This window comes from Streptomyces sp. NBC_00259, from assembly GCF_036181745.1.
In the GTDB taxonomy this organism is placed as follows: Bacteria; Actinomycetota; Actinomycetes; order Streptomycetales; family Streptomycetaceae; genus Streptomyces; species Streptomyces pratisoli.
Window position 1 is genome coordinate 5,953,292 of sequence record NZ_CP108080.1, and the last position, 57,671, is coordinate 6,010,962.

The 57,671-nt window shown below is 70.9% G+C and carries 41 protein-coding genes and 10 pseudogenes (1 of these 51 cut by a window edge); 36 read left to right on the forward strand and 15 right to left on the reverse strand.

Features of this window, described 5'->3' with window-relative positions:
• Positions 1–682: the 3' portion of a class I SAM-dependent RNA methyltransferase gene (locus OG766_RS26940; protein ID WP_328726361.1), read on the forward strand. It extends 647 nt beyond the left edge of the window; 682 of the gene's 1,329 nt are visible here — the last part of the coding sequence; its start codon lies beyond the left edge, outside the window; the stop codon is at positions 680–682.
• A gap of 274 nt (positions 683–956) precedes the next feature.
• Here OG766_RS26940 and OG766_RS26945 read toward each other — a convergent pair whose 3' ends face one another.
• From OG766_RS26945 to OG766_RS26955, 3 genes and pseudogenes are all read right to left on the reverse strand, one after another.
• Positions 957–1,358 (reverse strand): hypothetical protein, encoded by a 402-nt coding sequence (locus OG766_RS26945; RefSeq protein ID WP_328726362.1) that lies wholly within the window; start codon positions 1,356–1,358, stop codon positions 957–959.
• A 90-nt stretch (positions 1,359–1,448) separates the two neighbouring features.
• Positions 1,449–2,111, reverse strand: coding sequence for a WXG100-like domain-containing protein (locus tag OG766_RS26950; protein ID WP_443045541.1), 663 nt, complete (start codon positions 2,109–2,111; stop codon positions 1,449–1,451).
• Positions 2,112–2,270: 159 nt separating this feature from the next.
• Positions 2,271–2,968 (reverse strand): annotated as a pseudogene (locus tag OG766_RS26955) (transglutaminase family protein); the annotation flags it as partial.
• On the opposite strand from OG766_RS26955, the pseudogene OG766_RS26960 reads away from it, so the two are divergent.
• The 4 genes and pseudogenes from OG766_RS26960 to OG766_RS26975 all read left to right on the forward strand — a co-directional run.
• Positions 2,969–3,181: pseudogene (locus OG766_RS26960) on the forward strand (hypothetical protein); the annotation flags it as partial.
• Between the two features lie 43 nt (positions 3,182–3,224).
• A complete protein-coding gene (locus OG766_RS26965) occupies positions 3,225–3,581 on the forward strand; it encodes a hypothetical protein (RefSeq protein WP_328726364.1) in 357 nt (118 codons plus the stop codon).
• Between the two features lie 444 nt (positions 3,582–4,025).
• Positions 4,026–4,127, forward strand: a pseudogene (locus tag OG766_RS26970) (aldehyde dehydrogenase family protein); the annotation flags it as partial.
• A gap of 10 nt (positions 4,128–4,137) precedes the next feature.
• Positions 4,138–4,422: a hypothetical protein gene (locus tag OG766_RS26975; protein ID WP_328727590.1), complete on the forward strand. Its 285-nt coding sequence runs from the start codon at positions 4,138–4,140 to the stop codon at positions 4,420–4,422.
• A gap of 139 nt (positions 4,423–4,561) precedes the next feature.
• On the opposite strand, the gene OG766_RS26980 is transcribed toward OG766_RS26975, so the two are convergent.
• Positions 4,562–5,551, reverse strand: a complete 990-nt coding sequence (locus OG766_RS26980) for a carbohydrate kinase family protein (protein ID WP_328726365.1) — start codon at positions 5,549–5,551, stop codon at positions 4,562–4,564.
• 198 nt (positions 5,552–5,749) lie between these two features.
• Here OG766_RS26980 and OG766_RS26985 point away from each other — a divergent pair, with 198 nt between their 5' ends.
• The 10 genes and pseudogenes from OG766_RS26985 to OG766_RS27030 all read left to right on the forward strand — a co-directional run.
• A complete protein-coding gene (locus OG766_RS26985) occupies positions 5,750–6,772 on the forward strand; it encodes a LacI family DNA-binding transcriptional regulator (protein ID WP_328726366.1) in 1,023 nt (340 codons plus the stop codon).
• A 75-nt stretch (positions 6,773–6,847) separates the two neighbouring features.
• Positions 6,848–8,530, forward strand: coding sequence for an ABC transporter substrate-binding protein (locus OG766_RS26990; RefSeq protein ID WP_328726367.1), 1,683 nt, complete (start codon positions 6,848–6,850; stop codon positions 8,528–8,530).
• An 86-nt stretch (positions 8,531–8,616) separates the two neighbouring features.
• A complete protein-coding gene (locus tag OG766_RS26995) occupies positions 8,617–9,594 on the forward strand; it encodes an ABC transporter permease (RefSeq protein WP_266388089.1) in 978 nt (325 codons plus the stop codon).
• 14 nt (positions 9,595–9,608) lie between these two features.
• A complete protein-coding gene (locus OG766_RS27000) occupies positions 9,609–10,529 on the forward strand; it encodes an ABC transporter permease (RefSeq protein WP_266388086.1) in 921 nt (306 codons plus the stop codon).
• 3 nt (positions 10,530–10,532) lie between these two features.
• Entirely contained in the window at positions 10,533–11,486 is a 954-nt protein-coding gene (locus OG766_RS27005) for an ABC transporter ATP-binding protein (protein ID WP_266388084.1), read from the forward strand.
• Positions 11,483–12,565 carry an ATP-binding cassette domain-containing protein gene (locus OG766_RS27010; protein ID WP_328726368.1) on the forward strand — a complete coding sequence of 361 codons (1,083 nt, stop codon included), beginning with the start codon at positions 11,483–11,485 and terminating at the stop codon, positions 12,563–12,565. The genes OG766_RS27005 and OG766_RS27010 overlap by 4 nt, the downstream gene beginning before the upstream one ends.
• Positions 12,562–14,103, forward strand: coding sequence for a glycoside hydrolase family 32 protein (locus OG766_RS27015; protein ID WP_328726369.1), 1,542 nt, complete (start codon positions 12,562–12,564; stop codon positions 14,101–14,103). The genes OG766_RS27010 and OG766_RS27015 overlap by 4 nt, the downstream gene beginning before the upstream one ends.
• Positions 14,104–14,185: 82 nt before the next feature.
• Positions 14,186–17,758 carry a glycoside hydrolase family 32 protein gene (locus tag OG766_RS27020; protein WP_328726370.1) on the forward strand — a complete coding sequence of 1,191 codons (3,573 nt, stop codon included), beginning with the start codon at positions 14,186–14,188 and terminating at the stop codon, positions 17,756–17,758.
• 170 nt (positions 17,759–17,928) lie between these two features.
• Positions 17,929–18,258: pseudogene (locus OG766_RS27025) on the forward strand (transposase); the annotation flags it as partial.
• Positions 18,259–18,300: 42 nt separating this feature from the next.
• Positions 18,301–18,636, forward strand: a pseudogene (locus tag OG766_RS27030) (PfkB family carbohydrate kinase); the annotation flags it as partial.
• Between the two features lie 1,124 nt (positions 18,637–19,760).
• Here OG766_RS27030 and OG766_RS27035 read toward each other — a convergent pair.
• The 4 genes from OG766_RS27035 to OG766_RS27050 form a co-directional block, all read right to left on the reverse strand.
• Positions 19,761–20,396: an SRPBCC family protein gene (locus OG766_RS27035; protein ID WP_266388071.1), complete on the reverse strand. Its 636-nt coding sequence runs from the start codon at positions 20,394–20,396 to the stop codon at positions 19,761–19,763.
• Between the two features lie 71 nt (positions 20,397–20,467).
• Positions 20,468–22,855 (reverse strand): xanthine dehydrogenase family protein molybdopterin-binding subunit, encoded by a 2,388-nt coding sequence (locus OG766_RS27040; RefSeq protein WP_266388068.1) that lies wholly within the window; start codon positions 22,853–22,855, stop codon positions 20,468–20,470.
• A gap of 5 nt (positions 22,856–22,860) precedes the next feature.
• The gene (locus tag OG766_RS27045; protein ID WP_266388065.1) at positions 22,861–23,397 is read right to left on the reverse strand and encodes a (2Fe-2S)-binding protein; all 537 of its coding nucleotides are present in this window, start codon (positions 23,395–23,397) and stop codon (positions 22,861–22,863) included.
• Positions 23,397–24,266: an FAD binding domain-containing protein gene (locus OG766_RS27050; RefSeq protein ID WP_266388062.1), complete on the reverse strand. Its 870-nt coding sequence runs from the start codon at positions 24,264–24,266 to the stop codon at positions 23,397–23,399. The genes OG766_RS27045 and OG766_RS27050 overlap by 1 nt, the downstream gene beginning before the upstream one ends.
• 142 nt (positions 24,267–24,408) lie before the next feature.
• On the opposite strand from OG766_RS27050, the gene OG766_RS27055 reads away from it, so the two are divergent.
• Together OG766_RS27055 and OG766_RS27060 are read left to right on the forward strand one after the other, a co-directional pair.
• Positions 24,409–25,503, forward strand: coding sequence for an XdhC family protein (locus OG766_RS27055; RefSeq protein WP_266388060.1), 1,095 nt, complete (start codon positions 24,409–24,411; stop codon positions 25,501–25,503).
• Positions 25,504–25,550: 47 nt separating this feature from the next.
• Positions 25,551–26,771 (forward strand): TetR/AcrR family transcriptional regulator, encoded by a 1,221-nt coding sequence (locus OG766_RS27060; RefSeq protein ID WP_266388057.1) that lies wholly within the window; start codon positions 25,551–25,553, stop codon positions 26,769–26,771.
• A gap of 1,402 nt (positions 26,772–28,173) precedes the next feature.
• Here OG766_RS27060 and OG766_RS27065 read toward each other — a convergent pair.
• On the reverse strand, positions 28,174–29,070 hold the full coding sequence (locus OG766_RS27065) for an AMP-binding protein (protein ID WP_328726371.1): 897 nt from the start codon (positions 29,068–29,070) through the stop codon (positions 28,174–28,176).
• Positions 29,071–29,161: 91 nt separating this feature from the next.
• Here OG766_RS27065 and OG766_RS27070 point away from each other — a divergent pair, with 91 nt between their 5' ends.
• The 5 genes and pseudogenes from OG766_RS27070 (at position 29,162) to OG766_RS27090 (ending at position 34,781) form a co-directional block, all read left to right on the forward strand.
• Positions 29,162–30,658 carry an ABC transporter substrate-binding protein gene (locus OG766_RS27070; RefSeq protein ID WP_328726372.1) on the forward strand — a complete coding sequence of 499 codons (1,497 nt, stop codon included), beginning with the start codon at positions 29,162–29,164 and terminating at the stop codon, positions 30,656–30,658.
• Positions 30,659–30,698: 40 nt separating this feature from the next.
• Positions 30,699–32,426: an ABC transporter permease subunit gene (locus tag OG766_RS27075; protein WP_266388048.1), complete on the forward strand. Its 1,728-nt coding sequence runs from the start codon at positions 30,699–30,701 to the stop codon at positions 32,424–32,426.
• A complete protein-coding gene (locus tag OG766_RS27080) occupies positions 32,416–33,426 on the forward strand; it encodes an ABC transporter ATP-binding protein (RefSeq protein ID WP_328726373.1) in 1,011 nt (336 codons plus the stop codon). Before OG766_RS27075 ends, OG766_RS27080 begins: the two co-directional genes overlap by 11 nt.
• Positions 33,423–34,202, forward strand: coding sequence for a dipeptide/oligopeptide/nickel ABC transporter ATP-binding protein (locus tag OG766_RS27085; protein ID WP_328726374.1), 780 nt, complete (start codon positions 33,423–33,425; stop codon positions 34,200–34,202). The genes OG766_RS27080 and OG766_RS27085 overlap by 4 nt, the downstream gene beginning before the upstream one ends.
• A 385-nt stretch (positions 34,203–34,587) precedes the next feature.
• Positions 34,588–34,781 (forward strand): annotated as a pseudogene (locus tag OG766_RS27090) (DNA-binding protein).
• Positions 34,782–34,873: 92 nt separating this feature from the next.
• Here OG766_RS27090 and OG766_RS27095 read toward each other — a convergent pair.
• Positions 34,874–36,526: pseudogene (locus tag OG766_RS27095) on the reverse strand (PucR family transcriptional regulator).
• Between the two features lie 225 nt (positions 36,527–36,751).
• Here OG766_RS27095 and OG766_RS27100 point away from each other — a divergent pair.
• From OG766_RS27100 to OG766_RS27130, 7 genes and pseudogenes are all read left to right on the forward strand, one after another.
• Positions 36,752–37,138, forward strand: a pseudogene (locus OG766_RS27100) (aminotransferase class III-fold pyridoxal phosphate-dependent enzyme); the annotation flags it as partial.
• Positions 37,128–38,561: pseudogene (locus tag OG766_RS27105) on the forward strand (helicase-related protein); the annotation flags it as partial. The pseudogenes OG766_RS27100 and OG766_RS27105, both read left to right, overlap by 11 nt.
• Before the next feature lie 128 nt (positions 38,562–38,689).
• Positions 38,690–40,252 (forward strand): TIGR02677 family protein, encoded by a 1,563-nt coding sequence (locus OG766_RS27110; RefSeq protein WP_328726375.1) that lies wholly within the window; start codon positions 38,690–38,692, stop codon positions 40,250–40,252.
• A gap of 19 nt (positions 40,253–40,271) precedes the next feature.
• On the forward strand, positions 40,272–41,516 hold the full coding sequence (locus OG766_RS27115) for a TIGR02678 family protein (RefSeq protein ID WP_266388035.1): 1,245 nt from the start codon (positions 40,272–40,274) through the stop codon (positions 41,514–41,516).
• Positions 41,513–45,640 (forward strand): TIGR02680 family protein, encoded by a 4,128-nt coding sequence (locus OG766_RS27120; RefSeq protein ID WP_328726376.1) that lies wholly within the window; start codon positions 41,513–41,515, stop codon positions 45,638–45,640. Before OG766_RS27115 ends, OG766_RS27120 begins: the two co-directional genes overlap by 4 nt.
• Positions 45,631–46,926, forward strand: a complete 1,296-nt coding sequence (locus tag OG766_RS27125; protein WP_328726377.1) for a TIGR02679 family protein — start codon at positions 45,631–45,633, stop codon at positions 46,924–46,926. The genes OG766_RS27120 and OG766_RS27125 overlap by 10 nt, the downstream gene beginning before the upstream one ends.
• Before the next feature lie 35 nt (positions 46,927–46,961).
• Positions 46,962–48,383 (forward strand): annotated as a pseudogene (locus OG766_RS27130) (FUSC family protein); the annotation flags it as partial.
• On the opposite strand, the gene OG766_RS27135 reads toward OG766_RS27130, so the two are convergent.
• A complete protein-coding gene (locus OG766_RS27135) occupies positions 48,357–48,896 on the reverse strand; it encodes a phosphate-starvation-inducible PsiE family protein (RefSeq protein WP_328726378.1) in 540 nt (179 codons plus the stop codon). The pseudogene OG766_RS27130 and the gene OG766_RS27135 sit on opposite strands and share 27 nt — an antisense overlap.
• Before the next feature lie 533 nt (positions 48,897–49,429).
• On the opposite strand from OG766_RS27135, the gene OG766_RS27140 reads away from it, so the two are divergent.
• Positions 49,430–50,467 (forward strand): acetate/propionate family kinase, encoded by a 1,038-nt coding sequence (locus tag OG766_RS27140; protein WP_328726379.1) that lies wholly within the window; start codon positions 49,430–49,432, stop codon positions 50,465–50,467.
• A 400-nt stretch (positions 50,468–50,867) separates the two neighbouring features.
• Here the strand turns inward: OG766_RS27140 and OG766_RS27145 are convergent, their stop codons facing one another.
• The 3 genes from OG766_RS27145 to OG766_RS27155 form a co-directional block, all read right to left on the reverse strand.
• Positions 50,868–51,263 (reverse strand): DUF2267 domain-containing protein, encoded by a 396-nt coding sequence (locus tag OG766_RS27145; RefSeq protein WP_443045619.1) that lies wholly within the window; start codon positions 51,261–51,263, stop codon positions 50,868–50,870.
• 102 nt (positions 51,264–51,365) lie between these two features.
• Positions 51,366–51,761, reverse strand: coding sequence for a DUF2267 domain-containing protein (locus OG766_RS27150; protein ID WP_266388017.1), 396 nt, complete (start codon positions 51,759–51,761; stop codon positions 51,366–51,368).
• Positions 51,762–51,858: 97 nt separating this feature from the next.
• Positions 51,859–52,290 (reverse strand): Hsp20/alpha crystallin family protein, encoded by a 432-nt coding sequence (locus tag OG766_RS27155; protein ID WP_266388014.1) that lies wholly within the window; start codon positions 52,288–52,290, stop codon positions 51,859–51,861.
• 129 nt (positions 52,291–52,419) lie between these two features.
• On the opposite strand from OG766_RS27155, the gene OG766_RS27160 reads away from it, so the two are divergent.
• The 6 genes from OG766_RS27160 to OG766_RS27185 all read left to right on the forward strand — a co-directional run bounded on the left by OG766_RS27160 (position 52,420) and on the right by OG766_RS27185 (position 56,920).
• The gene (locus tag OG766_RS27160; RefSeq protein ID WP_328726381.1) at positions 52,420–53,070 is read left to right on the forward strand and encodes a type III effector protein; all 651 of its coding nucleotides are present in this window, start codon (positions 52,420–52,422) and stop codon (positions 53,068–53,070) included.
• A 789-nt stretch (positions 53,071–53,859) separates the two neighbouring features.
• Positions 53,860–54,243, forward strand: a complete 384-nt coding sequence (locus tag OG766_RS27165) for a CDP-alcohol phosphatidyltransferase family protein (protein WP_328726382.1) — start codon at positions 53,860–53,862, stop codon at positions 54,241–54,243.
• Positions 54,244–54,388: 145 nt separating this feature from the next.
• Positions 54,389–54,697, forward strand: a complete 309-nt coding sequence (locus OG766_RS36775; protein WP_443045542.1) for an RNase A-like domain-containing protein — start codon at positions 54,389–54,391, stop codon at positions 54,695–54,697.
• Positions 54,698–55,036: 339 nt separating this feature from the next.
• Positions 55,037–55,672 (forward strand): hypothetical protein, encoded by a 636-nt coding sequence (locus OG766_RS27175; protein WP_328726383.1) that lies wholly within the window; start codon positions 55,037–55,039, stop codon positions 55,670–55,672.
• Positions 55,669–55,989 carry a hypothetical protein gene (locus tag OG766_RS27180; protein ID WP_328726384.1) on the forward strand — a complete coding sequence of 107 codons (321 nt, stop codon included), beginning with the start codon at positions 55,669–55,671 and terminating at the stop codon, positions 55,987–55,989. The genes OG766_RS27175 and OG766_RS27180 overlap by 4 nt, the downstream gene beginning before the upstream one ends.
• 685 nt (positions 55,990–56,674) lie before the next feature.
• Complete coding sequence (locus OG766_RS27185) at positions 56,675–56,920, forward strand: DUF6193 family natural product biosynthesis protein (protein ID WP_266388858.1); 246 nt, start codon at positions 56,675–56,677, stop codon at positions 56,918–56,920.
• Here the strand turns inward: OG766_RS27185 and OG766_RS27190 are convergent.
• Positions 56,846–57,085: a hypothetical protein gene (locus OG766_RS27190; RefSeq protein ID WP_266388894.1), complete on the reverse strand. Its 240-nt coding sequence runs from the start codon at positions 57,083–57,085 to the stop codon at positions 56,846–56,848. The genes OG766_RS27185 and OG766_RS27190 overlap by 75 nt on opposite strands.
• Positions 57,086–57,671: the final 586 nt, after the last annotated feature.

A 57,671-nucleotide genomic window follows, 5' to 3' on the forward strand; every position in this document is an offset into this window, starting at 1 on the left:
GCCGCGCCCCGGCGCGCGGCTGCCGATCGTGGAGCTCGACAAGCCGGTCTCCGTCCTCCGGATCCACGAGAAGGACGAGAGCGTCCACCGGGTCCACGGCCGACCCTTCGTCCGCGAACGGGCCGACGACCGCACCTACCGCGTCGGGATGGGCGGCTTCTGGCAGGTCCACCCGAAGGCCGCCCAGACCCTCGTCGAGGCCGTGATGCAGGGCCTGTTGCCCCGTAAGGGCGACACGGCCCTCGATCTCTACTGCGGCGTTGGCCTGTTCGCCGGCGCCATCGGCCAGCGCGTGGGCGAGAAGGGCGCGGTCCTCGGCATCGAGTCCGGCAAGCGCGCCGTCGAGGACGCCCGCCACAACCTCCAGGACCTCCCGCGCGTCCGCATCGAGCAGGGCAAGGTCGAATCCGTCCTCCCGCGCACCGGCATCACCGAGGCCGACCTCGTCGTCCTCGACCCACCCCGCGCGGGCGCCGGCCGTTCCACCGTCGAGTACGTCTCGAACCTCGGCGCCCGCCGCATCGCGTACGTGGCCTGCGACCCGGCGGCACTGGCACGGGACTTGGCGTACTTCCGCGAGAACGGGTACGGGCCGCGGACGCTGAGGGCGTTCGACCTGTTTCCGATGACGCATCACGTGGAGTGCGTGGCGATCCTGGAGCCTGCCGCGAAGGGCTCCTGACCTGCAGGTTCCGGTGGTGTGCGTTATGTGCACTGTGGGTGTTACGGGCGATATCTTGACGCTGAAACGACGCTCGTGACGCTCAAATGACGCTCGTTCTGACGGGGCGTCACCTGGCTGATCGTGCAGGTCATGCTGGGTGGGAGGCGCACTTCCCGAGGGCTGGCTTTGCGGGAACTTGAAGAAAATCAGTCGGGTTCCGGCGCCCCTGATTGCGGCGGCAGACGCGCTGCCGCCGTACTTCGGCGGGCCGAATGTCTGGCGGAGCGTGCGCTCAGTAGGTGGGCCCGTAGGGGCTCCAGCCGCGCATGAACGGCTTGAGATCTTCGGGGCGGGGTTCGGGGATGTCCGGCAGCAACGGTGAACCGTTGAGGGGGTTCAGGCGTTGCACGTGACTCTCGGCCCACGTGATCCATGCCTCGGCTTCGTCCCTGGCCGGTCCGGTCGGCAGGCTCTCTGCATGGAGGCGTAGCGCACTGACGTACTCGGCCAAGCCCGCTGCGCGCCGCCACGCTTCTTCTTGCGCTTCGAGGTGCCGGACACGGTATGCCTCTGCGTATTCGGTCGTTGCCCGCCGCTTTGCGGCCTCCCAGCGCAGGCGCTGCTGCCGTGCTTCCTCCAGGTCGGCCTGGCGCTTGCGTTCGGCCGCCTCTCCGCGGAGACCGACCTCTTGCACGATCTCGGCGAGCTGGTCCTCAAGAGGGCGTGCGACCGTGTCGGCCCACTCGCCGGCCCGGTGTGGCCGCCCACCGCTGACACGGATTCATCAAGCGGTCAGCGGGGGAGTAGTCGTAGCGAGGGATCCTGACCCAGGAGTGCTTCTCGGCCTCCGCGAGTTCCTTCTGTGTGGGGACGTGCTCGACCCGGTCCTGTTCTTGCAGGACGAGGAATTCGCATTTCTGGCCTTGTGCCGTGATGGTGAAATGAGGTGGGCCGCTTCGCCGACGATGCGGTAGCGGTGCACCATGCGCTGTGCCGATTGCGCTGATGTGACCTGCCGGGTGGCCGCGATCTTGGCACCGGCGAGCAGCGTCGACAGACCGGCCGTCACCGGTGCGAACGCCAGCGTGATGCCCACCGTGGCGCACAGGTCCGCCAGTTCACCCACCGCGGCGATCTTCCGGGCCACGATGATGTCCGCCACGCGGTCCAGCGCGCCGGCCACCAGCCGGGCCGCCTTCGCCAGGTCCTTGTGCTTGCCCTGCACCTTCGACCAGTGCCTGTCCAGCGCCGTCAGCGACTCGCTCCGCCCCGTGGAGAGCAGTTTCTGGATGTGCCCGTACGCGGCCCCCGCGTCGTCGTCGGCGTCGTCCGCGAACTCCCGCAGCGAGTCCGCCATGTCGCGGTAGGCGTCCTCGTCCACATTCGGCCAGCCCACACCGACGACATCGAGCATCGTGTCGACGCCCTCAGGAATCGTGTACCCCACGACAACAGCCCCCGTTCCCACCTGCAATCGGTCAGTCAGGAGAACGCCCTTTCATGTGACGTCCCGTCGGTACCAAGTGGATTCAGGGGGCTGGCCGTTGGAGCACAAGAAGGGTGGCGAACTGTCGGCCGGGCATCTTGAAGATGTCCGCCCGCCGGCTCAGTTCAGCATCGCGCGCGCCGCCCGCGCCCGACCCCTGATCGCCTCCGCCGTGGTCGGTTCTACCGCCGAGACCACCTCCGCGTAGGCGTCCATTCTGCAGCGCCCGTCGTGAACTCGCCTCGCTGTACCAGCAGTTGAGCCCGCTCATAGCGCAGCCGGGCCGGATGCGAGGGGAGGAGCAGCAGCAGGTCCAGTGCCCACAGGGCGACATCCGAGCGCTCGGGCCGCGGCGCGGCCCAGGCGCGGATGTTGTTGAGGATGCGCGAGATCACGGCGAGCGGGTCAGCCGGGCTCAGCATCGACGGGTTCAGAGAAGGCTCTGTGGCGCTCGCAACGAGCAGTTCGGTGTCCTCGGGGGACAGCAGCCGGCCCGCTGCGAAGGGGTCCGCCAGCACATGGGCGTCCGGGGCGCCGAGGACCTGGGCCTCCGGGTCGCCGAAGCCCACGACGAAGTGGCCGGGCAGAGCGACCCCGTACACCGGCCCGCCTGCCCTGCGGGCCACCTCCGTCCAGATCACCGAGAGCAGGATCGGCAGGCCCCGGCGCCGGAGCAGCACCCTGTGCAGCAGCGAGGGCTCCAGGTGCTGGTAGTCGCCGGGGCTGCCGTGGAAGCCTTCGCGTCCGCCCAGAAGGTCCGCCGTCGCGGTTGCCCAGGCATGCGGCGTGCGCAGCCCGTACGGCAGCAGCCCCGCGAGAAGGGCACGGCCTCCGGCGAGCTGCCCGTGTCAAGCCGCAGCACGAAGTTCTGGGTCAAGGAGATCAAGGCCCCCGCCGGCTACGACCTCTACAAGCCGACGAAGACGTTCACGTCGGGCCCCGGCGCCCCGGTGACCGCGACCGTCACCAACGCCAAGACGGCCACCGACCCGAAGCCCGACCCCTCAGACCAGCCGACGAACAAGCCCACACGCTGAACTGGAGACGTTGCGGTTTGCCGGGCAGGTCTACGAGATGGCCTGGCGGCTGCGTAAGGCCCAAGTTTCCTCGGTCGAGCGAGTACGGGCCATCGGCATCGAAGCCAACATCGGACCCTTGGATCTTGACCGGTTTGTGCCGCCCACGATGGAACAGCTGGGCTGGGTTCAGTGCGACCGGCGACCCGACGGGGGGCTGGTCAGTGTGGCGGCCTTCGTTCCGCCGAATGCCGAGCTGTTGGGTGCGACGGATCGACTGCTGGGCGCTGCGCGCCGGGTCGAGAATCTGGGCCTGACCTGGGCTTTTCCGCGCCCCGTTCAGGCCGACATCTTTCCGATGACCTCGCACGTGGAGTGTGTGGCGATTCTTGAGCCGGCTCAGAAGGGCCTCTGACCTGCGGTTCTTCGCATGCTGTCGGCTTGCCCGACCTGTTTCCGGGCAAGCAACGGGTCGCGCGGTCGGCGTAGCTGCGGAGGCGGTCTGACCTGCGAGTTCACCGCACAGCAAGAACAGCATCGGTGAAGTACCGGGCATCGGCGAGCATTCTTGACGCTCAAGTGACGCTCGAGCGTTCGTGTCGGTCGGGTGCGCCGATGCTCCAGGACTGCGGGTAGCGCCTGGGGGAACGTCAGCGCTGGGGCGGTGTCGTTCGCGGCGACCGCGCCGTTGGACGGAGCCAGGCCGCCTGCCTTGTTGATCCACCAGGTCCCGCCGTCGGGGCCGGTGAGGGTCAGGGCGACGCGGGCGTCGAGCGCCGACAACGCCCTCACCGACGAGGACCCGGACCGACGAGCAAGGACTACACCTCAATCATCAACGACAAGCAGTACGCGATCCGTCTTCACCGGCAGCACCGAGGTCGGACGAGCCGTGATGAAGGCGGCGAGCGAGAACCTCGTCCCCGTCACGCTGGAACTGGGCGGCAAGTCTCCGACCATCGTCGCCGCAGGTGGCGGAAGACGAGTCGGCCTGTACGCCGGGTCGCCAGTCGGCGGGCGCGTCCCAGCCGGCCGTGGACGACCTCGACGCGCCAGGCGTGGCGGATCGGTCGGAATACCAGCTGCTTGCGAGGTCACGGGCGACGACGGTCACCGTGACGCCGTGGGCGCGGTTCATGATGATCGGCGCTGCGGCCTCCGTCCAGTGGTTGCTCGCCTCCGGCTCGGTCGCCATGGCCACTGCGGGCCCCGTCATCACCGCGCTCCTCGCCGACCTCACCGATAGCCGCGCCTGATCTCAAGCACCGCTCGGCTCCCCGGCGCTCCCGTCTCGCAACACCGGCGACGCCGCGGCAACAGCGCGTACGGGGTGCCGGGAGTTTGGATTCGGCGCCCGTTCCCGCAGTCATGGCTGCGGGAACGGGCATGCCGCGTTCAGGCATGGGGCAGGAGCCCAGCCACCCCGGCTTTCAGCCCCACTGCATCCGCCAGAGGCGGGTTCGCGCCGGGGACTGAGCAGGTCAGGGCGGCGACGCGAGCGGCGAAGGAGCAGGCGTCGGTCAGGTCTTCGAGGCTCAGTGCGTCGAGTCGGCCGCCGAGGTGTCCGAGGGCGGCGAGCCGGTGGAGCAGGCCCGCGGTGAAGGAGTCCCCGGCGCCGACGGTGTCGACGACGTCGATGGCCGGGGCCGCGACGGTGACGCGGAGACCGTCGAGGGAGGCGAGGGCGCCCCGTCCGCCCAAGGTGATGACGACGAGGCGCGCGCCGGCGGCGTGCCAGGTGTCGCACGCCTCCTCGGCGCCGACGCCGGGCAGGAGCAGCGCGAGGTCGTCCTCGCTGAGGCGAAGGATGTCGGCGAGGGCGCACCAGTGGGGGAGCCGTTCGCGGTAGGCGGAGGGCGGTACGAGCAGGGGGCGGACGTTGGGGTCGATGGATACGGTGACGTGCTCGCGGGCCTTGGCGAGGTGGTCCTCGATGCGGCTGCCGCCGGGTTGGCGTATGAGTGCCAGGGAGCCCGTGTGCAGGCAGGCCGCGTCGTCCTGCTGGGTGGCGGCGAGTTCCTCGTCGGTCCACTGCCAGTCGGCGGCGCTGTCGGCGTAGAAGGTGTAGGTGGCCTGGCCGGAGTCGTCGAGGTCGGCGACGGCGAGGGTGCTGGGCTCGGGAGCGGTCACGCTGCCGGTCAGATCGACGCCGGAGGCGCTGAGGCGGGCACGGAAGAGGGTGCCGAAGACATCCGTGGAGAAGCGCCCGAGGAAGCGGGTGGGGGTGCCGAGCCGGGCGAGAGCGACGGCGGTGTTGGCGGGGCCGCCACCGGGCAGGGCCCGCAGCGCGAGTTCATCGGAGCTGGAGCGGGCGGGGTCGGTGAAGGCGTCGGCGACGCACTCGCCGAGGACTGTGACACTGACGGGGGCCTGGGGTCGGGCCATGGTGACTGTCTGCCTCTCTCAGGAAGAGCGCGGGTGGCGAAGGGCACCGGGACGGTGGCCCGATGCAGCCCATTGCGCAGGTATTGACATGCCGCTCAAGACGGACGTAACTTCCCTGCCACAAGGAAGTAACGCGCGTTATTAAAGCGCGAAACCGGAGGCGGTGTCTCGTCTCCAGTCGGCCGAAAGGGACTGGAAGTGGCCACGAACAGGACGCAGCGCGTGACCATGAGCGATGTGGCGCGCCACGCGGGTGTCTCGCGGACCACCGTCTCCTTCGTCCTCAACGACAAGCCCGGCGCCGCCATCCCCGAGGAGACCCGTCGGCGGATCCTGGAGGCGATCGACGAGCTCGGCTACCGGCCCAACGCCGGGGCGCGGGCGCTGGCCGCGAACCGCAGCGGGTGGTTCGGGCTGATCACCGAGATCGTGACCGGCCCCTTCGCGGGGGAGGTGATCACGGGCGCGCAGAGCCGCGCCTGGGGTGACCGGAGGTTCCTGCTGATCGCCGCGAGCGAGGGCGATCCCGCCCAGGAGGCCGCCGCGCTCGACCAGATGCTGGAGCACCGGGTGGAAGGGCTGCTGTACGCCACGACCTGGCACCGCGCCGTCACGCTCCCCAAGGCCGCCCGGGAGGTGCCGACGGTGCTCGTCAACTGCTACGACGCGGAAGATGAGCTGCCGTGCATCCTGCCCGACGAGGTGTCGGGCGGATACAAGGCGACCCGCCGGCTCCTGGACGCCGGTCACACCCGCATCGGGTTCATCAACCTCGACCCGGCGATCCCGGCCGCCATCGGCAGGCGCGAAGGGTACGAACGTGCCCTGCGCGAGGCCGGGATCACCCCCGACACCTCCCTCGTCGTCCCCGGCTGGGCCACCGCCGACAGCGCCTACGCCGCCGCCTGCGAACTGCTGGACCGCCCGGCGGGCGACCGGCCGACCGCGCTGTTCTGCGGAAACGACCGGATGGCGATGGGCGCGTACGACGCGATCAAGGAACGTGGACTGCGCATCCCGCACGACGTGGCCGTGGTGGGGTTCGACAACCAGGAACTCATCGCCGCCTATCTGCGGCCGAAGCTGACGACGCTCGCCCTGCCCTTCGAGGCCATGGGCACCAAGGGCATTGACATGCTCGCCGCTCTCGCAGCCGGGCAGCCGCTCGACACCCACCGGGTGACGATCGACTGCCCGCTGCTCGAACGCTCGTCGGTCTGACCGCTAATCAGCCCGCCGAGGAATCCCATCCCAGTCTTCGCCCTGTGTGTTGAAGAGAGGAAAAGAGTCTCCATTATGGCACCTTCCCGCATACCTTCACGGCGGCCCCGAGCCGTCCTGAGAGCGGTCACCGCGACCGCCGCCGCAGCCCTGGTCCTGTCCGCCTGTACGGGTGGCTCGGGCGCGTCCGGCGCCGGTGACACCTCCGGCAACCAGCTGCTCACCATCCCGCGCGAGGATCTGGCGACGTTCACGCGCAACTTCAACCCGCTCTCCCCGCAGGCCGCCCCTATGACCCTGCAGGCGGTCTACGAGCCGCTGGCGGTGCACAGCATGGCGGATGCCAAGGACACGCCGTGGCTGGCCACCAAGTGGGAGCAGGCCAAGGATGGCAAGTCCCTCACCTTCACGTTGCGCGACGGCGTCAAGTGGTCGGACGGCCAGGCTCTCACCGCCGACGACGTCGTCTACACCTTCGAGCTCCAGAAGAAGGTGCTGGGCGGCTTCGACTACCTGGACAAGGTCACCGCGGTCGACGCCCACACGGTGAAGTTCTCCTTCAACAAGGCATTCTCGACCGCCTTCTTCGAGATCAGCGGCCACTACATCCTGCCGAAGCACATCTGGTCCAAGGTGAAGGACCCGGCGAAGTTCACCAACCCGAACCCGGTCGGCACCGGCCCTTACACCAAGATCGAGAAGTTCCAGAGCCAGTCGTACGAGCTGCGCAAGAACCCCGACTACTGGCAGCCGGCGAAGCAGCAGATCGCCGGCATCCAGATGCTCGCCTTCTCCGGCAACGACAGCGCCAACATCGCCTTCACCAACGGCGAGGTGGACTGGACGCAGTCGTTCATCCCGGACATCGAGAAGTCCTTCGTCGCCAAGGACAAGAAGCACAACCACTACTGGTTCCCGGCCACCGGCGCCATGATCAACTGGCAGCTGAACACCACCAAGGCCCCCTTCGACGACCCGGCCGTGCGCAAGGCGCTCAGCATGGCGGTAGACCGCGACCAGATCACCAAGGTCGCGATGAACGGCTACGCCGAACCCGCCGACTGCACGGGCCTGGCCCGCACGTACGACAAGTGGCGCGACACGTCGCTGGCCGCCTCCTGCACTTGGACGAAGTACGACACCGACGCGGCGGCCAAGGCCCTCGACGCGGCCGGCTACAAGGAGAGCGGCGGCAAGCGCAAGCTGAAGAACGGCAAGAACTTCACCCTCGACATCTCCGTCGGCTCCGCCTCCTCCGACTGGATATCGGTCGCCAACATCATCAAGCAGAACCTCGCGAAGGTCGGCATCACCGCCACCGTGAAGACACCCGACTGGTCGGCTGTCCAGTCGTCGTACAACACCGGCACCTTCGACACCGGCATCGTGTGGAGCAACAACGGCGCCACCCCGTACGAGTACTTCCGCGGCGTGATGTCGACCAAGATGGTGCAGCCGGTCGGCAAGCAGGCCACGGAGAACTACCACCGCTTCGGCGACAAGAAGGCCGACAAGCTCATCGACGCCTTCGCCGCCGCCACGGACGAGAGTGCGCAGCGCGAGCAGATGAACGGTCTGCAGGAGCTGTACAACAAGGACACGCCTGTCGTCCCGCTGTTCACCGGCCCCGAGTGGGGCGCGTACACGGATGCCCGCTTCACCGGCTGGCCCACCGAAGAGAACCCGTACGCCACCCTCGGCAACCGCAACGGCAGCACGATCCTCGTGCTCACCTCGCTGAAGCCCGTCAAGGGCTGACGCCCGGCGAACCGACGGCCGTCCTCCTCCCCGGACGGCCGCCCCGCCACCGACCTCCCGCACCCCCACCGACAGGAGCACGACCCGTGCGTCTCATCCTGCGCAATCTGGGGTTCTATCTGCTCGCCTTCTGGGCCTCCATCACCCTGAACTTCGTTCTCCCGCGCTTCATGCCGGGCGACCCGGTCTCCCGGATGTTCGCGCAGGCCCAGGGCACCATGCAGCCCGATCAGATAGCCCAGCTGCGCAAACTCTTCGGCCTCGACAACCGCCCCCTCTGGGAGCAGTACGTCTCCTACGTCAAGAGCGTCTTCACCGGCGACCTCGGCATCTCCATCACCCGCTTCCCCACCCCGGTCACCGACGTGATCGGCTCGCAGATCGGCTGGACCCTGCTCCTCGGTGGCGTCGCGCTCGTCATCGCCGCCGTGCTCGGCAACCTGCTCGGCATCGTCGCCGCCTGGCGGCGCGGCGGCGTCCTCGACTCCGCCTTCCCGCCCCTGCTGATCTTCGTCGGCTCCTTCCCGTACTTCTGGCTGGCGATGGGCGCGCTGTACCTGTTCGGGGTCAGCCTGGGCTGGTTCCCGATGCGGCATGCCTACGACGTCGGTCTGACTCCCGGCTTCAACGGCGAGTTCCTCTCCAACGTCGCCACCCACCTGGTGCTGCCGGCGCTGACCATCGTGCTGGTCTCCATCGGCGGCTGGATGCTCGGCATGCGCAACACCATGATCGCCACGGCGGCCGAGGACTACATCACCATGGCCGAGGCCAAGGGGCTCAGCCCCTCGCGGATCATGTTCCGCTACGCCGCCCGCAACGCCCTGCTCCCCTCCGTTACCAACTTCGGCATGGCACTCGGCTTCGTCGTCGGCGGCGCCCTGCTCACCGAGGTCGTGTTCGCCTACCCCGGCATCGGCTATCAGCTGCTGATGGCCGTCCAGGGCCTGGACTACCCGCTGATGCAGGGCATCTTCCTGACGATCACGGCGGCGGTACTGATTGCGAACTTCCTCGTCGACCTCGTCTACGTCCGCCTCGACCCGCGCGTCCGCGTCCGCTGAAGGGGGCTGCCGACATGACCGCCATCGACATCGCAACGGCCACCACGCCGACAGTCCCCGCGCGCCCTTCCCGCCGGCGCGGACTGCTACGCCAGCTCACCGACAGCAAGAAGGCGATGACCGGGCTGATGCTGCTCGCTCTCTTCGCTCTCCTTGCTCTGCTCGCTCCCGTCCTCGTCCCGGGTGAACCGTCGCTCATCAACTCCACGGGCAGCCAGGTCCCTTCGGCCGCACACTGGCTCGGTACGACCGCCAAGGGACAGGACGTGCTCGCCCTCACCCTGTGGGGCGCGCGCAGCTCGCTCTTCGTCGGGTTCACCGTGGGGCTGGTGGCGACCGCGGTCGCCATCGTCGTCGGCCTCGCGGCCGCCTACTTCGGCCGCATTGTGGACGACGCGCTGACCCTGGTCACCAACATCTTCCTGCTGCTGCCCGGACTGCCGCTGCTCATCATCCTGGCCGCGTTCCTGCCGCCCGGGACCTCCACCGTGATCCTGGTCCTCGTCGTCACCGGCTGGGCGGGCTCGGCCCGGGTCCTGCGCGCGCAGGCCAAGTCGATCCGGGGCAAGGACTTCGTGGCCGCCGCGGTCGTCACCGGGGAGCGCCCGCTGCGGATCATGTTCCGCGAGATCCTGCCCAACATGGCGTCCGTGGTGATGACCACGCTGCTCGGCTGCGTGATCTTCGGCATCGGCGCCCAGGCCGGCCTGGAATTCCTCGGCCTCGGCGACAGCAGCGTCGTCAGCTGGGGTACCAACCTGTACTGGGCCAGCAACGACGGCGCGTTGATGACCGGCGCTTGGTGGGCCTTCGTCCCCTCCGGACTGTGCATCGCGCTCGTCGCGTTCGCGCTCGCGCTGGTCAACTATGCGGTCGACGAGATCACCAACCCGAGGCTGCGCAACCGCCGTGCCCGCCGCGAGAGGAGGGGCTGAGCCATGGAACCCGTACTTGAACTGAGCGGCCTGCGCGTCGAGTACCGCGGCGACGGACGCACCGTGGTCGGCGCCGACGACGTCTCCTTCTCCATCGGCGCCGGAGAGATCTTCGGCCTCGCCGGAGAGTCCGGCTGCGGCAAGTCGACCATCGCCAACGCGGTCATGCGGCTGCTGAAGCCCCCGGCGGAGATCACCGCGGGCAGCATCCGCTTCCAGGGGCGGGACGTCCTCGCCCTGGACGCACGTGAGCTGCGCGCCTTCCGATGGCGGGAGATCGCGATGGTCTTCCAGTCGGCGATGAACTCCCTCAACCCCGTTCTGACCATCGGCGAGCAGATCGTCGACATCTTCACCACCCACGAGAGGCTGAAGAAGCGGGTCGCGCGGGAGCGGGCGGGAGAGCTCCTGGAGCTGGTGGGCATCGACCCGGGGCGGCTGAAGGCGTACCCGCACCAGCTGTCCGGCGGTATGCGCCAGCGCGTGGTCATCGCCATGGCCGTCGCGCTCCGCCCCCGGCTGCTGATCATGGACGAGCCGACGACCGCGCTCGACGTGGTCGTGCAGCAGGAGATCATGGCGCAGATCCGCGACCTCCAGCGGGAGCTGGGCTTCTCCATCCTCTTCATCACTCACGACATGTCCCTGATGGTCGAGCTGTCGGACCGCATGGGCGTGATGTACGGCGGACGGATCGTGGAACTCGCCGCCGCCAAGGACCTGTTCGCGGGGCCCCTCCATCCCTACACCGAGGCGCTGATGAACGCCTTCCCGCCGCTGACAGGCCCGCGCCAAGAGCTCACCGGCCTCTTCGACGCCCCGCGCACCGCCGACAGCTGCGGCTTCCACGTCCGCTGTCCCGAGGACCGCTCGGACTGCTCCATGAACATCCCCGACCTGCGCGAGATCGCCCCCAGCCGGTGGGTGGCCCAGAGTGCCCAGGGAGCCCCGCGATGACCCAGCCCCTGCTGTCCGTACGCGGTCTGACCAAGGACTTCCAGGTCGGCACCGTCTTCTCACGGCGCCGCGTCCGTGCCGTCGACGACGTGTCCTTCGACCTGCCGGCCGGCCGGATCACCGCTCTGGTCGGCGAGTCCGGCAGCGGCAAGTCCACCATCGCCCGCTGCCTCGCCCGCCTCGAACAGCCCTCCGCCGGACAGGTGCTGCTCGACGGCGAGGACGTCCTGCGCACCGAGCGGCGCCGGGCGTCACGGACGTACCGCCACAAGGTCCAGATGGTGTTCCAGGACCCCTTCGGTTCGCTCAACCCCGTGCACCGCATCGAGCACTTCCTCACCCGCGCCCTCGTCCTGCACGGCCGCCACGCCACCCCCGAGGCGCTGCGCGAGCTGATGACGACGGTCGGCCTGACCGAGGACATGCTCCAGTCCTACCCGCACGAGCTCTCCGGCGGCCAGCGTCAGCGCGTCGCGATCGCCCGCGCCCTCGCCGTCGAGCCCCGGCTGATCCTCGCCGACGAACCGACGTCGATGCTGGACGTCTCCGTGCGCGTCGGCGTGCTCAACCTGATGCGGCGCCTGCGCGACGAGCGGAACATCGCCATGCTCTACATCACGCACGACCTGGGCTCCGCCCGCTACCTCGCGGACACCACGATGGTCATGTTCGCCGGCGAACTCGTCGAGGGCGGCGACGCGTTGGCGGTGATGGACGCCCCCGCCCACCCCTACACCCGCCTCCTGCTGTCCGCCGTACCCGACCCCGAACGGGCCGGCAGCTACGACCCCGTCGAGCGCGCCCGCCTGCGCGAGGCGATCCTCAACCCCACGTCCTGCCCCTACGGCGACGACGGCACGTGCAGCCGCACCGACCCCGTCCGCCACATCGTCGGCGAGACGAGCGAAGCGAGATGGGGGTCCCCCCGGCCGGAGGCTGGGGGAGGACAGCCCCACTGGGTGCGATGCCATCTGCGCGCACCCGCCTCCGACATCGCCCCCCGCGTCCTCAAGGCCACCGACCGGCCGGACAGCGAGGCCACCGACGCCACCGAGAAAGCGGAGACCACCGCCGCATGACCCACGACCTCACCCTCCCCTCCGGCAGCCACACCGCCGAGGGGCTGGCCGAACGCGCCCTGCGCGACCCCCACCGCCCCCGCTTCCACTTCACCTCGCCCGGCGGCTGGCTCAACGACCCCAACGGGCTGAGTCACTGGAACGGCGTCTACCACCTCTTCTACCAGTACAACCCGCTCGCCGCCGCCCACCACCGCATCCACTGGGGCCACGCCACCAGCACCGACCTCGTGCACTGGGCCGATGAGCCGGTCGCCCTGGTGCCAGGCTCGGACGGCCCGGATCGCGACGGCTGTTGGTCCGGTGTCCTGGTGGACGACGGGGGAGTGCCCACGCTCGTCTACTCGGGCAGGCACGGCGAGCATGAACTCCCTTGCGTGGCCAGGGGATCGGCGGATCTGACGTACTGGACCAAGGACTCGGCCAACCCGGTCATCACCGCCCCGCCGGAGGGTGTCGACATCACGGCCTTCCGCGACCACTGCGTCTGGCGGGAGGGCTCCGGCGAGAACACGGTGTGGCGTCAGCTGGTGGGCTCGGGAATCCGGGGCGTCGGCGGAACGGCCTTCCTGTACGAATCCGACGACCTGCGCAGCTGGCGCTACGTCGGCCCCCTGTTGACCGGCGACGCCTCACAGAACCGGGGCGAGCTCGACTGGACCGGCACGATGTGGGAATGCGTCGACCTCTTCCGGCTCGGCGAGGACGAGGAGGCCGGCGGCACCGACGTCCTGGTCTTCTCCGCCTGGGACGCGGGCACCACCCACCACCCCCTGTACTGGACCGGCAGCTACCAGGGCGACACCTTCACCCCCACCGCCCTCCACCGCCTCGACTACGGCGGACGCTACTTCTACGCCCCCCAGTCCACCCGCGACGAGCACGGCCGACGCATCATGTTCGGCTGGCTCCAGGAGGGCCGGACGGACGAGGCGAACGCGCAGGCCGGCTGGTGCGGTGTGATGTCCCTGCCGAGGGTCGTCACGCTCGCCACGGACGGCGGCCTGCACCAGGCCCCGGTGCCGGAGCTGACCGCGCTGCGGCGGGAGCGCGTAGAGGTGGCTCCAGGCCGACTGGCCGACCCGTACAGCCGGCTGCCCGCCGTGCGCGGGGAGCAGCTGGACATCGAGACGACCCTGCGCCTGGGCACCGGAGCGACCGCCCGGCTCGTGCTCCGCGAGACACCGGACGGCGCGGAACGCACGGTCGTGGAGGTGAGCCGGTCGCACGACGGAGCGGGCACGCTCCGACTGCACCGCGAGAGCAGCAGCCTCGACCCGACGGTCGACACCGAACCCCGGTACGGCGAACTGCCGTTGGACCCCGACGGGCGGGTCGACCTGCGCGTCCTCGTCGACCACTCCGCACTGGAGATCTTCGCCAACGGGCGTGCCCTGACCGCCCGCATCTACCCCACCCGCCCGGACGAGGCCGTCGGCGTCGGTATCGGTGCCGACGGCGACGTGGCCCTGGAGCGGTTCGACGCCTGGCAAATGGCGTCGGCCTTCACCGACGGACCCCGGCCGCTGTGGCCGTGACGGTCTTACACACGACCACGGCCCGCGGGGTGGACGTCCCCGCGGGCCGTGGCCTCCTCCCTGTTCTCCCTCAGGAGCCGCCATGAGCGTGTCCCGCCGTACCCTCCTGCTCGCCGGAGGAACCGCCGCCACCCTGCTCCCTCTCGGAGGCATCCTCCCCGCAGCACAGGCCGCCGCCCCGAGCGCCGCCGGAGCGACCCCCGCCGCCACCCCGATTCCCGACCCCATCCCCGTCACCGGCACCTGGACCCGCACCTCCGACGGCGGCCAGAAGGCGACAGCCGGCCGTCGCGGGCCCGCCCTCGCCCTGTCCGAGCAGCAACTCGCGGCCAAGGGGTCGTACGCGGCCCGCATAACGCCCCAATCCTCTTCCGCCGTAGGCGCGTTGGTGTTCCGGGCCGCCCTCGACGGCTCGACCGGATACGCGATCGCCCTCGACCCCGGCCGCTCCCGCATACGGCTCTACGACCTGGCCGGCGACGACACGATCGCCACCGCGCCGCTGCCCGGCGCACGGGCCGGAAAGTCCTACGACCTCCAAGTGGCCTTCGACGGACCCGAGCTGACGGTACATGTCGACGGCAAGCGGCTCCTCCACGCCGAGGACCACCGCCACGACACCGGCTCGGTGGGCCTGCTCGCCCAGGGCGGCAAGGTCACCTTCGGCCCGCCCTCCCTCTCCTCGGTCACCACCAACCTCACCGGCTGGACCACGAGCGGCGGCACCTGGACGGCGAGTCCGCTGGGCTGGCGCGCGGCCCCAGCCCAGGGAGCCACCGCCCGCGCCATCACCACGACCCAGACGTACGACACCGCGCTCCAGGCCGACCTGCTCCTGCACGACGCCTCCGCCATCGCCTCACTGCTGGTGCGCACCGACGCCACGGCCACGCACGGATACGGCGTCCAAGTCGACGCGGACCAGGGCAGGTTGAGGCTCTACCGCATCGACGGCAACGTCACCCTCGGCACCTACGCGACCACCATCAAGGCCGACGCGGTCTACCGCCTGCGCATCGAAGCCGAACACGACGAACTGCGCGTGCACTGGCAGACCAACTTCCTCTCTCCCGACGGCTACAGCCCCGTCATCACCGCCCAGGACTCCACCCACACCAAGGGCCGGCTCGCCGTCTCGGCATCGGCCGGCGAGGTGTCCTTCGAGAACATCGCCGCCGCCGACCTCGCCACCGGCCTCCAGGGCTGGACGGCCCGCTCCGGCACCTGGACCCCCGACCTGTGCGGCATCCGCGGCGAGAACGGCCTGCGCACGGCCCCCTCCACCGACGGCGACCTGGTGGCGAGAGCCGACATCACCCCCGGCGACCGCTCCTCCTCGGCCGGCCTCGTCCTGCGTGCGTCCGCGAACGGCTCCGGCGGCTACGAAGCCCGCCTGGAAGCCGGCCGCAACGCCGTCGTCCTGCTGGACCGCTCCTCCGGTGCCCGCCTCGCCTCCGCCTCCGGCCCGGTCCGGCGCATCACGGCCGGAAGCACGTACCGCGTCGAGGCTCGCGCGACGGGCAGAACCATCGAGGTGTACGTGGACGGCGTACGGGCGCTGAAGACCCGCGTGTCCCACACCAAGGGCGCCACCTTCGGCACCGCCGCCGCGCACGGGACGTCGTACTTCCAGAACGTCGAGGTCCACAGCACCGCCGACTACTTCACCGAGCCGTACCGCCCCACGTACCACTACTCCCAGCTCACCGGCTCCACCAGCGACCCCTGCGGCCTGCTGCACTACGACGGCGAGTACCACCTCTTCCACCAGGACGAGGGCCGCTGGGCGCACGCGGTCAGCACCGACCTCGTCCACTGGCAGCCCCTGCCGATCGCCCTGCCCTGGAACGCCTATGGCCACTGCTGGACCGGCTGCGCGGTCGTGGACGCCGACGACACCTCCGGTCTCTTCGACGGCGGCTCGGGCCTGATCGCCTATTACACGAGCTACCACCCGGACAAGCCGGGCGGGAACGCCGGCGTGCGCATCGCGTACAGCAAGGACAACGGCCGCTCCTGGCAGCTGCACGGCGGCTCGACCCCGGCCGTGCAGAACCCGGGCGGCCCCGACGCCGGCTGGACCTTCCGCGACCCGAAGGTCATCCGCGACGAGGTTCACGAGCAGTGGCTGATGGTCGTCTCCGGCGGCGACCACATCCGCTTCTTCACCTCCACCGACCTCCTCACCTGGACCCAGGTCAGCTCCTTCGGCTACGGCGACTGGGCCACGCCCGGCGTCTGGGAGTGCCCCGACTTCTTCCCGCTGCCGGTCGACGGCGACAAGGACAAGGTGAAGTGGGTCCTCACTCTGAGCACCGGTGCCGTACGCGCCACGAACGGCTCGGCCGCCCAGTACTTCACGGGTGACTGGAACGGCACCGGTTTCACTCCCGACCAGAAGGCCGGCACGGTCCTGCGCGCAGACTCCGGCCGTGACTACTACGCCGCCATGTCCTTCTACGGCCTGCCCGACGACCGCCGCGTCTGGCTCGGCTGGATGAGCAACTGGGACTACCCCTTCAGCGCCCCGACCGGCGGCTGGAACGGCCAGCTGAGCACCCCCCGCGAACTGACACTCACGAACACCGCCGACGGCGTACGCCTGGTGCAGCGCCCGGTCCGCGAGCTGACCGCCCTGCGCTCCTCTGCCACGACCCGCAAGAGCCTCTCCGTCGGCCCCGAATCGGCGAATCCGCTCACACGTGTCACGGGTATCGCCTACGAGATCGAGGCCGAGATCACCCTTGGCACCGCCACAGAGATCGGCTTCCGGCTCCGGACCGACGACGACCAGCACACGACGGTCGGATACCACGCGGAGGCGCAGGAGCTGTTCGTGGACCGCTCGGCCTCGGGCCTGAGTGACTTCACGCAGTACTTCACGGGCCGCACGGTCGCGCCGATGAAGACGACCGACGGCCGCGTGACCCTGCGCGTGTACGTTGACTCGTCCTCGGTCGAGGCATTCGGCGGGGACGGACACGCCGCCGTGACCAGCCTGATCTTCCCCGGCCCGGACGCCGACGGCATGGCCTTCTACGCCAAGGGCGGCACCGCACACATCGAGTCGCTCAAGGTGCACAGGCTGGACAGCACCTTCCGCCTGGTGGATCGGGTGAAGCCGCTGGTGGCCGCCCCGACCGGTGGTGAATTCCGCTCGGGCCTCGGCAACTTGACGATCACCCCCGCGGGCCGCTGGTCGACGGACAGCGCGGGCCGCGCCGGAAGCTTCGACAAGGACTCCAACGCGATCTCGTCCCTCACGGCGACGGACTTGGACCTCACCACCCTGGTCCGGCTCGGCGGCCCCGACCCGGACACGGGCGGCGCCCTCTCCCTCCTCTGGCGCGCCTCCTCCGACGGCACCGATGCCTACTGCCTCAACATCGACCCCGACCTACGCGTGATCCGCCTGGTCGCCAAGGCCAACGGCTTCTTCGACGACGGCGCCGCCCTCGCCCGCGTCTCGGCCCTGCTCCGCCGCGGCACGACCTACCCCGTCCGCATCCTCACCGAGGGCGACCGCATCCAGGTGTTCCTCAACGGCGAGCGGATCATCGACGTGACGGACACGACGTACACGAGCGGACACATCGGCCTCAACGTGTTCGGAGGGAGGGCGGCCTACCAGAACACGTACGTGAAGCAGCTGTAACCACCGACCAGGGCCGACCTACGGCAATGCCCGCAGAGGCTCCACCCCCCCGAGTAACGGGGCGGAGCCTCTGCGGGCTGGAAGGACAATCCGCTGTGAGTGGGTTCGGAACCCCTTCCCGAATTGGCGAGATCGGCCCTCGCCGACGCCCCGCGGAAGGGCAGTTCTCCGAAGCGTGGGGCACCAAGTACCCGGCCGTGATCAAGCTGTGGTCCGACGCCTGGGCCGAGTTCGTGCCCTTCCTCTCGTTCGACGTGGAGATCCGCAAGGTGATCTGCTCCACGAACGCGATCGAGAGCGTCAACGCCCGCATACGCAAGGCCGTCCGGGCCCGCGGTCACTTCCCGAACGAGGCCGCCGCTCTCAAGTGCGTGTATACGGCGCTGATGAGCCTGGACCCCACAGGACAGGGCCGCCGGCGCTGGACCATGCGCTGGAAGGCACCGCTCAACGCCTTCCAAATCGCCTTCGAGGGCCGCCTCACCCCCACCCACCACTGACATCTCAACAACCAAGATCAGCCGTTAACTTTACAGACCCCCGGCACTCGCCTCGTCGTCGTCACACTCGGCGGGCGCGGCGCTCTCGCATCACTGGACGGCTCGCGCGTCGCTGTCCCGGCCCCGCCTACCGTGGTCGTTGACACAGTTGGCGCCGGCGACTCCTTCACCGCGGGTCTCCTCCACCGACTCGCTGCTCTCGAAAGCCTCGGCGGCCGACTCGACGACCTGACGCTCGAAGACCCCACCGATGCCTGCGCATTCGCCGCCCAAGGCGCCGCCCTGACGTGCGCGGTCCCCGGTGCGAACCCACCCTGGGCAGACGAACCGGCACCGCGGATCGGCGCTGCACGAAACCTGCCGCGCCACATGGGTTGAAGGGCATTCAGCCACGGTGACGGCGGTCTCGTGCGAAGCGACCGCAGCGCCCATCAGATGTCCGCAGCTGGCGCTGCCTGAGCAGTAGCCAACCCGGCCCGGCGCGACCAGTACCCCGCATTCGCCCGGCTGCGGCGATCACGTGTAACCGCTCGGCAGGGCGGGAGCCTGCGGATCCAGGCGCTGACAGAGCTACTCGGACTCCTGGGCCTGCCACGTCTCTAGCACGGTGCGAGAGGGATCCCAGCCGGTGGTGATCCGGTTGATCGGTGGGTTGAATTCTCCGCTGCACATGAGCTCGTAGAGCTCCACGAGGTCTTGCTGCGTGACGCAGAGGGAGCCGAGATGCGCAGCTGCTGGAAGGCTGGCCTGGCGCTGCGGCTGGGCCCTCGCCCCGGCCGCATCGACCTCGGACTCGGCCGCGCCACCGCCGCCCCTGGGCGGCCTCGCCCTGCGCCGCGACATCATGGCGCGCTTTCGTAAGCCAGGTCTCCCGGCGACGGAGGTCGCTGTCACGCTGCAGCGAGGCCGACGCCGTCTCGACCGTGACGCTCATTTGACGCTCCGGGCCCCGACATGTCGGCCACTGAGCCGAGAAGCAGGTTTCGGCCTGCGGTTTCTGTCTCCTCGCCCCCTGTGACATCTTTTCGATGACCTCGCACGCGGAGTGCGTGGCGATTCTGGAGCCTGCTGAGAAGGGTGCCTGACCTGCTGTTTCGCGCACCAGGTGGCTCGTTCGACCTGTTTTCGCTCGCGGAACGGGTCGAACGGGCAAACCACCTGCCTCGACCGGTCTGACCTGCGGGTCAGGGCGCGGTGAGGATGATATGAGGGATGTTGGCGAAGCGCCTTTTGCGATTTTTGACGCCCGGATGACGCTCGATTCGGGGCTGCCCCGGGGGAGCGTTGTTCGGACGGCGATCGGGGAGTGCGCGAAGGATTAGCGCCGCCCGAAATCCGTACATCCGAACGCCTCGGCGTTGCGGCTGACGGGGTACCGGGACATCCGAGCCAAGTCTCGTGAAGCGGCCGCTGGCGTGCGACTCGCCGGGTGCGATCCTTGCAGCGGGAGAAGGCGTTCGTCCTCCTCGACGGCGCATGGTCCGACAGTGGAGCTGCGGCACTCAGCTGCGAGAACGCTGCCTCAGTGTCCGAATCACGACCACCGCAAACAGCACGGCCGCCGCGGGTAGCGCGGCTTTCCTGAGCAGCACGGGCAGCGCAGCCGCACCGAGGTCGATGGCCTCCGGTTCTGGTGCGAGCCGGCCCTGTAGAGATTCCGTGGTGCTCGTCGCGGACACCGCAGACGCGCCAGGGCCCACCTCCCGCAGCAGCTCTTCGAGCCGGGTGGCGAACTGCTGAACGATGCGGTCGCCGACCTCGGTCATGATGCCCCGGCCGAATTGAGCCGGCCGGCCGGTGATGTCGAGGTCCGTGCGTACGCGCACCAGCGTGCCGGCCGGAGCGGCGGTCAGGGTCGCGGTGACCGTGGCCGACGCGGTGCCCGCGCCGCGGGTCTCGCTTCCGCTGAGGTCGAGAAGCATCGATCGTGCGGATCCGTCGCGGGTGACGGTGCCTTCGCCGCGGTAACTCATCTGCACCGCGCCGACCTTGACCTTGACGCGGCCGGTAAAGGAGTCGCCTTCGAGGGTGTCCAGCACGGCACCGGGCATACAGGGCGCGACCCGGTCAAGCTCTTGGAAGAGCTTCCAGGCGTCGTCGAGGCCGGCGGGGACGGTGAAGGAGTGGTCGAGTTGCATGGTTGTCCAATCTGGAGAGTGGTCGGCCGGGCCGGCAGTGGGTGCGTCGCCCGTTCAAGGGCTGGGCGGACTCAGGTGCCGACTGCCGTACGGATCAGCGCGCGCACCCGGCTCGGCGAGAGAGGGCCGCGGCGTACGACCACGTCGAGGGAACGCAGCGCGTCCTCGACGGCGCCGGCCAGCACTGCCTGCGGTGCGATCGCGCCGCCTTCGCCGAGTCCCTTGACGCCGAGGTCGTTCATGGGGCTCGGGGTGAAGATCTCGTCCATGTCGAGGTCGGGGATTTCCGAGGATGTGGGCACGAGGTAGTCCATGTAGGTACCGGTGCGGGGCTGGCCGTCGGGGCCGTAGATCATCTCCTCGTACAGTGCTCCGCCGATACCCTGCGCGATGCCGCCGGTGACCTGCCCTTCCGCGATCATCGGGTTGACGATGTTGCCCGCGTCGTGGACGACGACGTAGTGCAGGATCTCGATCTGGCCGGTGTGTTCGTCGACCTCGACGACGGCTGCGTGCGCTCCGCTCGCGACCGCGAAACCCGGTGGGCGGAAGTGCACGGTCTCGCTGATCTCGGTGCCGTGCCGGCCGTCGGTTGGTTCGGCGATGCCGGGCAGGGGTGCCTTGCCTGCCAGTTCCGCCAGGCTGATGGACGGGCCGCCAGGTTCCTTGGCCCGCACGATGCCGTCGTTCAGGTCGAGGCCGCCCGCCGCGACACCGAGGCGGCGGGCTGCCGCTTCGACGATCTTCTCGCGGACGAGTCGGCCTGCCCGGTGGGTGGCATTCCCGGCGTTGACCAGGGCGCGGCTGGCGATGGTGCCCACGCCGAACGGGGTGGCCTCGGTGTCGCCGCCGGCCACGTCGATGACGTCGAACGGCACGCCGATGGCGTCGGCGGCGATCTGCGCCATGGAGGTGCGGTGTCCCTGCCCCTGGGAGGGCGCGCCGATGGCGAGCCGCACCCGTCCGCTGGGGGCGACGTCGATGCGCGCGGTCTCGAACGGTCCGAGGCCGGTGGCCTCTATGTACATGGCGAATCCGATGCCGACGTGCTTCCCATCGCGGGCGCCTTCGCGCTGTCGGGCTCGTACCCCCTCGACGTCGGCCTTCGCGACGGCCCGGCGCAGGAGTTCGGGGAAGTCACCGGAGTCGTAGGACTGCGGGCTTCCCGAGCGGTCCACCAGGCCGGTCGCGTACGGCATCTCGTCGGGCCGCACAAGATTGCGCGTCCTCAACTCCTCGGGTTCGATGCCCAGTTCCGCGGACAGCCTGTCCATGGCCCGTTCCATGGCGAAGACCGTCTCCGGACGTCCGGCTCCCCGGTAGGGCGTGGCGAAGGCGGTGTTGGTGAGCACGCCGACGACATCGATGTGCACGTTCGGGACGCGGTAGGGGCCCAGGAGGTGGCACAGCGAGTTGTACGGCACGACCAGGCCGGTCATGTTGTATGCGCCGAAGTTGACGGTGATCCGGTCGCGTACGGCGACGAGGTGGCCTTCGGCGTCCGCGGCGAGTTCGATGCGGTGGATCTGTTCGCGGGCGTGCGAGGAGGCGGTGAGGTTCTCGTTGCGGTCCTCGCGCCACAGCACGGGGCGGCCGAGGCGACGGGCGGCGTGCGGGATGAGGAGTTCCTCGACGTAGAGGATGCCCTTCTGGCCGAAGCCTCCGCCGACGTCGGCCGCGATGACGTGGACCCTGGCGGATTCCAGGCCGAGGGTGTGGGCGATGGCGTCCCGCAGTCGGTGCGGGGTCTGGGTGCCCGACCAGACGGTCAGCCGGCCGCTGTACGGATCGACCTGGGCCGAGATCGCGCGGGTCTCGATCGGCGAGGCGACGTAGCGATGGGCCTCGAACCGCTCGCTCACCACGGCGTGCGCGCCGGCGAACGCCCTTTCCGGGTCACCGACGCGGGTGGCGACGGCGACCGCGGTGTTGTCCGGCAGGTCCTCGTGCAGCCGGGTCGCGTCCTCGGTCAGGGCGTGTTCGGGGTCGACGAGCACCGGCAGCGGTCCGTACCGCACCTCGACGAGTTCCAGGGCGTCCTCGGCGAGGTAGCGGTTCTCGGCGAAGACGACGGCGACGGGCTGGCCCACGTAGAGGACCTTCTCGCGGGCGAGCAGGGGCATGGGAGTCATCCGGACCAGCGGGTCCAGGAGCTCGGCGAGGCCCGGCGGGGTGCGCAGTTCTTCCTTGTTCAGCATCGCGGGCAGGTCCGCCACATCGCCGCCGGTCCAGACGGCGACGACGCCGGGTGCGGCCAGGGCCGCGGTCACGTCGACCGACTCGATACGGGCGTGGGCGTGCGGGCTGCGCAGGAAGGCGGCCTCGACGGCGCCGGGGAGGGCGATGTCGTCGACGTAACGGCCGTTGCCGCGCAGCAGCCGGTCGTCCTCGACGCGGGGGACGGAACGGCCGATCCAGCCGCCGTTGCCGGACTGGGCCCGGTCGGAATCGTGGGACATGCGGGTCACTCCCCGAATCGCTCGTCGAGTGCCTGGCACACGGCACGGCGGATGTTGCGGTAGCCGGTGCACCGGCACAGATGCCCGCTGAGCGCGTCGGCGACCTGTTCCTCGTCGGGACGCTCGGACTGCTCGGTCAGGGCGGTCGCCGTCATGACGAATCCGGGTGTGCAGAAGCCGCACTGCATGCCGTGGCACTCGTGGAAGGCCCGCTGTACGGGGGTGAGCGGAGCGTCGGCGGGAGCGAGGCCCTCGACGGTGCGGAGCTGGGCACCGTCACATTGCACGCCCAGGGTCAGGCAGGAGCGCACCGGCTCGTCGTCGACAAGGACGGTGCAGGCCCCGCAGACTCCGTGCTCGCAGCCGACATGGGTGCCGGTGAGACCGAGCCGGTCACGCAGGAAGTCGCTGAGCAGCAGCCGCGACTCGACCTGGGCTGTGACCGGTCGTCCGTTGACGGTGAGGCTGATCTCGTGCCAGGCGGAGGGCTCGGCGAGCGGCGGTGTGCGCGCGGCGAGCGGGGTGGGGACGGAGGGGGTCATCAGCAGCGCTCCCAGGCAGTGGTGCAGGCGCGGACGAGGAGATGGGCGGCGCCCTCGCGCCGGTACTCGGCGGTGGCGTGGACGTCGTCGGAAGGGGTGAGGCGGGAGAGCGCGGCACGGGCCGCGGCAGCGAGGGACTGCTCGCCGACGTCGCTGTTGACGAGCGCGTTCTCGGCGGCGGGCAGACGTACCGGGACGGGGCCCGCGCCGCAGAAGACCACACGGGCGGCGCGGACGGTGTCCGCAGCGGTGTCCCGTTCCAGGACGACGGCCACGCCGACGGTGGCGAAGTCGCCGTGCCTGCCGGTCAGTTCCTCGAAGGCCCAGCCGTGGTGTGCCGGGGCCGGCGGGAACACGACCTCGGTGAGGAGCTCGTCCGCTTCGACAGCCGTGGAGAAGGTGGCGACGAAGAAGTCCTCGGCGGTGACCGTACGGGTGCCCCGCGGCCCGGTGATCACGAAGCGGGCGTCCAGGGCCAGTGCTGCGGTGGGTAGTTCGGCGGCCGGGTCGTGGTGGGCGAGGCTGCCGCAGACGGTGCCGCGGTTGCGGATCTGAGGGTGTCCGATATGGCCGATCGCGGCGGCCAGGAGCGGCCATCCGTCCCGTACGGCGCTGTCTGTGGCGACGTGGGCCTGCCGCACGGCGGCTCCGATGCGCAGGTTGCCCGACTCGTCCACCTGGAGGCGGCCGAGTTCGGGGATCCGGGTGATGTCCACGAGCAGCTCGGGCCTGGCGAGACGCATGTTCAGCATGGGGATCAGGGACTGGCCGCCCGCGACGACCTTGGCCTCCCGCTCCTCGTCGGCGAGGAGGGCAACCGCCTCGCCGACGGTGCTGGGGGCGGTGTAGTCGAAGGATGTGGGTTTCAACCTGCTGCCACCGGACCTCTCGTGTCGTCGTTGCGCCGTGGCATTCGACACGGACGGATCTATCTAGTACCTGAAATGATTTACATTAAAGTTTCTTCTTGGCAAGAGGTTGTCCGAGATCTCACGGCCCGCGGAGGGCGATATGCGACACGTCATCGACCAGGCAGCCGCCTGGCAACGCTCCGGAACCCGCTTCGCCATGGCGACCGTCGTGCGGACCTGGGGCTCGTCCCCGCACGGACCGGGCGCATCGATGCTCGTGTCCGAGGAGGGCCGCATTGTCGGCAGCGTCTCCGGTGGCTGCGTCGAAGCCGCCGTCTGCGCGGTCGCGGAGGAGGTGCTCGCGGGCGCCGCCCCGACGCTCGAGCGCTGGGGAGTCGGCGACGAGGACGCCTTTGCGGTGGGCCTGACCTGCGGCGGAACAATCGAGGTGCTGGTCCGCGAGGTGGGTGCGGGAGTACCGCTCGGTCGACTCGCCGCCGACATCGCGGCCGGCGCGCCGGTGGCTCTGGTCACCCCCGTCGACGGCAGCGGCTGCCTGGTCGTCGGCGGCGGGACGACAACCGGATCGCTGGGCGACCCACGGGCGGACCGGGCGGCGACCCTGGCCGTCGAGGGCATGCTCGGCTGCGGCGCCAGCGGGCTCGTGGCCAGCGGAAACGGCGCAATCGACGACACTTCCTGTGCGCCGGAGCGCGAGCTGCTGGTGCAGTCCTTCGCCTCTCGGCCACGTCTGTTGATCTTCGGTGCAGCCGAGTTCGCCCGACCCCTGGCGGACATCGGCGCCGCACTGGGGCACCGGGTGACGGTCTGCGACGCCAGGCCCGCGTTCGCGGCGGCCGAGCGCTTCCCGGGGGCCGACGAGGTCGTCACCGAACGGCCCGACCGCTGGTTCCGCGCACATGAAGACCTGGTCGACACGTCGACCGCGGTGTGCGTACTGACCCATGACGCACGGTTCGACGTGCCGGTTCTCGGCCTCGCCCTGCGCAGCAGGGCCGGATATGTCGGAGCCATGGGCAGCCGCCGGACGCACGAGGACCGGATCGGGCGACTGCGCCAGGCGGGCACGACCGAAGCGGAACTCGCACGGCTGCGCTCGCCGATCGGGCTGGATCTCGGCGGCCGGGGACCCGAAGAGACCGCCGTGTCGATCCTGGCCGAGATCGTCGCGGTGCGCCGTGGCGGCACCGCACTGCCACTCACCCTGCGAACCGGCCCGGTGCACAGAGCGTAGTTGTTTTTGAACGACTGTTTTATGAACGCTCGTTTAATGTGGGCCATGTGGATCCGAAGAACGAAGGCCGTCGGCGATCGGCCGCAAGCCCCACGCCGGGAACCGGCCGGGAAGCAGGACAGCCGTCACAGCGCCGTCCCGGCTCCCATGACCCGGAGGGCAATCGCCACGCGGTCCTCGACGCGGCGCGGCGACTGTTCGGCGCGCACGGCTACCGGGGCGTGGGCGTCCGCGCCATCGCGGCCGATGCAGGAGTGACGCCCGGCCTGGTGATGGCGTACTTCGGCACCAAGGACGGTCTGTTCCGCGAGGCCGTGGGCAGCGGGGTGGGCGTCACCAACGACGTGCTGTCGGCCGCGACCTACAGCACCCGCGAACTGCCCGCGGCTCTGGCCCTCACCTACCTGGACCGGTGGGACAGCCTGCCGACCGACGATCCCTGGCCCGCGCTGATCCGCTCGGCCGTCAGCCACCCGCCGAGCGCCGAGCTCTTGCGCACGATCCTGGAGAAGCAGGTCGGCGAACCGCTCGCACGCCTGCTCGGCGACTCCGCCGACGCGGAGGTGCGCGCCGCCGTCATTCGGAGCGTCCTGTTCGGCGTGATCATGGAGCGGTACCTCTTCGCCCATGAACCAGCGGCCTCCGTCCCGACCGAGGAGCTCGCTCCGGCGCTGACCGACGTACTCACCACCGCTTTCGGTGACGCCCTCGACGCCGTTCCCCCGCCCGCGCCGGGCGGCGCGGCCGGCTCCCATGACGGGTCCCGGCCCTCGGAGCCCGTACACGCCGAGCGTCTCCGCCCGGAGCGGGCGGCGCAGGCGGCGGACAACTCCCCCGCAGCCCTGTTCGCACGGCTGAACGAGTGTGCCGCTGGTATTCGGGCGCTGATCAGCAGGACCGTCCGGGAGTACGGCATCAGTCTGCCTGCCTACGAGGTGCTCGCCGTCCTCCGCGATGCAGGAGAGCCCTACCGCCGGACGACGGGCGAGGTGGCGGCAGCCGGCACGGCCCGCGCGGGCGGTCTCACCCAGCACGCGGACCGTCTGGAGGCAGCGGGTCTGATCCGGCGGGAACGCGACGCAGACGACCGCCGGATCATCCGACTGTGTCTCACCCCGGAGGGTCTCGAACTGGCCGAGCGGATCGTCGCCGCACGGTCGGCCCAGGAGCAGGAACTGCTCGCCGGACTGGGCGCGGCAGACCGGCGCCGACTCTCCGGCCTGCTCGGCGCCCTGGGGCAAACGCTGGAGGGCCGGTCGCGTCGGTAGTGTAGTTTCCTCCAGCGTTCCGGGTTTGATGCTGCGCCACGAAGGTCGTCTCAGGGCTCGGCGCCGGTCTCTCTTCCGAGAGCCCGAAGGTCGCCGTATCTGTGGCGGCCGAGGCACAGGACGGCGGTGCCGTACTTCGGCGGGCGGGCTTGATCGGCGTCGGCAACCGCAGCGACCAAGTTGCGCACGACCTCTCACGGGTACTCGGCGGGCATGTCCGCTTTGCGTACTTGCGTGCCTGCGGGTGCAGGCACGCGAAGCGGCCCCTAGGGCGCAAAGCGAGTTTTTTTTGCACCAGGCGTACGCCCTCAGGCGCACGCCGAACGGCATGTTGACCGCCAACGGCTCCTCGTTCACCATGACGTCGCGCAGATGAAGGTGCCAAGGGGTAGTCGGCGTTGACGAAGCTGGGCGCTGTGGCCGGTCTCTCACGAGCGCGCATAAGCCTACTCCCTGGTTCGGCGGGCCTCCCCGGCCTGGCCACCGACCACGACTCCGCCAGGTGCCGGTACGTCAACGAACTCCGCGTGCGGTTCGATCCCGTGCCCGGAGGCAATCAGCAGATGCCGGCCGGGGCGTGGGGAGTGAAGGAGGAACGTGCCGTCGCGGCCGGTGTACGCCACGTCGACTTGCACTCCGCACGCATCCACCAGAGTGACTGCGGCGTTCCTCACCACGCCGCCCGCGCGGTCGCGGAGGCGGCCGACTAGCTGGTCCGGGCGATCCTGTGCGGCGGCACCCTGAGGTGTTGCCTCACCCAGTGCCGTGCGCATACGGCGCAGAACCTCGCGTGTCCGGGGACTGCCCCAGTCCATGGGTACACGGGTCACCATCGGGGGGCGTCCCGTCGCGACGGCGTCGGCCAGCTCCTCGAACGTAGCGCGTATTCGCTTGAGTTCGCTGATGCCGGGAGGCTCGGTCATCAACTGAAAGCCGAGTCGCTGGAGGGTGAGGTAGCCGGGCCGCAGAGCGATGACAAACGGCGCCGGACGTCGACATCCGCAGGCGGCGCGGGCAGCGGCTCTTTCTGACGCTCGTTTGACGCTCCGCGTCCCGAACGGCCGACGGGCTGAGCCGTAGAAGCGCACCTGACCTGGCCTTTTACCTGATTCCGTCTCAGTGGACATCCTTCCGATGACGTCGCACGTGGAGTGCGTGGCTATTCTTGAGCTGGCTGCGAAGGGCCTCTGACCTCGGGGTTCTCTCGATTTCTCAGGCGTGGCCGGGTGTGCTTGACCTGTTTCCCGAACTCCACCGCGTGGAACATGTCGCAGGGTCGCGCCATGCGTCCCACCTGCGGCTTCGCGCAGCGGTGCGCGGATGAGGAGGGTTCTGCCTCGACCTCGTGAGGGCGGTTGGGGAAACCTTTTGACGCTCGTGCGACGCTGATCCTGACGGAGAGTCATGATGCTCGTTCAGCGACCATCGAGCACTGCTGCCACTCGTCCACGGGGTCGTGGGAGTCCTGCTCGGTGGAAGCGTTTCGCTCCGGGATGACGTAGGCGACGAGGCGTTTGTCGCCGGGCTGGTCCTCGCGGACCAGGACCACGGCCCGGGTGACGCCGGGGTGGCTGGTCAGGACGGACTCGATCTCGCCGGGCTCGATCCGGAAGCCACGGATCTCGACCTGTTCGTCGGCGCGGGAGAGGAACTTGTCCGTCGGGGCGCCAGCGGACGAGTCGCCGGTGCGGTACATGCGCTCGCCGGTGCCGAACGGGCAGGCGATGAATCGTTCCGCGGTCAGGCCGGGGCCGTTGAGGTAGCCGCGGGCCAGGCCGGCTCCGCTGAGGTACAGCTCACCGGCCACACCCGGTGCCACCGGACGCAGATCCGCATCCAACACAAACACCCGTGTGCCCGGCACCGGCGTACCGATCGGTGGCACCTCACCCGGCGTCAACGGAGCACTCACCGTTGCAGCGACGGTTGATTCCGTGGGGCCGTGAACGTTGAACATGCGCCGGCCCGGTGCCCACTCGTCGACCAGGCCCACCGGATAAGCGTCACCGCCGACGAGAAGAGTGCGCAGCTCGGGCAGGTCTCGCGCCGGGACCGTGGCCAGGACCGGCGCGGGAACGCTGACGTGGGTGACTTTCTCGCGGTCCAGGACCAGAAGCAGGTCTTCTCCCAGCAGCTTGTCCGTGCCGGGCACGACGACAGTGGCGCCGGCGGCGATCGCGATACAGAGGTCACCGGTCCATACGTCGAAGTTGGGCGAGGCGCCCGAGGCGATCCGGTATCTGGAAATGGAGCACGCGCGAGCGAAGTCGTCATCACCGTGTAAGGGGTCCTGGTGCAAAGGACCCGGGGGTAATTGAATATGATTGTCATATGCTAGCTTCAGGGACGCGCTGTCCAGCGCCCCCGTCCCATGGCCTGAAAGTCTCCCCATGCACCCGTCCAAGCTCCTGCCCCTGGGTTCCCTCGCAGCCGTCTCGGTCCTCCTCCTCACCGGCTGCTTCGCCTCCGGCGCCGACAGCGCCGGAGGTGACTCCAACGGCGAGCGCCGCATCAGGCTCGCGATGATGCAGCCGCCGCGGTCCGGGCTCTCCCCGCTCAGCGACGATGCCTTCAAGCTCTCCCGGTGGTCGACGGCGGAAACCCTGGTCACCCTCGACAAGGACGGCGACCCCCGGCCCGCCCTGGCCGCCAAGTGGCAGCGCAGCGACCCCCGTACGTGGACGTTCACCGTGCGCGAGGGCGTCACCTTCCACGACGGCACCGCGCTGACCGCCGAGGCCGTCGCCCGCTCGCTCACGCGGGCCGCCACCGCCGCCCCCAAGCCGCGCATCCTCGACGGCGTCGGCCTGACGGCCGCGGCCGAGGGCAACACCGTGCGGGTCACCACCACCGACGCCGATCCGCTGGTCCCCCAGCGGCTCTCCTCGCCGCAGTTGTCGATCCTCGCGGCCAAGGCGTACCAAGGAAAGACCGTCAACCCGGTCGGCGCGGGCACCGGCGCGTTCGTGCTGACGAAGGTGAACGGCACCAGCTCCGCCGCCCTGGACCGCAATGAGAAGTACTGGGGCGGCCGGGCCAAGGCGCCCGGAATCGACGTGCGGTTCATTCCCGACGGCACCGCCCGCGCCGCCGCGCTGCGCAGCGGCGAGGCCGACATCGTCGAATCGATCCCCGTCTCCCAGGCGCCGCTGCTCGCCGAGAACCAGATCACCGAGGTGCCGATGCCGCGCACCAACACCCTGTACCTCAACACCGAGAAGGGGGCCTTCAAGGACCCGGCGATACGCGCCGCCGCCCGCGTGGCGATCGACGCCAAGGCCCTGGTCTCCGGGGTGTACGAGAACCGCGCCGACGTCGCCGAGGGCCTGCTGGGACCCGCGCTGCCGTGGGCGAAGCAGCGCCAGGGCCGCACCGCCGCCACCGCCCCGGGCAAGGTGAACGGCGCCACCATCACCATCGGCACCTTCACCGACCGCGCCGAGCTGCCGGAGGTCGCGGCCAGTCTCCAACAGCAGCTCCAGAAGGCCGGCTTCAAGGTGAAGCTGGACATCCGTGAGTACGCCAACATCGAGCAGGACGCGCTGGCCGGGAAGTTCGACGCGTTCATCTTGTCCCGCGCGACCATCCTGGACTCCGGCGACCCGACCGCATACCTGCAGAGCGACTTCGGCAGCGAGGGCTCGTTCAATATCGCCCAGCTCTCCGACCCCGCCGTGGACCAGGCGCTGCGGAAGGCGTCGGCCACCCCCGCGGGTGACGCCCGGCGCGCCGCGATCCTGGCGGCGGAGACCGCGGTCCTCAACTCCGACGCCGCGCTCCCGCTGCTCCATGAGCGGGTCGTCCAGGGCGACGCGGCGCATGTGGTGGGCTCGGTGAAGGACCCGCGCGAGCGTGAGTTGATCAGCATCGCCACGCATATCTCATGAGAGCTCAACTCATGAAGGCTCAACTCATGAGGGTCATTTCATGAGGGCTGCGCTGACTCGCGTGACCGGGCTGGCCGCGGTGACGGCCTGCGTCGGGCTGCTGCCCTGGCTCTCGGGGCGCGACCCGGCGCTCACCGTGCTCCGCGCCCGCTCGGCCGAACAGGAGCCCACCGCCGAGGCGCTGGCGTCGATCCGGGACGATCTCGGGCTCGGCGCGGGGCCGCTCAGCCTGCTCGGCGACTGGGCGGGCGGCCTGGTCCGCGGCGACCTCGGCACCTCCTGGGTGTCCGGCGCCGATGTGCTGCCGTCGGTGCTCTCCGGGCTCGGTGTCTCGCTCGGGCTCATGGGCGCGTCCCTGCTGGTGGCGCTGGTGACGGCGACCGCGCTCTGCGCCGAACCGCTGGTACGCGGGGCACGCGCCACAGCACGCCACCGGTCCGGGACGGCCGCGGCGATCCTGGTGTCCCTGCCGGAGTTCCTGCTCGCCACCGTCGGACTGCTGGTCCTGGGGGTGTGGTGGGGGCTGTTGCCGACCTCCGGCTGGCAGGGGCCGAGCCATCTGGTGCTGCCCGCGCTGGCGTTGGGCATTCCCGCGGGCGGACTGCTCGGGCGTCTCGTCGACGACGCGCTGCCCGCGGTCTTCGCGGAGCGCTGGACGGAGCTGTGGCGCGCCTCGGGCGTCACCGCCTGGCGTATCGCGGCTGCCGCGCTGCGCCGGTCCCTGCCCTCCGTACTGCCCCAACTCGGACTGGTCGCCGTCGGCCTGACGGGCGGCGCGGTCGCCGTCGAGACCGTATTCGCCATTCCCGGCATTGGACGTACGGCGCTGGGCGCGGCCAAGTCCCAGGATCTGCCGATGCTCCAGGGGGCCGTGCTGGCGCTTCTCGTGCTCGGGCTGCTGGCGGGCGCGCTCACCCATCTGATACGACGGCGGCTGCTCGGCCCCGGCCTGCGCGACGCGCAACTGGCGCTGGCCGCACCCCCGCCGCCCGTGCTCGGACGGCTTCGTACCGCCGTGCCCATCGTCCTCGGGGCGGCGCTGACCACAATCGTCGGCGCGGGGCTGCTGCGCGATCCGTACGCCGTGGACACCGCGCTCCGGCTGGCCGCCCCCTCCGGGGCGCATCCGCTGGGCACCGACGGGCTCGGCCGGGACGTGCTCGCGCGGATCGGGCACGGCGCGGCGGCGACCGTCGGCGTCGCCTTCGCGGTCTGCGTGGTCAGCTGCCTGCTGGCGCTGGCGATCGGCTTTCTGCCGTCCGTCGCGGCGGGCGCGTCGGACATCGCCAACGCGCTGCCGCCGGTGATCGTGGGCATCCTCGTCTCCGCCGCCCTCGGGCCCGGCACGGGCGGCGCGTCGCTCGCGGTCGCGCTGGTCTCGTGGCCGCCACTGGCCGCGCACGCCGCCGCGCTGGTCCAGGAGGTGCGGGCCTCCGGCTTTCTCGCGGCGCAGCGGGCGATCGGTTCCAGCCGGTACTGGATCCTCACACGTCACGTCCTGCCCTCGGTGGCCGGGCCCGTGGTGCGGCACGCCGTGCTGCGGCTGCCGGGCATCGCGCTGGCGCTGGCCTCGCTCGGCTTCCTGGGGCTCGGCGCGCAGCCGCCCACGCCCGAGTGGGGGCTGCTGCTGGACGAGTCGCGTGCGTATATGGAGCGCGCGCCGTGGGCGGCCCTCGCCCCGGCGGGCGCGCTCGCCCTGCTCGCGGGCCTGGCCGTATCGCTGGCCGCACTCCCCCTGACCCGAAGGCGCAGCACCCATGCCGCATGACACCTCTGCCCTGTTGTCCGTACGCGATCTACGCATCGCCCTGCCCTCGGGCACCCACGCCGTACGCGGGCTCTCCTTCGATGTGCGCGGCGGTGAAGTCCTGGCCCTGGTCGGTGAGTCGGGCGCGGGAAAGTCGCTGACCGCGCGCGCGGTCCTGGGGATGCTGCCGAGCTCCACCCGGGTCACGGGCAGCGTGCGGCTGGGGGAGCTGGAGCTGCTCGGGGCGCGCCGGGCTGTGTATGCGGGCCTGTGGGGGCGGCGTATCGGATATGTACCGCAGGACGCGCTCTCCGTGCTGTCGCCGGTGCACACCGTCGGGGCGCAACTCGCCGCCGTCGTACGGTCGGTCAGCGGGGTGAGCCGACGGGCGGCGCGCGAGCGGGCGGTCGCCGCGCTGGAGCGAGTGGCGATCCCGGACGCGGCCCGCCGCGCCCGCGCGTATCCGCACGAGTTCTCCGGCGGGATGCGTCAGCGCGCGGCCATCGCGATGGCCATGCTCAACGAGCCCGAGCTGCTGATCGCGGACGAGCCGACGACCGCGCTCGACCCGTCCATCCAGCGGCAGGTCCTCGACGTCCTGGCGGCACAGCGCGAGGCAACGGGCGCGGCGCTCCTGCTCATCACCCACGACCTGGGAATCGTCGCCGACCGCGCCGACCGGGTGCTGGTGATGTACGCGGGACGGCACGCCGAGTCCGGCCCGGTCGAAGGCGTCTTCGCCCGCCCCCGGGCCCCGTACACCGCCGGGCTGATCGCCTCGCTGCCGCCCGAGGAACCGGTGCCCGGCCGCAGACTTCCGGCGATCGCCGGGGTTCCGCCCTCGGGCCCGCTTCCGGGGTGCGCGTTCGCGCCGCGCTGCCCGCTGGCCGACGCACGCTGCCGTACACAGGAGCCCGAGCCGACGCCGGCCGGGCCCGGCGGGTCGCTGGTCTCCTGCCACCACTCGGCGCGACTCCCTTTCCCCGCTGATGACTTGTTCCTCAGGAACGGAGTCGTATGACCACCCTGCTCAGCGTGCGCGACCTGGTGGTCCGCTACCCGGGCCGTAACCGCCGGGTCCCGCCCCGGCTCGCCGTCGACCGGGTCTCCTTCGAACTGGCCGCCGGTCAGACGCTGGCCTTGATCGGCGAATCGGGATCGGGCAAGTCGAGCACCGCCTCGGCGGTACTGGGGCTGCGCCGCCCCGAAAGCGGTGAGGTGTGGTTCGACGGGCACGAGCTCACAGCCCTGGACGAGCCGCAGCTGCGGCCGCTGCGCCTGCGGTTCCAGCCGGTGTTCCAGGACCCGTTCGGCTCGCTGAGCCCGCGTCGGCGGATACGGGACGCGGTCGCCGAACCGCTGCGCGTCCAGGGCCGCTGGGATCCGCGCTCCGGACCGCGCCGGGTCGCCGAACTGCTGGAGCTGGTCGGCCTGGACGCGACGGCACACGGCGATCGACTGCCGCACGAGCTGTCCGGGGGCCAGTGCCAGCGGGTGGGCGTGGCCCGCGCGCTGGCGAGCGACCCCCAACTGCTGGTACTGGACGAACCGGTGGCCGCGCTCGACCCATCCGTACGGGCCGGGGTGCTCAATCTGCTGACGGACCTACAGGAGCGGCTCGGGCTGGCGTACTTGCTCATCTGCCACGATCTGGCACTGGTCCGGCACATGGCGCACCGGGTGGCGGTGATGCAGGCCGGCCGCATCGTGGAGACGGCGTCCGCGCAGGCGCTGCACGGGGCGGCGGAGCACCCGCACACGAGGGAACTGCTGGCGGCGGCGCGGCGCGGTGCCTAGGAGAGCGACCCGTGGGCGGTCTGCGGCTACCCACCGTGCTGCTGCCGTTCATGGCGTCGGCCAGTCCGTTCACCCTGCGCCAAATGCGCGACTACGTACGTCACGGACGGGCCAATACCGACGCGTCGTACGGGGGCGTCACATGGGCCGGGGAGAACAGCGACGACCGCGCACCACACCCTGGGCGCCACCCCGAGCGTTGTGTGGCGTTGGACGCAAGCCAGTCGCCGCCGGCTGTTGGGCTTGGTCATGATTCCCACGCCGGGCGAGGTCGATCTGATCGCGGAGCACATCGCGCCGCAGTACCGGCTCACCGTCTACCTTCAGTCGGGCACCGGCCAGCGTCCCAGCGAGGCCCTGGCCTTTTCCACCGAGTGCCGGCGGCCTGGCTTCATCAGGATCCGCCGGCAGGTCAGCGCGAAGGCCGCGCTTCCCGCGTCGCCTGATTGCGGAGCAGCGCAGTTCGTCAAAGTCGGCCGCCATGTACGCATCCCGGAAAGCGCGCTGGGCGCGTTCATCGATGCTCACACCATTCAGCCGATACGCCGGCGTGGTGGCACCCTGCGGAGGGCTGCCTGATGGCCAACGATGTTCGCGGGGTTTCCCGTCCTCATGTGTGCTGGATCCGTTCCGCAGGTTCCTGCTCGGCACCTGCTCCGTTCAGTGATCCGTCAGCGGACTCGCAGGACGTCCAGGGCTGTGAGGGCCACTTGCAAGGCGGTGCGCTGTTCGCCGGATTCGAGGTCGCAGTCGAGCAGGCGCTCGATGGTGCGCATGCGTTGATAGAACGTCTCGCGGGACAGGCCGCCGCGGCGGGCGGCGCTGGTCTTGTTGCCGGCGGCGTCGAGGTAGTGGCGGAGGGTCGTCAGCAGGTCGGTGCCGTGTCGGGTGTCGTGATAGAGGAGGCGGCCGAGTTGTTGTTCGGCGTATTGCTGGATCCGGGTGTCCTCGCGGAGCGCGTACAGCAGGCGGCGCAGGCCGACATCTGAGAGTTCGTGGAAGGAGCGGCCCGGGGGGAGGGGCTGGTCGGGCGGGGTGGCCTCGGCCACGCGGGTTGCCTGGTGGAAGGAACGGGGGGCGTCGGTGAGGTCGTCGACCTCGGAGCCGACGCTCACGACGGCCTGCGGGGAGAGGTCGAGCGCGGCGTGGCTCAGCCGTTCGACCGTGGTGCCAGGGGTGTGAGGGGCTCAGGGCGAGCTGTACTCCCAGGCGGCCGGGGGTCAGTTTGCCGATGAGTGTCGGGATTCCCGTCGTGTGCAGGTCCTGGGACAGGCGGGTCTCGGGATTCGCTGTGGTGTCTTCTGCGGGGAGGTCCACCACGACCGTGAGGAAACGGCTGTTCTCGGTGGGCAGGCCCAGTGCGGCCAGGCGGGCGTAAGCGTCTTCGGGGGAGCGGTGGCGCTGCTCGACGAGGTCGCGAAGGGCGTTGCGGTGTGCGGTGCGTTCCCATGGTGTGGGGTGGATGAGGCGGGCGACGGTCAGAGCCATCGCCGTTCTCTCCAGGACGGTGACGTGCTCCGGTCCGAAGGCGGGTTCGGCGGTGGGGGCGGGCAGCATGGCCACGCGGCCCCAGCGTTCGCCTTGGTATTCGACCGGTGCGGTGAGCCAGCCTTCCGGGCCGCGTTGGCTCGTGCGGTCGCCGGGCGGGGTCGCTCTGGAGCGTTGCTCCCAATCGGTGAGTGCTTCCTCCAGGGTGGTGCCAGAGGGCTCGCAGATCAGCGCCTGGTGGACCAGGTTCTCCAGGACGACCGTGCGGCCGCTCATCTCGGCCGCCGCGCGCATGACGTCCTCCGGTCCGGCACCGCGCAGCGTCAGCTTGGTGAACGCCTCGTGGACGCGCTGGGTGCGGCGCATCGCCTCGGCCTGGTTGCCGAGGACGAGGGCGTGGACGACCTGCGTGACCTCAAGGAAGTTGACGTCCTTGGCGAGGGTGATCAGCGGCAGCCCGCGGGCGCGGCAGGCGTGGACGAGGACTTCGGGTGGGCGGTGGTAGCGCCGTACGAGTTCGATGACCAGGGCCGCCGCCCCGATGCCGGCGAGTTCGTCGACGTAGCGTCGGATGCCTGCCGGCTCCTCGGGAAGGGGCATGCCGGTGGTCAGGACGAGCTCGCCGCCCTTGAGGAAGGAGGCGGGGTCGGTCAGTTCGGTGATGTGGACCCAGCGGACCGGCCGGTCGAGGTGGGCTTCGCCGGTGCGACCTGGGGCTGTCCGGAGGCCAGGACGGGCAGGGCCAGGACGTCGGCGATGGTGAGAGCGCGGCCGGGCGGACTGCTGTCCGGGGCGCCCGTGTCCGGCGGTCGCGCCGTCGAGGTGTTGTCGTTCACGGTTTCTCCCTGAGTGCCCGGTCACTGTGCCAAGCCCTGCTGACCTGCGCAAGAGGTGTTCTGCCTGGGTTGGACGGGGCAGGGAGCGCCGCATTCAGGCCCCGCGCCTGACAGAACGTCCGAACACCGGGCCATCGCCGGACAGATCGCGCGTTGGCTCCCCGCGGGGCGGCGGAGATGCTCGGGGGACCGCACCAGTCCGCCGACCCACGCCGGGAGACGAACATGACCGCACTGTCGCCGCACATTCGTCAGGCCACGCCCGTGGTGGCGGCCCGGGGCGAGGGCGTCCACCTCTACGGCGAGGACGGCCGCCGCTACCTCGACTTCACCGCCGGGATCGGTGTCACCAGCACCGGGCACTGCCACCCCAAGATCGTGGCGGCGGCGCAGGAGCAGGTGGACACGCTCGTCCACGGCCAGTACACGACGGTGATGCACCAGCCGCTGCGACGGCTCGTCGAGATGCTCGGCGAGGTGCTGCCGGCCGGTCTGGACAGCCTGTTCTTCACGAACTCCGGCAGTGAGGCCGTGGAGGCGGCGCTGCGGCTGGCCCGTCAGGCCACCGGCCGGCCGAACGTCCTGGTCTGCCACGGCGGTGCCGCCGGGAGACATCCAGCTCGATCACGTCGGCTCGCTCGACAACACGGCCACGGTGATCGCTGCCCTGCATCGCGGTGAAAAGCGCCTCGTGTTCTGCGAATCGCGGCGGTTCGTCGAGGAACTCGGGGAGAAGTTGCGGGCGAAGGGCGTTACCACCTTCCTCTCCCACGCCTCGCTGTCACTCGACGAACGCCGACGTGCCGAAGCGGCTTTCGCCGAGGCCCGCGACTGCGTCATCATCTCCACGAGCACCCTGGAGCTGGGCATCGACGTCGGTGACCTGGACCGGGTCATCCAGATCGACGCCCCCGCCTCGGTAGCTTCCTTCCTCCAGCGTCTCGGCCGTTCCGGACGCCGTGCGGGAACCGCCCGCAACTGCCTGTTCCTCGCGCTGGACGCGGACAAGCTGCTGGAGGCCGCGGGACTGTTGCTGAAGTGGTCTCAAGGTTGGGTGGAGCCTGTCGTGGCACCGCCGGAGCCCCGGCACATTGTCGCCCAGCAGCTCCTCGCTCTCTGCCTGCTGGAACACCGTGTCGGTGAGCATCTGTGGCAGGAGTGGTGGAACGGGTTCGGCCCCTTCGGGATGTCAGCCGAGCCGATCGTGCGCCACCTCGTCGACGAGGGGTATCTGGACCGGGACAGTGGGCTGCTGTTCATCGGCCCTGAGGCAGAACGCCGCTTCGGGCAGCGCCACTTCATGAACCTCACGGCGGTTTTCACCGCCCCTCCCCAGTTCACCGTCCTGCAAGGGCGGGCCGAGATCGGCCGCACCGACCCCAGCCTGCTCACCGAACGAGTCGACGGCCCGCGCCGTCTGCCGCTGGCCGGCCGGAGCTGGCAGGTCACCTACATCGACTGGCGCCGCAAGCGCTGCTTCGTCGAACCCGTCGACGGCGGGGGCAAAGCGAAGTGGAGCAGCGCAGGGTTCGGCCCGGCCGGGTCCTACGCACTCACCCGAGCGCAACGACAGGTCCTCCTGGGAGAAGACCCGCCCGTCAACCTGACCCAACGGGCGAGCAGCGCACTGTGTCAGGCGCGCGAGGAGTACCTGGAGCGGGTTCACCCCGGCGGCACTTTGATCATCCGCGATGCGGGTGGCCATCTGCGCTGGTGGACCTGGGCGGGGCACCACACGAATGCCACGCTCGCCGCTACCCTCGACATGGTCGCCGTGCCAGGGCAGCAGATCAATGACCGCTGGATCCGGCTGCGGGAGGACGTGAGGACGCGCAGCTGGGGTGAGGCGACGAAGGACGCGACGAGCCGCCTGTCTCTTCCAGGCGTCGATGAACGGGCCCTGCGGGGCCTGAAGTTCAGCGACGCCCTTCCACCGCGCCTTGCCGAGGCCACTCTGTCGTCCCGACTGGCCGACACGGAATCCGCTGCCGCCGTGCTCAAGGAGCCGGTGCGCTTCCTCTGGTGCGACCGGTGACGTCCTCGATCCGTCGGGGTGTGGCCCCGACCTTCCCGGCCGGCCGACGGACCGCCGCCGGAATCGGCAGCGGCCTGAATACGGCGACCGCGCCCGCGCGAAACCGGCGTACGGGACAATGGGCGGCGATGACCGACAGCGCCACCGCCCCCGCCCACCGGCCCGACGGCTACAGCCCCTTCGCCCACCTCACGGCCCCGAACATGCAGCTCTACCGGCAGGTGATGCGGGTCTTCGTCGGCGCCAAGGAGCGGTTCGCCGTCCATCTGCGGCCCGAGGACGTGCACGCCGCGCTGCCCGCCGACGTTCGTCCCGCCGAATTGGACACCGTGGTCAAGACGCTGGACAGCCTCGTCAAGTGGGGAAACCTGCGCGCCGACCCCGACACCGCCCGCGTCACAGCCGTCGAGGACTTCTACCGCAAGCGGTTCATCTACCAGCTCACCCGCGCCGGGGAAGCGGCCGAGGAAGCCCTCGCCGGATACGACGAGGCGCTCGGCCGGCGCGGAGCACTCCAGGCCGTCGCGCTGCACGACATCGTCACCCAGCTGCGGGCTCTCCTCGTGCTCTCCGCCGACGAGCGGCCCGACCCCGCCAAGACGCACCTGGCGCTCGACGCGCTGGCCAGCCGTTTCGGCGCCCTCGCCGACAACGCCCGTGCGTTCATGGGGTCCCTGCAGCGCACCATCGACCTGCACGAGGTGGAGGAAGAGGTCTTCCTCGCCTACAAGGACCGGCTCGTCCAGTACCTGGAGCGGTTCATCCAGGACCTGATCACCCTCGGCGGGCGCATCGCCCAGCTCATCCTGGAGCTGGAGGAGGGCGGCCGCATCGGGATCCTGCTGCGGGCCGCCGCCGGACGCGAGGCCGCCGACGCCACCCCGGAAGAGTCCGGGCAGGCCGAGCAGCAGGCGTACGAGCGGTGGACCGGTCGCTGGGACGGGCTCGGGGCGTGGTTCATCAGCCGGGACGGGCGCGAGTCGCAGGCCCGGCTGCTGCGCGGCCGGGCGCTCGGGGCGATCCCCCAACTGCTCGCCGTCGTCAGGGCGCTGGGGGAGCGCCGGGCCGGGCGCTCCGACCGGTCCGCGGACTTCCGTACGCTCGCCCGCTGGTTCGCCGAGGCCCCCGACGACGACTCCCGTCACCGGCTGTGGCGTACCGCTTTCGGACTCCACCCCGCACGCCATCTCACCGTGGACGCCGACACCCTCGCCGCCCGAGCGGCCGGGCCGGTGCCCGCCGCCACGCCCTGGGCCGCCGCCGAGCCGCTGCGCATCAGCCCCCAGCTGCGCCGCACCGGCAGCTACGAGCGGCGCGGCAAGCCCCGCAAGGTCGAGGACCGGCAGGACCGGCGCCGGCACCTCGCCGAAGTCGCCGCCAAACAGGCCGCCGAGACCGCGGCGGCCCGCGCCCGGCTCGTCACCGACGGGACCACGCGGCTCTCCGAACTCGGCGAGCTCGACCCGATGGCTTTCGGACTCTTCCTCCAACTGCTCGGCGACGCCCTGGCCACGTGGCGGCCCGGCATGCGGCACACGGTGGCCAGCAGCAACGACGGCTCCATGGAGATCCGGCTCAGCGCCCTCGCCGACGGCGGCACCGCGCAGATCGCTACCCCTTCCGGGACCTTCCGCGGCCCCGACCACCTCATCGAGATCATCGATCTGACGGACGGAGACCGCGACCGATGACCAAGAGGAGGGTTCACCCGTGACGGCCCCGCTCGCCGAGGTGCTCGACGGACAGCACGCCGCCGACCTGCGCAAGGCCGCCCGGGCGCTGCTGAAGCAGCCGCTTCTGCTCGCGCGCGGCCGCTACGCCGACGAGTTCCGGCTCGTCCGCCGCCATGCCTCCGAACTGCGGGAGTGGTTCGACCGCAACACCGGCTGGTCCCTGCAGGTGGACGCCGAGGCCGCCCGGCTGCGCAAGATTCCCGGTGTCCTCACCGACCCCACGCACCCCGCCCGCGAGGCCACCCGAGCCGCTTCCCCCTTCACCCGCCGCCGCTACGTCCTGCTCTGCCTCGCTCTCGCGGCCCTCGAACGCTCGGAGGCCCAGATCGCCCTCGGCCGCCTCGCCGACCAGATCGTCCTCGACGCAGCCGACCCTCAACTGGTCGACGTCGGCATTGAGTTCACCCTGGACCGGCGCGACGAGCGCCTAGACCTCGCGGCCGTCGTGCGGCTCTTGCTGAGCCTGGGCGTACTGCGCCGGGTCGCAGGGGACGAGGAGGCGTACGTCAGCGGCGCCGGAGACGTCCTGTATGACGTCGAGCGGCGGGTGCTGGCCGGGCTGCTCGCCACCCGGCGCGGCCCTTCCACCGTGCACGCCGAGTCTTTCGACGACCGGTTGCACGAACTCGTCGCCGAGACGGCCCTGGACAGCGACGAACTGCGCTTCCGAGCCCTGCGCCGGCACCTGACCCGCCGCCTCCTGGACGACCCCGTGCTGTACTACGACGAACTGACCGACGCCGAACTGGGCTACCTCACCCGCCAGCGCGGCTTCCTCACCGCCCGTATCACCGAGTTGACCGGACTGGTCCCCGAGGTCCGCGCCGAGGGCATCGCCATGGTCGACCCCGACGACGACCTCACCGACGTCCGTATGCCCGAACAGGGCACCCACGGGCACATCACACTGCTGCTCGCCGAGCACCTGGCCGCCGCCACCGGCCCGGTCACCACCGAGCGGCTGGCCCAGCGGGTACGGGAACTCGCCGACGAGCACGGCGGCTTCTGGGCCAAGTCCGCGCGTGAACCGGGTATGGAGGGCGAACTCGTAGAGCAGGCCGTCGCCCGGCTCGCTGCTCTCGGGCTCGTCTCCCGCACAGCAAGCGGGGTGGTACCTCGCCCGGCCCTCTCCCGATACGCGGTCGGTGAGGCCGTCGTCATCGAAGCCCGTACCCCCGGCACCACGCGGATGCCCGCGCAGCGAAAGGCCAGCCAGCCGTGACCGACCTCCCCGCCCCTCGGCGCTCCCGCTGGCAGCCCCTGCGCATCGGTCTCGTCGACCTCTTCCACTACGACGTGGAGGAGTTCCACTTCCGGGACGGCCGACTGCTGCTGCGCGGCAACAACGGCACCGGCAAGTCCAAAGTGCTCGCCCTGACCCTGCCGTTCCTCCTCGACGGAGACCTGACCTCACGTCGTGTCGAACCGGACGGTGATCCCGGAAAGCGGATGGAGTGGAACCTGCTCCTCGGCGGCGAACACCCGCACCCCGAACGCCTCGGCTACACCTGGATCGAGTTCGGCCGACGCGACAGGGCCGGCGGAGAGAACCACTTCCGTACGCTGCTGTGCGGACTGAAGGCCGTCAGCGGACGCGGCATCGCCCGCCACTGGTACGCGGTCACCGGCCAGCGCGTCGACCACCGCCCGGGAGCCGCCACGGCCGGGTCCCTCAGCCTTGTCGACGCCACCGGCACCGCGCTCTCCCGAGATCGTCTCGCTGAAGCGATCGCCGGGCACGGCATGGTGTACGACCAGGCCCGGACCTACCGCAGGGCCGTGGACGAGGCACTGTTCGGGCTCGGCGAGCAGCGGTACGGCGCTCTCGTCGACCTGCTTATCCAGCTCCGTCAGCCCCAGCTGTCCAAGCGCCCCAACGAGGCCGCCCTCTCCCGCGCCCTCACCGAGGCGCTGCCGCCCGTGGACCAGGCCGTCATCGCCGACGTGGCCGAGGCGTTCCGCTCCCTGGACGAGGAGAAGGAGGAACTGGCCGCCGCCTCCGCCGCCGAGCGGGCCGCCTCCACCTTCCTGGACCACTACCGGCGCTACGCCAGGATTGCCACCCGACGCCGGGCCCGTCTCCCACGCGCCGAGCACTCGCGCTACGAGCACCTGCAGCGGGACCTCGCCGAGGCACAGGCCGCGCACGCGCAGGCCGAGGAGGAACGGGAGGCGGCCGAGCGGCACCTCGCCGCGCTCGACGAGACCGAGGTGCGCCTGCACGCCCAGGACGCCGCCCTGCGCGAGGGCCCCGAGATGCGCGACGCCCGGGAGCTGGAGCGGGCGGCCCAGGCGGTGGAGCGCACAGCCCACGCCCTGAACCAGGCCAGGGACGACCGCGACCGGGCCGCGCGCGACCACACAAAGGCGCTGGGGCGGTTCGGCGCCGCCGAGACCCGGCTGCGTACCGCCGAAAAGCTGGCCGAGGACACCTACCGCCGTGCGCGGGAGGACGCCACCGCCGCACGGATCGACCTTCCCGACGACGACCGCCTGTCCGAGCCCGAACTGCGGCGTGCTGCCCAGGAGTCGGTGGAACGCCGCAGTCGCGCGCTCGCGCACACGGAGAGCCTGGCCGATGCGGCCGAGCGAGCGGCCGCCGTACGCAGGGGGGAAGCCCTACGCCTCGACGAGGCCGACACCGAGCTCGACCAGGCGACGGGCACACAGCTGCGGGCGGAGGAGGCCGTGGCCGACGTCGGCCGGGCGCTCCTCGACGACGTACGGAACCGCGGCCTGACCTGGACGGAACTCGCCTATCCCGACCCGGCCGGCCTGCTGGACGAACTCCAGGAGTGGACCGGACACCTCCACGGGCCCTACCCGGCCCGCGTGCACGCGGCCCGCGCTCACAGCGCCGCGTCGGCCGGCCTGGCCGACCAGGCCGCCGAAGCCGCGCGCCGGCGGTCGGAGCTGGCCGCCCGCACCGCTCGCGTACGCGAGGAGCTCACCGCCCTGGAGGAGGGCGGGCGTCGGGCGCCCCAGCCCCTGCCCACCCGCGCGCCGGGGCTGCGCGAGCGGCTGCCAGGGGCGCCGCTGTGGCGCTTGGTGGACTTCCACGACGGGCTCCCGGCACCGCAGCGGGCCGGTCTGGAAGCGGCGCTGGAAGCATCCGGGCTGCTGGACGCGTGGGTGCTTCCCGACGGTCACGTTCTCGCCGCCGACGGGCACGACACCCTGCTCGCCCCGGCAACCGGACCGGTCGACGGGCCCTCGCTCGCCCAGCTGCTCTGCCCGGCCCCGGACCCCGATGACGTACAGGCCGCGGCGGTGGGCGAGGAGACAGTCGCCCGGCTGCTCGCCGCCGTCGGCGCCGGCCCGGACAGCCCGGCGGCGACCTGGGTGGCGGGGGACGGCCGCTTCCGGGTCGGTGCACTCACCGGCCGTTGGGCCAAGCCTGCCGCCGAGTACGTCGGCGAGGGTGCCCGGGAGAGCGCGCGCAGGGCCCGGATCGCCGAGCTGCGCACCGAACTCGTTGCGCTCCAGGAGGAGTCGGAAGCCGTCGAGGCTCAGGCGGAGGCCGTCGCCTCCCGCCGCCGTACCCTCGACGCCGAGCTGGCCGACGTACCGGATGACGGCCCCCTCACCCGGGCACACGTCGAGGCCACCACCGCCGCCGAGACCGTGCGTCGGGCCCGCGAGCGCCGCGCCGAGCGGGCTGCGGTCCTCGCCGAGGCCTCCGAACGCGCGGAGCGGGCCGCCATCGGACTCGCCGAAAGTGCCGCAGATCTCGGCCTGCCCGCCGACCGGTCCGGCCTGACTGCCGTACGCGAGGCCGTCGCCTCCCTCGTGACCGTCCTGGCATCGCTGTGGCCGGCCCTGCGGGAGCGGGGAGAGGCGTCCCGCCAGGTCGAGGAGGAGCGAACCGAGGCCGGACAGGCGGCCGAGCGGGTGGCTGAGCTGTCGCTCCGTGCGGAGGAGGCCGAGCGGGAGGCCGTCGGCACGGACGAGCACCACACCACTTTGCGATCCACGGTCGGCACCGCCGTCGCCGACCTCGAGCGACGTCTCGTGGAAACCGCTGAGGCGCTCGCCGCCTGCGACGCGGACCGACGGCTCGCCCGGCGGCGCCACACAGAGGCGGAGAAGGCGGCAAGCCGGGCCGAAGGCCGGATCGACCAGCTGGAGAAGGACCTCAAGCACGCCGCCGCGGCACGAGCCGAGGCCATCGCGGGCCTCCAGCGCTTCACCGCAACCGGCCTGATCACGGTCGCCCTGCCGGACCTGGCCGTTCCCGCCGGGGACGACGGACCCTGGGCTGCCACCCCCGCCATCGCACTCGCCCGCGCCATCGAGGTCGGGCTGTCGACGGCCGACGACTCGGACGGGGCCTGGGAGCGCGTCCAGCGGCGGCTCAGCGAGGAGTTCAAGACTCTTCAGGACACCCTCTCCCGGCACGGGCACACCGCCTCCGCGCGCATGGTGGAGGACGGCATGGTCGTCGACATCGTCTACCAGGGCCGCGAACGGGCCGTACCGGCACTCGCCGAGGCGCTCGCCGCCGAGGTCGCCGAACTCACCCGCATCCTCTCCGCACGCGAACGCGAGATCCTCGAAACCCACCTGATCACCGAGGTCGCGGGCACCCTCCAGGAGCTGATCGGCGCCGCGGAACGGCAGGTGCGGAACATGAATGCCGAGCTTGAGGACCGGCCCACCTCCACCGGCATGAAGCTGCGCCTGGTGTGGCGGGCCTCCCGCAAGGCACCGCCCGGTCTCGCCCAGGCCCGGGAGCGGCTGCGCCAGTCGGCGGACGCCTGGACACCCGAGGACCGCGCGGCCGTGGGCGAGTTCCTCCAGGCGCAGATCGCCCGCCAGCAGACCGACGACACCTCCGGCAGCTGGCTCGAACACCTCACGGCCGCACTCGACTATCGCTCCTGGCACGAGTTCGGCGTCGAGCGGCACCAGCACGGCCGCTGGGTCCCCGCCACCGGGCCGGCGTCGGGCGGTGAGCGGGTCCTCGCCGTCTCCGTACCCCTCTTCGCCGCCGCCTCGTCCCACTACGCCAGCGCGGGAAGCCCTCACGCGCCACGCCTCGTCACCCTCGACGAGGCCTTCGCCGGGGTCGACGACGATTCGCGCGCCAAGTGCCTCGGCCTGCTCCACGCCTTCGACCTCGACGTGGTGATGACGAGTGAACGGGAGTGGGCCTGTTATCCGCAGGTGCCCGGGATCGCCATTGCCCAGCTGTCGCGGATCGACGAGATCGCGGCGGTGCTCGTCACCCGCTGGGAGTGGGACGGCACCCGCAGGACCCGGGGCGAGGACCCGGTACGGTCCGTGGCCTCCGCGCCCGGACCGCGCGCGGAAGCCACGGCCGACCAGGACCAACTGTGGACCTGACGCCTGCCACCGCACCGATCGACGAGCCGCGGCTGCGCCGTCTCCTCGGCGACTCCGGCCTCGTCTGGCTGGTCGAGCGCGCGCGACGTCGTATGGAACGCGGGCAGTCGCTCACCGGCCCCGTTTCCCTCGGCACGCCGACGGAGGACCAGCGGGCGTCCGCCGAGCGCCTGCTGGGTCGCTCCCCGGGGCGTGGGCGCTCCCTGACGGTCCGGCTCGACGTGGTGGACGCGGTTCTGCGCCGCTCCGGCATCAGTCGCGACGGCCTGGGTGCAGCCGTGATCGCGCTCACCGGGCCGGTCGTGCCGCTCGGCCCGGCGCGCGAGGCCGAGGAGCGGGGGTGGCGAGAGGCATACGCCGTGATCGAGGCCCTCGCCGACCGGGATCCGGCCCTCGCCGCCTGGGCCGACCGGCTCCGTGGCGACGGACTGGTACGGCGGCTCGCCGGGACCCCCGCAGCAGCCCATGACCTCCTTGAGCGGGTGGCCACCGCTCTGCGCGCACTCCCCGTGGGCGAGCCGGAGTCCCTGCCTGCCTTCGCGGCCCGCGTCCTGGGTGACGCCCACGCACTGGACGACGGGATCCCGCTCGTCACGCTCACCTTGTCCGGCGTCCGGGCGTTGACCGGTTTCCCGGACGGTACCGGAGCCGAGTGGCGTCGGCGGGCATGGGCCTCAGCGGGCCTGCTGCGCGACGAGTTGTCCTCGACCGTCCTCACCCTGAACCTCCGTGGCACCTCCGCCCTGGACTGGATGGCGGAGCAGGGCGAGCCGGCGGTATTGACCTTGCGGCAGTTGTCCCGGTGTCCGCCCGCCGCTTCCGTGCCGCTGGTCCGGCTCTGCGAGAACCCCGCCGTGCTCGCGGCTGCGGCCGACACACACGGCCCGCGGTCCGCGCCGCTCGTCTGCCTCCAGGGCCAGCCGTCCGCCGCCGCCCTCGCCCTCCTTCGCCACCTTCACGAACGCGGAACAACGCTCCACTACCACGGGGACTTCGACTGGGGCGGGCTGCGCATCGCCTCAGTGTTGCTGCGCCACGTGCCCTGGCGCCCCTGGCGCTTCACCGCCGTCGACTACCGTGACGCGGTGCGCGCGGGCGTCGCCGGTCCGCCCCTCACCGGCCGCCCGACCGAGGCACCCTGGGACCCGGATCTGCCCAGAGCTCTCGAAGAGCTGGGTGTCCGTGTCGAGGAACAGCATCCGCGGCGCAGTGTGGGCGCTGAGGCAGCTCGCAGCATATCGACCGGGAGAGACGCGCCCGCCCAGCACGATGGGCGCTCCCGCTGAGGTCAGTTGCGGCCCGGACCGCTCCCGAGCCGTGAAGCTCAGGACCGGGTCGGGACCGCGCGCGGGAATTGCTCGACGCGGCCGCCGACGTCCTGGATGCTGCCGCCCGTTCGATCCGCCGCGGCACTCCCGCCTAGGTGCCGCCCAGGACCGCGGACGTCCTGCGCGTCGAGGAGCAGCACGAGGTGCTGGAGGGGACCGCGCGGCAGGCCGCCGAGCGGCTCGTGGAACTGCTCGGCGAGGCGTTGGAGATCGCCGGGAGCGGCGACGGGCGCGGGAAGACGCCCACGCCGCCCGGCCCCGCGGGCGCCCAGTTCCTGGTGCGTCCGACAATGTTCCGGCTGCTCCCGGTCGTCGTCCGGGCGGTCCGCCGTGAGCTCCGCCGGGACTCGCCCGTGTTCCGGCACGCCGTCCGCCTGGCGGCGGTGGCCACGCTCGGCTATCTGATCGCCGCCCGGCTACCTCTGGGTCACGGCTACTGGGCGCCCATCGCCTCGGTGATGGTGATGCGGCCGGACTTCCACCGGACGTACGCGCGTGCGGTGGCCCGTCTCGCCGGGACCCTGGCGGGGGTCGCGCTCGCCACCGGGATGGTGCGGGCCCTGGGGCCGGACGCCCAGGTGTTCGGCGCCCTGGCCGTGGTCTCGGCGGGTCTGTCGTACACGGTGATCCGTACCGGCTACGCCTACTCCCAGTGCTTCACTGCCGCGTACGTCGTCTTCCTGCTCGGGATGGGCGGCCAGGCATGGGAGCAGACGGTCCCGGAGCGGGTGGTGCTCACCCTGCTCGGCGGGGCCCTGGCAATGCTGGCGTACGTCGTGTTCCCCGCATGGGAGACGCCCCGGCTGCCGGGCCGACTTGCGGACTGGCTCGCCGCCAACGGCCGCTACGCGGCCGCGGTGCTCCGCAGCCACGCCGAACCGACCCAGGAGCATCGCGCCGACATGCGCAGGGCCCTGCTGGCGAGCAGGGACGCACGTGCCGCCTGGCAGGAGGCCTTCGACCGGGCAAGGCAGGAACCGGTCCGCCCCAGGGGCCTGACGTCGCGCGAGGCGGAGGAGGCGCAGGAGGCGCTCGAGGGGTTCGGCCGGGCGGCGATGCTCATGGAGAGCCACGTCCCGCGGGCCGACAGCCGTTTCGTCCCCGAGGCGGAGCGGTTCGCCGAGGCCCTGGAGGCGGACACCGCGCAGGCTGCGGTCGACGTGCGCGAGCACAGGAATCCGCACTGGGGGCGCGTGGACGAGGCGCTCCACGCGTGGGAGCGCTCCGCCGGGGACCGGAGCCCGGTGGTGCGGCGCGGGGCGGAACTGCAGAAGCGAGCCTTGGAGGACCTCGCGACGGCCGTGAGCCGCACACCCCTGGAACGGGACGTCGGCTCTGCTCGCGAGGAGCAGCGGGCGCGGGCGGCCGTGGCGGCGGAAGGTGACGGATCAGGACCCGCGCACCGGGGTGGGTGACGGCTCAGGCGACGGGGAACGCCCCGCCTCCTGGAGCGGCGGGAAGTAGTCACCCGGCCGCGTCGATCGCCGCCACACGTACGCCGCTGTCGCCATCACGAGGATCAGCCCCGCCAGGATGAGCAGTTCGATCCCCTCGACGTTCCACCGGAAGGACTTCTCCGCCTCGGCCGTCACGATGAGCACCTTGCGGATGCCGGCGATCAGGCCGACGACGAGGAACGGCTCCGCGTCGAGGGTCTGGTTCCTGATGGTGAGGCGGACGGTGTGGAGCAGCTCGGCCACGATGAACAGCACAAGGCCGTTGTCCAAGGCGGAGAGAACGACCGTCTCCTCGCGGAACGGCCCCTGGATCGACCTGATGACGTCGTGGACGACCCCGACGGTCAGGAGCCCCGCGAGGAGGACGAGGAGCGCCGCGACGACGAGGTGGATGCCGTCCTCGATGAGCTGCAGGACGCCCTGTACCCGGCCGCCCTCGATCTTCGGGAGAATGGGTCGCACAGCCAGCATGCTAGGGGTGCCCCGGCTTGCAGGCGCGGCGTGCTGGCGAACGGGTGGACGAGCGGATCCCTCCCTGTGGTGACAGCTTGGGAGAAGGGGCGAAGCTCGACATCAACGAGGCCCTACCCGGCGGCAGGACAAGGGTGTATGAGGCAGCCCGACGCGGACACGAACGGCAGGAACCTGCGGGTTCGTCCTGGTCGCCGACCCGGGGCCTGCCCTCCGAGACGGCCCGGGACCTCGCCCCCCGGCCTGCCGGAGGCTGCGCCCCGCACCGCCAGGGGCATCCGCTGGCAGACGGACACCGACGGCACCCTGGCGGCGAACGAGCTGCGTTGCCGGAGTAGCGCGAAGCGATAGCGGGGAACCTGTACTGGGCCCATTGCTGCGTGGCGGGCGCACCGTGCCGGAGGACGCGAGTGCACTGCAGGTGTGTGATGAGTGCTGGCCGCTCCCACGAGAGCCGTGATGGTCACGTACTGGTCCTCGATGCTGGCTCTTCGAGCCTTCACATCGCTCTGTTCGCGGCGGACGGTGAACGGGTGGCGGATCGAGACGCCTCGGAGCCCCCGGGGCCTGCTGCGGCGGCGGAACTGCGGGACTTCCTCAGCAAGGTGCCCGCTCCTGCGGCGGTTGGTCACCGCATCGTCCACAGCGGTCCGCACCTGACCGGACATACGCTGATCGACGCACGCGTACGGGCGCTGCTGGCGGACGTAGCCGATCTCGCGCCGCTGCACGTGACCCCTGCCCTGCGTGTGGTCGATGCCGCACGAGAACTCCTGCCCGACGTGCCTCATGTCGCCTGCTTCGACACCGTCTTTCACAAGGATCTGCCGGCAGAGGCGCGGACGTACGCCGTGCCGGAGCGATGGCGAGCCGAATATGGGCTGCGCCGGTACGGCTTCCACGGGTTTTCCTACTCGTGGGCACTGCAGAGGACGGTGCAGGCCCTGGGCCGCCCCGTCGACAACCTCCAGGTCGTGCTCGTGCACATGGGCGGCGGCTGCTCGGCCTGCGCCGTCCGGAACGGACGCAGTGTGGACACCACCATGGGCCTCACTCCGCTGGAAGGCCTGGTGATGAGCCGGCGCAGCGGCAGCCTCGACCCCGGCGCGCTGCTGTGGCTGCAGCGGCGGCACGGTCTGCGCACGGACGAATTGGATGACACACTCCACCGGCATTCCGGTCTGCTCGGCCTCTCCGGTACCTCGGGAGACACCCGGGACCTGGTGCGCGCCCGCGCGGAGGGTGATGCCGCGGCCGCTCTGGCGCTGGCGACGTTCACACTCAGCTGCCGCAGGGGCATCGCCTCGATGGCCGCCTCGCTGGACCGGCTGGACGCGCTGGTCTTCACCGGGGAGATCGGCGAAGACCAACCCGAGGTACGTGAGGAGATCTGCTCGGCCCTGACTGTTCTCGGCGTACGAGGCGGGCTACTCGTCCCCGAACTGGAACATTTGATGCGAGAAGGCCTCCGACGCATCGATCAGGTGGGGAGAGGTGTCCCGGTCCTCGTGGTCGTAACCGGCGAGACCCAGCAGATCGCCGCCGAGACCCGACGGGTGCTCGGCGTGTGACTGGCCAAGGCAACTGCCCGCACATCCACACTCACCTGGCCCGCGCACAGAACCGGCCTCCTGTACCAGGACAGCGCGGGGGAGTGGCGACGCCTGGTCCTGTACGCCGACCGCTCCATTGGCAGGCACGAGGATTACCGGCCAGCCACACGCTGCCCTGTGCAACGCCGTCCGCACCCTCTACCCGCTCCTCCACGCCGACATCGACCGGTTGCCGCTCACGGTCGCCGACCCGCGACGGGGAGACGTTCACCGTCCTCGTCGGCAGCAACAACAACGCCTGGCAGACTCCGCAGCTACCGGCCGTCGAGGAGGTACGAGTCCCGTGGGGTCTTTCGCCATCCGTGTACGCGTGCGTCACCGTGACGAACGCGCCCGGCGCCGGATGAACACGGCGCGCTCAGGCGGCGGGGGTGAGTTCGGCGCGGCCGAACAGCAGCGCGTAGCCGGAGGGAAGCTGGCCCAGGATGCGGGTGAGGAGGTCGGGGCCGGCCAGGGCAGCGACGGCGGCGAAGACGGCCCCGGTGTCCCAGCGGGTGGTGGCCAGGGAGGCGTCGGCGCGGTCGGCGAGGTCCTCGACGAAGGCCCAGCCGGTCAGGGGCTGGGTGTCGGGGATCTGTGTGGTCAGGACGCGTGCGGCTTCGAAGGGGAGACGGTCGGTGAGTGCGACGCGTTCGTCGCCTGTCAGCTGGCGTCCGAGTCCCGCGAGGACCAGGTGGATGGCTTCCTCGGCCCGCTCGCGGGTGGGGTAGGCGCCTTCGTAGCGGACCTTCTCCACCATCTGTTCGTACGTCATCGCGGGCAGCTGCTGCAGCGGTGTGTGCGGGTCGGAGATCACTGCGGTGGTTGCCTTTCTGTCGCCGTGGTGCCGTTGTGCGGGCACCGGGTGTGCTGTCGGTCAGGTGGGCTGGGGGCGGCCGAAGAGCAGGTCGTAGCCTGTGGGGAGCTGGAGCAGGATCTGCCTCAGCAGGTCGTCGCCGGCCGCGTCGGCGGTGGTGCTGAGGACCGCGCTGACGTCCCAGGCCGCGGTCTGCTCGGTGGCCCCCTCGATCCAGGCCGCCGTCGCGCGTACGAACCGCTCCGGTGGCAGCGGCTCGGCGCTCTGCAGCGGGTTGAGGAGGATCAGGGCGAAGTCTTCCGGCAGGCGCGCCGCGAGCTGGGCGCGCACCTCGCCGACCAGGTGCGCGCCCAGCAGGGCGAGCACCACACGGGCCGCGCGTTCTGCTTCCTGCAGGCTGTCGTACTCACCGCGTTCCTTCACCCGGTCGAGGAACGCCTCGCGTCGCAGGGTCATCGCCGACACCTTCTTCGGTCGATGGGGTGCGGAGGACGGGAGAGGGGGAGATCGATGACCCGTCCTCCGCCGCTGTTCGGCCCTTGTCGCCCTCGGGTCAGCCGGAGATCTCCCGGCGGCCGGATCCGCCGCCGATGGCGATCTTGCGGGGCTTGGCGCGCTCGGCGATCGGGATCCGCAGGGTGAGCACGCCGGCGTCGTAGTCGGCCTCGATGTGCTCGGTGTCCAGCGTGTCGGCCAGCACGATCTGGCGGGAGAAGGCGCCCAGCGGCCGTTCCGACAGTTCCATCTGCACGTCGTCGGCCTTCGCCACGGGCCGGCGCTCGGCCTTGACGGTCAGCATGTTCCGCTCGACGTCGATGTCGATCGCGTCCGCGCTGACGCCGGGGATGTCGAGGGCCACCACGTACCGGTCGCCCTCGCGGTAGGCGTCCATCGGCATCGGGGACGGCCGCGACCAGGTGCCCGGGCCCATCAGCTGCTGAGTCAGCCGGTCCAGCTCACGGAAGGGGTCGGTGCGCATCAACATCGTGAAAACACCTCCAGCAGGTTCGGGCAGTTGCTGCCAATGCGCTTCACTGAAACCGTTGTAACATGTCATCCAATGGATGACAAGCACGGTGTCGTCCAGTCGATGACAAGCCTGAGGGAGGTGCCCGTGACAGCAGCCGACCGGCCGGCCCCGTCCAGCGCCGACGGCCGAAGCCCGGCCTCGTTCCTCGCCGCCGCGGCGGCCCTGCACGCCATAGACGACGCCCTGCACGCCGCCCGGCAAGGAACCTCTGACGCCCCCGCCCCGGACCCCGGCGCGGAGCAGGCACTGGCCTCCCTGCTGCTGCTGAGGCAGGTCCGCGAGCAGCTCGCCGGATGGGAGACCGGCCTGATCGAGACGGCCCGGCACGCGGGAGCCAGCTGGGCCGACCTCGCCCATCCGCTCGGCGTCGCCAGCCGCCAGGCGGCCGAACGCCGCTACCTGCGAGGCCGGCCCGGCCCCGTCGGAGCCACCGGCGAGCAACGCGTCCAGGCCACCCGCGAACGCCGTGCCGCCGACCGCACCCGAGCCGAATGGGCCCGCCGCAACGCAGCCGACCTGCGCCGCATCGCCGGCCAGATCACCGCCCTCACCGATCTCCCCACCGCCGCCCGCCACCCGCTCGACCAACTCCACGCGGCCCTCGCCAACAACGACCCCGCCGACCTCATCCACCCCCTCAACGCCACCCGCCCCCACCTGACCACTACCCACCCCGACCTCGCCGCCCGACTCGACACCCTCACAGGTCCCGCCGCCCCGCCCACACCCGACTGACCGAACGCACCACCACAACACCCGCGTCGGACCGGGCGACCGTTCCGGCAATCACGCGGCATCGGGTATCCCGCGTACTTCCTGGTCCTGGCACGGTGATCCTCATGCAGCCGCTGCCCGCAGCGTGTCCGCCCGGCCTGGTCCCGGACGCCACCGACGTCCACGCCTTCAACGCCGCCTACCGGCGGGCGCAAGTACCAGGTGTTCGTCGCCGTCGAGGAGCAGGGCCGGCGGTGGACGGTGAAGGCGACACACTCACCGCGGGACCGGACCACACCGTCGTCGACGCACGTAGGGCGCGATCCGCACGGCCGTCATCCGGCTCATCCGCTCCCGCCAGATCCGCGCCGACTCCTCGGCCGGCCCGGTCTGCTTCGTGCTGTACGACGTGGAGAGCGAGCAGCGGGCCCGTGGCCTGGCCGCCGCGCTGCACGCCGCCCTGAACGGAGACCTCGATCCCCTGACGCGCGCGGTACCCGAAACATCCTGACCACGGCGGGACCGGTGCAGCCCTGCCCCGGCACCGCACGATCAATCTCGTCGACGACCATGGCTCCATCGATCCACAGGGCCGACCTCCTGGTGATGCTGGGCGGGAAGTACGGACCCCCTCCTGACTGCCCTGAGGGAAGGCTCCCTGTCCCCGCCTGCGGTCGCACGTTTCATCGGTCAGGCCGCCCACAGATCACTGTGGCAAGCGGCCAACCGCCCACGCGCCCTGACCGAGCTCACCACCCTGCACGGTTGTTGCTCGCCCTGGCCGCAGGCACACGCCCCGGGCGCCGCTGGGTGGCAACCAGCTGGGCCCTCGCCGTGACGCACCTGGGCCTGATGGAGCGGCGCGAACAGCACACCGCCGCCGACACCCTCACCCTGATCCGGGCCGACCAGCCGGCCCTGCCCGGCGGGGCGAGCCGCTGGTCCGGGCCACTGGCGATCGTCCTCGACCTCGCCGACGGCCGCCTGGCCCGCCACCAGGGCGCCGTCTCCCTGCTCGGTGACTACGCCGACACCTTGGCCGACGCCGCGTACTGGACCTGGCTCACCCTGCGCCACGAACCCAGCCGCACCGTACGAACAGCCGCCGTCGCCGCCTGGGCGCTTCCCGTTGCCACCGTCACCGGCATCGCGAACCGGCATCGGAAGGCGGTGGTCGACCCTCGCCGGGGCTGAGTTTGCCCGCTCGGAGGCAGGCAAGAATGGTCAGTGCGGTGCACATACCGCTCACTCTGCACGTAACGCACGTCGACAGCCTGTCTCTGTCTCCGCCACGGAAGTCGGCATCTTCTGGGGCTTCACGATCGACTGAAGATCTCCCGTGCGTACCCGTTCCGCCCCCTATCCCGATCGCGCGACCGCACAGTGGTGTACCCAGCAGGTCGTCACACGCAACGAGCAGGCCGTACACCGCTGGCTGGCCCGGGGCACGCGCCCGAGGCTCACCATCGAGGCCGCCTGGCCGTCCCGTGAGCAGCCCGTCTGGCCTGTGTTGCTGCAGGCGATGATCTGCGGCGGCCGGCGCGGCGGATTCCGGGATGCGGCTGAATCAGGTGCCGCCGGAGCCAGGAGGCGGCGGGACAGGCGTCCGACCAGGCGACGGGTTCCGGGTGAAGCATCAGTCCCTTGACGGCAGTTCGCATCTGCTGATCGAGCTGGCCGGGCTGCTCTACCAGGGGCGTCCGGACGGGGAGTTGTGCACGACGGCGCGGGCGCCGCGTGCGGCCGGGCGAAGCGCGTCGAGAAGGAGGCCAGGGACAGCTGTACGGCCTCGCTCGACGCCGCGTACAAGGGCGCTGCCCGATCTCCGCGGCGGCGGCTTCGGGGACGCGAAGGAGCTGCTCGGGTCGATACCGGCGCTGCGGGCCGAGGCGGCACAGGCCAAGGACGATCCGCTGGCGAAGCCGGTGGGCAGCGGCCCGAAGGCCGAGTTCACCCAACCGGTGGGCAGGACGACGAGTCGGCGGCGTTGCTGGACATCCGGCTGCGGCTCACGCAGCTGCCGGAGGCCGAGGACGCGTACTGGTCGACGCCGTCCGACGCCCAGGACCGGCGCGAGTGGATCGCCGCGAACAAGGAGATCATCAAGGCGGCCGCCGAGCGCTCCGGCCTTCCGGCCGACATGGTCGAGGGCATCGCGTGGCAGGAGATCGGCGGGCAGTGGGGCTGGATGGACGACGGCGTCGACACGATCCGGCAGCTCTCGGACGGCGGCCGGCTGCCCTGGACGCCGGAGAACCTGCCGATCGACCGGCTCGCCGGCCCGCCCGACGAGACGTCCTTCGGTCCGATCGCGATCCAGGTGCGCCGTGGCGCGGAGGTGCTCGGTTACGACCCGGAGAACCTCACAGAGGGCCAGCGCGACACCATCGAAGCCGCCCTCCAGGACCCGGGCCAGAACATCTTCATCGCAAGCGAGTATCTGAAGATGCTCAAGGAGGAGAGCGGCTTCGCGGACGTACCGGCCGAGGAGATGACCCGCGAGCAGCGCCAGGAGCTGGCCGCCCGCTACAACGGCGGACCCTATTGGCAGAATGACCAGGCCCAGGCCTACGGCCGGGGCTTCGACCGGAACCTGGACGACGCGAGAGGCGCCATCAAGTGAGTGAGGCAGGACGCGTGTCCGGTGCGGCGCGCGGATCGTGGACGGTCGTGCTCGCCCTTGTGAATCTGCTCGGCTGCTACCTGGGCTACGGCGCCCTGTTCATCCCGCCCGAGGGCGACTGGGACTCGGCCGCGATCGACGGGATCGCCGCGGCCGCCGTGTTCCTGTGCGTCCTCGGCGCGCTTACTCTCCTCCTCTCGTACGTGCCCGTGCGGCGCGGCACCCTCGCCCGCTGGTGGCTGCTGCCACCCGCGGTGTTCCTGCTGTTCGGTATCGCGCGCCTGGTCCACATCGAGTACGCCTATCCGGTTTCCTGACGCGTATCGCGTACGACTCCCCTGTGGGTACGGGGGCGTTGGGCTCCGGTGCCCCTCGCTGCCGCTGAGCGGCCGGGGCGGCATCGTGAAGTGGCCCGGGCTCTCCAGGGCGTCGGCGAGGATCTCGCCCGTACGGGCCGTTTCCTCGGGAGAGTTGTGGGTGAGCGGATAACTCTGGAGTGGTCGATCTCCGGCTCGGACGCCCCGGAGACGGCGGACTCCATCCGGACCCCCGCTCCACGGCCGCCATCACCCGCGCGCGCACCGGCACACTCCCCGCACGGATGTTGATCTTCAGCTCGGCGGTGTCGGGGATGATGTTCTCCTTGGTCCCCGTGTGCAGGGAGAGCCGGGACGGTCACGACGGCCATGTCGGCCGCCGCGGTCTCGCGGGAGACCACCGTCTGCAGGCGCAGCACGATCGCCGCGGCGAGTACCACCGGGTCGATCGCCGCCTCCGGCACGGAGCCGTGTCCGCGGCTCCAAGTGCCGTGACCTGCCCGGGTCGATGGCCGTGCTCAAGCGTGCCGAGATCCAGACACGCCGCGTCAACCCGTGAATACAGCGAGAGGAATGGGTGCATCGCACCATGACATATCTACAAGGCTCTGAAAGCGCCGCGGATGCGGTGACCGCGCAATGGCGCCGACTCATCGAGGGAGGGGAGGAGTTGGTCGATCCGGCGATGGTGCGAGCGGCATACGAACAGCCTCGACTGCGGAATCTCTACCCCGGTGTAAGTCACGGCATCATGTTCTTCAAACAAGGCGACGGGCTCTCGGGAGACCCTGTCGGGGGCTACGTGTACCCCCGGGAAGACGGGCGCTTCTGGGTCCGTGGGCCTCTCGGTGTCGGCTCACTCGGCGAAGTGGACACACTCGAGGAGGCTTTCGCGCTGGTCGTGGCGAGTCTTCCCGAGGGCGGCGAGTAGGCCACTGACGAGACGAAGGAGGACTGTGACGCGGGCTGCGGAGATCGTGGCCGCCGAGTGGAGCGAGTCCTCGCGTACGGCGATGACGTCGTCGATCCCGCCGTGCCCCGTGCCCCGTGCCGCGTACGCGCAGCCACGGCGTCGTGTGCGGATGGGTTCGCACACGAGACGCTCTTGGCAGCGCCTCACTACGGCTTGATCGACGGCTTCCCGCGGTCTGCTGGGTCATTCTGCTGCCTTTGGGATCCCTTTGGGGTGACAGGGGCGGGCCTTTTCACCTCGGGTGATGGGTCCACAGGCGTCCGCGTCGATCGGGCCAGCACTGCGGCGCAGTACGAGGCCACCTTGGCGGGGCTGCCCGCCGCTTCCTCCAGGCGCTGCCGTACGGCGCTGTCGGCAGGGGTGTCTGTCTGTGCCGGTTTCCCATAGGCGCGGCAGTGGGCCGCCTCGTCCTTTGCTGTGGGCGGTCGTTCAGCGGTGCGTTTGTCGTCCCCGGCCGGTGGAGCGGATGGTTCAGTTCCGCTCTTGGGTTCGGCCGTAGGTGACGAGGAGACAGGTGACGGGGACGATGCCTGACTTGGAGGTGACGGGGTGGGCTTCTCGGAGGGCGAGGGAATTGCTCCGGTGGCCATGGCCACGCCGCCCAGCAGTACGCCACCGACGAGAGCACCGGCGCCGGCTCTGATCCAGCGTCTGCGCCGCGGGGGCTCGGCAGCACGCCAATCGTCGACCGGGCGGGTGGGGAGGCTCA

Excerpts from the sequence above, each read along its gene's own strand:
- OG766_RS27040 (WP_266388068.1), bottom strand. The coding sequence starts at position 22,855 with ATGTCCCACGATTCCGACCGGGCCCAGTCCGGCAACGGCGGCTGGATC.
- OG766_RS27070 (WP_328726372.1), top strand. The coding sequence starts at position 29,162 with ATGCACCCGTCCAAGCTCCTGCCCCTGGGTTCCCTCGCAGCCGTCTCG.
- OG766_RS26965 (WP_328726364.1), top strand. The coding sequence starts at position 3,225 with ATGGCCTGGCGGCTGCGTAAGGCCCAAGTTTCCTCGGTCGAGCGAGTA.
- OG766_RS27000 (WP_266388086.1), top strand. The coding sequence starts at position 9,609 with ATGACCGCCATCGACATCGCAACGGCCACCACGCCGACAGTCCCCGCG.
- OG766_RS27015 (WP_328726369.1), top strand. The coding sequence starts at position 12,562 with ATGACCCACGACCTCACCCTCCCCTCCGGCAGCCACACCGCCGAGGGG.
- OG766_RS27010 (WP_328726368.1), top strand. The coding sequence starts at position 11,483 with ATGACCCAGCCCCTGCTGTCCGTACGCGGTCTGACCAAGGACTTCCAG.
- OG766_RS27055 (WP_266388060.1), top strand. The coding sequence starts at position 24,409 with ATGCGACACGTCATCGACCAGGCAGCCGCCTGGCAACGCTCCGGAACC.
- OG766_RS27005 (WP_266388084.1), top strand. The coding sequence starts at position 10,533 with ATGGAACCCGTACTTGAACTGAGCGGCCTGCGCGTCGAGTACCGCGGC.
- OG766_RS26990 (WP_328726367.1), top strand. The coding sequence starts at position 6,848 with ATGGCACCTTCCCGCATACCTTCACGGCGGCCCCGAGCCGTCCTGAGA.
- OG766_RS27045 (WP_266388065.1), bottom strand. The coding sequence starts at position 23,397 with ATGACCCCCTCCGTCCCCACCCCGCTCGCCGCGCGCACACCGCCGCTC.
- OG766_RS27185 (WP_266388858.1), top strand. The coding sequence starts at position 56,675 with ATGGTGCGAGCGGCATACGAACAGCCTCGACTGCGGAATCTCTACCCC.
- OG766_RS27110 (WP_328726375.1), top strand. The coding sequence starts at position 38,690 with ATGACCGACAGCGCCACCGCCCCCGCCCACCGGCCCGACGGCTACAGC.
- OG766_RS27145 (WP_443045619.1), bottom strand. The coding sequence starts at position 51,263 with ATGACGTACGAACAGATGGTGGAGAAGGTCCGCTACGAAGGCGCCTAC.
- OG766_RS27150 (WP_266388017.1), bottom strand. The coding sequence starts at position 51,761 with ATGACCCTGCGACGCGAGGCGTTCCTCGACCGGGTGAAGGAACGCGGT.
- OG766_RS26980 (WP_328726365.1), bottom strand. The coding sequence starts at position 5,551 with ATGGCCCGACCCCAGGCCCCCGTCAGTGTCACAGTCCTCGGCGAGTGC.
- OG766_RS27035 (WP_266388071.1), bottom strand. The coding sequence starts at position 20,396 with ATGCAACTCGACCACTCCTTCACCGTCCCCGCCGGCCTCGACGACGCC.
- OG766_RS27080 (WP_328726373.1), top strand. The coding sequence starts at position 32,416 with ATGCCGCATGACACCTCTGCCCTGTTGTCCGTACGCGATCTACGCATC.
- OG766_RS27075 (WP_266388048.1), top strand. The coding sequence starts at position 30,699 with ATGAGGGCTGCGCTGACTCGCGTGACCGGGCTGGCCGCGGTGACGGCC.
- OG766_RS27085 (WP_328726374.1), top strand. The coding sequence starts at position 33,423 with ATGACCACCCTGCTCAGCGTGCGCGACCTGGTGGTCCGCTACCCGGGC.
- OG766_RS27155 (WP_266388014.1), bottom strand. The coding sequence starts at position 52,290 with ATGTTGATGCGCACCGACCCCTTCCGTGAGCTGGACCGGCTGACTCAG.
- OG766_RS27135 (WP_328726378.1), bottom strand. The coding sequence starts at position 48,896 with ATGCTGGCTGTGCGACCCATTCTCCCGAAGATCGAGGGCGGCCGGGTA.
- OG766_RS27020 (WP_328726370.1), top strand. The coding sequence starts at position 14,186 with ATGAGCGTGTCCCGCCGTACCCTCCTGCTCGCCGGAGGAACCGCCGCC.